This window comes from Asanoa sp. NPDC049573, from assembly GCF_040676615.1.
Lineage (GTDB): Bacteria > Actinomycetota > Actinomycetes > Mycobacteriales > Micromonosporaceae > Asanoa.
In genome coordinates this window covers 1-45,018 of record NZ_JBFAPI010000032.1, presented here as the reverse complement: position 1 = coordinate 45,018, position 45,018 = coordinate 1, and the positions used below count along the sequence as shown (strand labels likewise).

At 68.0% G+C, this 45,018-nt stretch carries 38 protein-coding genes and 3 pseudogenes; 23 read left to right on the top strand and 18 right to left on the bottom strand.

Annotated elements, in window-relative coordinates:
- Nucleotides 1–219: 219 nt before the first annotated feature.
- The 5 genes from AB0J74_RS36915 to AB0J74_RS36895 all read right to left on the bottom strand — a co-directional run bounded on the left by AB0J74_RS36915 (nt 220) and on the right by AB0J74_RS36895 (nt 3,031).
- A complete protein-coding gene (locus AB0J74_RS36915; RefSeq protein ID WP_363457294.1) occupies nt 220–1,326 on the bottom strand; it encodes a hypothetical protein in 1,107 nt (368 codons plus the stop codon).
- A gap of 103 nt (nt 1,327–1,429) precedes the next feature.
- Nucleotides 1,430–1,717, bottom strand: a complete 288-nt coding sequence (locus AB0J74_RS36910) for a hypothetical protein (RefSeq protein ID WP_363457291.1) — start codon at nt 1,715–1,717, stop codon at nt 1,430–1,432.
- Nucleotides 1,718–1,812: 95 nt separating this feature from the next.
- Nucleotides 1,813–2,193 carry a VOC family protein gene (locus tag AB0J74_RS36905; protein ID WP_363457288.1) on the bottom strand — a complete coding sequence of 127 codons (381 nt, stop codon included), beginning with the start codon at nt 2,191–2,193 and terminating at the stop codon, nt 1,813–1,815.
- Nucleotides 2,193–2,717 (bottom strand): SRPBCC domain-containing protein, encoded by a 525-nt coding sequence (locus tag AB0J74_RS36900; RefSeq protein ID WP_363457285.1) that lies wholly within the window; start codon nt 2,715–2,717, stop codon nt 2,193–2,195. The genes AB0J74_RS36905 and AB0J74_RS36900 overlap by 1 nt, the downstream gene beginning before the upstream one ends.
- Nucleotides 2,714–3,031, bottom strand: a complete 318-nt coding sequence (locus AB0J74_RS36895; RefSeq protein ID WP_363457283.1) for a metalloregulator ArsR/SmtB family transcription factor — start codon at nt 3,029–3,031, stop codon at nt 2,714–2,716. The genes AB0J74_RS36900 and AB0J74_RS36895 overlap by 4 nt, the downstream gene beginning before the upstream one ends.
- A gap of 83 nt (nt 3,032–3,114) precedes the next feature.
- Here AB0J74_RS36895 and AB0J74_RS36890 point away from each other — a divergent pair, with 83 nt between their 5' ends.
- Nucleotides 3,115–3,618, top strand: coding sequence for a DinB family protein (locus AB0J74_RS36890; RefSeq protein ID WP_363457280.1), 504 nt, complete (start codon nt 3,115–3,117; stop codon nt 3,616–3,618).
- Nucleotides 3,619–3,866: 248 nt separating this feature from the next.
- Here AB0J74_RS36890 and AB0J74_RS36885 read toward each other — a convergent pair whose 3' ends face one another.
- The 3 genes and pseudogenes from AB0J74_RS36885 to AB0J74_RS36875 form a co-directional block, all read right to left on the bottom strand.
- Entirely contained in the window at nt 3,867–4,850 is a 984-nt protein-coding gene (locus AB0J74_RS36885) for a zinc-dependent alcohol dehydrogenase family protein (protein ID WP_363457277.1), read from the bottom strand.
- A gap of 4 nt (nt 4,851–4,854) precedes the next feature.
- Entirely contained in the window at nt 4,855–5,154 is a 300-nt protein-coding gene (locus AB0J74_RS36880; RefSeq protein WP_363457275.1) for a hypothetical protein, read from the bottom strand.
- Nucleotides 5,155–5,198: 44 nt separating this feature from the next.
- Nucleotides 5,199–6,605, bottom strand: a pseudogene (locus AB0J74_RS36875) (aldehyde dehydrogenase family protein).
- A 261-nt stretch (nt 6,606–6,866) separates the two neighbouring features.
- Here AB0J74_RS36875 and AB0J74_RS36870 point away from each other — a divergent pair.
- Together AB0J74_RS36870 and AB0J74_RS36865 are read left to right on the top strand one after the other, a co-directional pair.
- Nucleotides 6,867–9,761 (top strand): glycoside hydrolase family 9 protein, encoded by a 2,895-nt coding sequence (locus AB0J74_RS36870; RefSeq protein ID WP_363457272.1) that lies wholly within the window; start codon nt 6,867–6,869, stop codon nt 9,759–9,761.
- A 489-nt stretch (nt 9,762–10,250) separates the two neighbouring features.
- Entirely contained in the window at nt 10,251–10,691 is a 441-nt protein-coding gene (locus AB0J74_RS36865) for a hypothetical protein (RefSeq protein ID WP_363457270.1), read from the top strand.
- Between the two features lie 80 nt (nt 10,692–10,771).
- On the opposite strand, the gene AB0J74_RS36860 is transcribed toward AB0J74_RS36865, so the two are convergent.
- The gene (locus tag AB0J74_RS36860) at nt 10,772–11,554 is read right to left on the bottom strand and encodes an AraC family transcriptional regulator (RefSeq protein ID WP_363457267.1); all 783 of its coding nucleotides are present in this window, start codon (nt 11,552–11,554) and stop codon (nt 10,772–10,774) included.
- Nucleotides 11,555–11,578: 24 nt separating this feature from the next.
- Here AB0J74_RS36860 and AB0J74_RS36855 point away from each other — a divergent pair, with 24 nt between their 5' ends.
- Nucleotides 11,579–12,826 (top strand): aldo/keto reductase, encoded by a 1,248-nt coding sequence (locus AB0J74_RS36855; protein WP_363457264.1) that lies wholly within the window; start codon nt 11,579–11,581, stop codon nt 12,824–12,826.
- A gap of 38 nt (nt 12,827–12,864) precedes the next feature.
- Here AB0J74_RS36855 and AB0J74_RS36850 read toward each other — a convergent pair.
- A pseudogene (locus tag AB0J74_RS36850) lies at nt 12,865–13,175 on the bottom strand (transposase); the annotation flags it as partial.
- Between the two features lie 310 nt (nt 13,176–13,485).
- Here AB0J74_RS36850 and AB0J74_RS36845 point away from each other — a divergent pair.
- The 3 genes from AB0J74_RS36845 (at nt 13,486) to AB0J74_RS36835 (ending at nt 15,736) form a co-directional block, all read left to right on the top strand.
- Nucleotides 13,486–13,848 carry a MarR family transcriptional regulator gene (locus AB0J74_RS36845; protein WP_363457261.1) on the top strand — a complete coding sequence of 121 codons (363 nt, stop codon included), beginning with the start codon at nt 13,486–13,488 and terminating at the stop codon, nt 13,846–13,848.
- A 32-nt stretch (nt 13,849–13,880) separates the two neighbouring features.
- Nucleotides 13,881–15,356, top strand: a complete 1,476-nt coding sequence (locus AB0J74_RS36840) for an MFS transporter (RefSeq protein WP_363457259.1) — start codon at nt 13,881–13,883, stop codon at nt 15,354–15,356.
- Between the two features lie 86 nt (nt 15,357–15,442).
- Nucleotides 15,443–15,736, top strand: coding sequence for a DUF1330 domain-containing protein (locus AB0J74_RS36835; protein WP_363457256.1), 294 nt, complete (start codon nt 15,443–15,445; stop codon nt 15,734–15,736).
- A gap of 210 nt (nt 15,737–15,946) precedes the next feature.
- Here AB0J74_RS36835 and AB0J74_RS36830 read toward each other — a convergent pair whose 3' ends face one another.
- The 6 genes and pseudogenes from AB0J74_RS36830 to AB0J74_RS36805 all read right to left on the bottom strand — a co-directional run bounded on the left by AB0J74_RS36830 (nt 15,947) and on the right by AB0J74_RS36805 (nt 24,768).
- Nucleotides 15,947–18,442, bottom strand: a complete 2,496-nt coding sequence (locus tag AB0J74_RS36830) for a S8 family serine peptidase (RefSeq protein WP_363457254.1) — start codon at nt 18,440–18,442, stop codon at nt 15,947–15,949.
- 38 nt (nt 18,443–18,480) lie between these two features.
- Nucleotides 18,481–21,411, bottom strand: coding sequence for a M20/M25/M40 family metallo-hydrolase (locus AB0J74_RS36825; RefSeq protein ID WP_363457251.1), 2,931 nt, complete (start codon nt 21,409–21,411; stop codon nt 18,481–18,483).
- Between the two features lie 872 nt (nt 21,412–22,283).
- Nucleotides 22,284–22,571, bottom strand: coding sequence for an aldo/keto reductase (locus AB0J74_RS36820; protein ID WP_363457297.1), 288 nt, complete (start codon nt 22,569–22,571; stop codon nt 22,284–22,286).
- Nucleotides 22,572–22,735: 164 nt separating this feature from the next.
- Nucleotides 22,736–23,140 (bottom strand): annotated as a pseudogene (locus tag AB0J74_RS36815) (aldo/keto reductase); the annotation flags it as partial.
- A gap of 134 nt (nt 23,141–23,274) precedes the next feature.
- Complete coding sequence (locus AB0J74_RS36810; RefSeq protein ID WP_363457248.1) at nt 23,275–23,913, bottom strand: ThuA domain-containing protein; 639 nt, start codon at nt 23,911–23,913, stop codon at nt 23,275–23,277.
- 15 nt (nt 23,914–23,928) lie between these two features.
- Entirely contained in the window at nt 23,929–24,768 is an 840-nt protein-coding gene (locus tag AB0J74_RS36805) for a TIM barrel protein (protein WP_363457245.1), read from the bottom strand.
- Nucleotides 24,769–25,479: 711 nt separating this feature from the next.
- Here AB0J74_RS36805 and AB0J74_RS36800 point away from each other — a divergent pair.
- The 3 genes from AB0J74_RS36800 to AB0J74_RS36790 are packed head-to-tail and all read left to right on the top strand — an operon-like array spanning nt 25,480 to nt 28,593.
- Entirely contained in the window at nt 25,480–26,727 is a 1,248-nt protein-coding gene (locus AB0J74_RS36800) for a sugar ABC transporter substrate-binding protein (RefSeq protein WP_363457242.1), read from the top strand.
- A gap of 22 nt (nt 26,728–26,749) precedes the next feature.
- Nucleotides 26,750–27,670, top strand: coding sequence for a sugar ABC transporter permease (locus tag AB0J74_RS36795; protein ID WP_363457239.1), 921 nt, complete (start codon nt 26,750–26,752; stop codon nt 27,668–27,670).
- A complete protein-coding gene (locus AB0J74_RS36790) occupies nt 27,670–28,593 on the top strand; it encodes a carbohydrate ABC transporter permease (RefSeq protein WP_363457236.1) in 924 nt (307 codons plus the stop codon). Before AB0J74_RS36795 ends, AB0J74_RS36790 begins: the two co-directional genes overlap by 1 nt.
- A 500-nt stretch (nt 28,594–29,093) precedes the next feature.
- Here AB0J74_RS36790 and AB0J74_RS36785 read toward each other — a convergent pair whose 3' ends face one another.
- Nucleotides 29,094–29,918 (bottom strand): SDR family oxidoreductase, encoded by an 825-nt coding sequence (locus tag AB0J74_RS36785; RefSeq protein WP_363457234.1) that lies wholly within the window; start codon nt 29,916–29,918, stop codon nt 29,094–29,096.
- 118 nt (nt 29,919–30,036) lie between these two features.
- On the opposite strand from AB0J74_RS36785, the gene AB0J74_RS36780 reads away from it, so the two are divergent.
- The 13 genes from AB0J74_RS36780 to AB0J74_RS36720 all read left to right on the top strand — a co-directional run bounded on the left by AB0J74_RS36780 (nt 30,037) and on the right by AB0J74_RS36720 (nt 44,155).
- On the top strand, nt 30,037–31,248 hold the full coding sequence (locus tag AB0J74_RS36780) for a mandelate racemase/muconate lactonizing enzyme family protein (RefSeq protein ID WP_363457231.1): 1,212 nt from the start codon (nt 30,037–30,039) through the stop codon (nt 31,246–31,248).
- A gap of 192 nt (nt 31,249–31,440) precedes the next feature.
- Nucleotides 31,441–32,775 carry an extracellular solute-binding protein gene (locus AB0J74_RS36775; protein WP_363457228.1) on the top strand — a complete coding sequence of 445 codons (1,335 nt, stop codon included), beginning with the start codon at nt 31,441–31,443 and terminating at the stop codon, nt 32,773–32,775.
- On the top strand, nt 32,772–33,740 hold the full coding sequence (locus AB0J74_RS36770) for a sugar ABC transporter permease (RefSeq protein WP_363457226.1): 969 nt from the start codon (nt 32,772–32,774) through the stop codon (nt 33,738–33,740). Before AB0J74_RS36775 ends, AB0J74_RS36770 begins: the two co-directional genes overlap by 4 nt.
- Nucleotides 33,737–34,591, top strand: a complete 855-nt coding sequence (locus AB0J74_RS36765; RefSeq protein WP_363457223.1) for a carbohydrate ABC transporter permease — start codon at nt 33,737–33,739, stop codon at nt 34,589–34,591. The genes AB0J74_RS36770 and AB0J74_RS36765 overlap by 4 nt, the downstream gene beginning before the upstream one ends.
- 41 nt (nt 34,592–34,632) lie before the next feature.
- On the top strand, nt 34,633–35,433 hold the full coding sequence (locus AB0J74_RS36760; protein ID WP_363457220.1) for an MBL fold metallo-hydrolase: 801 nt from the start codon (nt 34,633–34,635) through the stop codon (nt 35,431–35,433).
- 36 nt (nt 35,434–35,469) lie between these two features.
- Nucleotides 35,470–37,389 (top strand): MFS transporter, encoded by a 1,920-nt coding sequence (locus AB0J74_RS36755; protein WP_363457217.1) that lies wholly within the window; start codon nt 35,470–35,472, stop codon nt 37,387–37,389.
- A 47-nt stretch (nt 37,390–37,436) separates the two neighbouring features.
- The gene (locus AB0J74_RS36750; protein WP_363457214.1) at nt 37,437–38,402 is read left to right on the top strand and encodes a C-terminal binding protein; all 966 of its coding nucleotides are present in this window, start codon (nt 37,437–37,439) and stop codon (nt 38,400–38,402) included.
- A 25-nt stretch (nt 38,403–38,427) separates the two neighbouring features.
- Complete coding sequence (locus tag AB0J74_RS36745) at nt 38,428–39,690, top strand: 2-oxo acid dehydrogenase subunit E2 (RefSeq protein ID WP_363457211.1); 1,263 nt, start codon at nt 38,428–38,430, stop codon at nt 39,688–39,690.
- A gap of 38 nt (nt 39,691–39,728) precedes the next feature.
- The gene (locus AB0J74_RS36740) at nt 39,729–40,721 is read left to right on the top strand and encodes a thiamine pyrophosphate-dependent dehydrogenase E1 component subunit alpha (RefSeq protein WP_363457208.1); all 993 of its coding nucleotides are present in this window, start codon (nt 39,729–39,731) and stop codon (nt 40,719–40,721) included.
- Nucleotides 40,718–41,707, top strand: a complete 990-nt coding sequence (locus AB0J74_RS36735; protein WP_363457206.1) for a transketolase C-terminal domain-containing protein — start codon at nt 40,718–40,720, stop codon at nt 41,705–41,707. The genes AB0J74_RS36740 and AB0J74_RS36735 overlap by 4 nt, the downstream gene beginning before the upstream one ends.
- Nucleotides 41,704–42,474: an SDR family oxidoreductase gene (locus AB0J74_RS36730; protein ID WP_363457203.1), complete on the top strand. Its 771-nt coding sequence runs from the start codon at nt 41,704–41,706 to the stop codon at nt 42,472–42,474. Before AB0J74_RS36735 ends, AB0J74_RS36730 begins: the two co-directional genes overlap by 4 nt.
- A gap of 38 nt (nt 42,475–42,512) precedes the next feature.
- Nucleotides 42,513–43,322, top strand: coding sequence for an SDR family NAD(P)-dependent oxidoreductase (locus tag AB0J74_RS36725; protein ID WP_363457201.1), 810 nt, complete (start codon nt 42,513–42,515; stop codon nt 43,320–43,322).
- Between the two features lie 77 nt (nt 43,323–43,399).
- Nucleotides 43,400–44,155 (top strand): GntR family transcriptional regulator, encoded by a 756-nt coding sequence (locus tag AB0J74_RS36720; protein ID WP_363457198.1) that lies wholly within the window; start codon nt 43,400–43,402, stop codon nt 44,153–44,155.
- On the opposite strand, the gene AB0J74_RS36715 is transcribed toward AB0J74_RS36720, so the two are convergent.
- Nucleotides 44,114–44,911 carry an Ldh family oxidoreductase gene (locus AB0J74_RS36715; protein WP_363457195.1) on the bottom strand — a complete coding sequence of 266 codons (798 nt, stop codon included), beginning with the start codon at nt 44,909–44,911 and terminating at the stop codon, nt 44,114–44,116. The genes AB0J74_RS36720 and AB0J74_RS36715 overlap by 42 nt on opposite strands.
- Nucleotides 44,912–45,018 lie beyond the last annotated feature (107 nt).

Sequence of the window (45,018 nt, the reverse complement as noted above, 5' to 3'; positions counted from 1 at the left end):
ATCTTCGGCCGGATCCGCGCTCGGGGACTTGACTACTGGGCCGACCCAGGGCGACGTCGCCCCAGCGAGATCAACACCAACGACGGCGGGCGCGGTGTGTACTGGGAAGATCCGAGCGGGCACTTCCTCGAGATCATTACCCGTCCGTACGGCGGCTGAGGCTGAACAAAACGCGGCACGGCAACGGCCGCACGCCAAGCCCGTCGGTCACCGGCCGGATCACGACTGGCGTAACGGAGGCATCGGGACGAGGACGGCGAGCGCGGTGGCTCCGGCGCCGACGCCGCCCTCGCAGGTGTTCGGCGGGACCGTTCCGATGCCGCGGGTGGACGGCCGTTCGGCGGCCCAGAACATGAAGCCGAGCATCCCCGCTGTGGTGCCGGCGCCGTTGGGGGCGACGCTTTGCACGTACGGTGCGGTGGCGTTCTCCACGGACGCCGGGTAGTTGACGCAGTCGGGGAGGGGCTTGCCGCCGTACGCGATGTAGGTGGCGCCGGTGAACTTGGCGGGTGCCAGGGGTGGCACCGGCGGCGCGAACTGTGGCTTGCCGTCAATGTGCTCCTGCCAGTCGGCGATCGCGTTCGAGGCCGAGGCGGGCCGGGCAGTCACCATCGCATTGGCGTAGTCGAGTACCGGCTTGTCGGTGCGCAGCCAGTCGGAGGTCGCCTTCCGGTTGAGGGCGATCAACCAGCGGTCGCCGGCGGCCACGTCGATGGTGAGTCGGGCGGCGGCCCGGGCGCCGGTGGCGTCGTAGGGATGGACGGCGCGGTAGGCGTCGATGAAGGTCTGGAGGGCGGGGAGGTTGGGATTGGTGTTCTGCTCGTAGTCAATCTCGATCCCCACGCCGAGTTGACCGGCCACTGAGGCGGCCCGCTGCCCGAGGAGGGTCGGGTTCTCGGACAGGGCAGAGTCCCAGTCGTCGGTGTAGGTGATGCCCCCGATCGAGAGCATGACCCGGACGCCCCGCGACGTGAAGTAACTGACGATCTCCGGGGTGATGCCACGCGGCACTCCGCTGAGGGTTGTCGCGTCGGTCGTCTGCCGCAGCAGCCGCAACGGGTTGACGAAGCTGAGCACGACCAGGTTGACCGATGGACGACCGTCGCCGCGGTCGATCAGCCAGTGGTTGGCGCCGTCGAACTCGGCGACCGTACGGGCCGCACCCCACGTGCAGAAGTCGTTGCCGCAATGCCATGCACCGTGGACCTGCGGTGCCGTGGCCAACGCATTCAGGACGGGAGCGCGGGTGTCACCGAATGCGGCGGCGGGTCCGGCCGCTGCGAACAGCGCCACCAGGATCGACAGCAGGCACATCAGTCGTCGCATGCGAACCTCCATCAAGGAAGGATCCCCGCCGACAACCCCGGCTTCACCCATCGATAACAAAGTTTGCAGATGGCGTCGACACTCCTTACTGGTTCCCTGACGGTCAGGACGACGGCATAGAGGCCCCCTCATGGGAGAGCTTGCGGGCCGGTCGCGTCACAGCTCGGCGAGTCAAAGTCACGGGCACGCCGAGCTCGGCGAAGCGTTGCAGCAGGTAGGGCCGGTGCGACGGCTGGGTCCGTTCGAAGTCGATCTGGTATAGGTCGCGGGCTGCGGCGAGCCGGCCACGCGATACCAGGACGCGAGCGTGCAGTCGGACCTCGGGAAGTCGGTACGGCCCGGCCTCCTTGATCGACTCGTGGCTTTGCCACCGCTCCAGCATCGCGTCCACCGACGTCAACGATTCGAGGACGGGCCACTGCGCACCGTCTGGGCGGTTCTCGGTCGCGGACGTGTACGTGGGCGATTGATCGGGCCGTAGCTGAGTCAGTCGCCGACTCTCGGGGCCCCCCACATGGACAGGCAGAACGGATGCCCGGCCGGGTCGGCGTACACGAAGCAGTGGTCCGCGTTGGGCTGATGCTCGAGTCGGGTAGCGCCGGCCGCCAGCACACGCGCTCCGGTCGCCACCAGGTCGTCGACGAAGAACTCGAGGTGCATCTGCATCCCCACCTCGCCATCCGGCCAGGTGGGTGGCCGGTAGTCGTCGACCCGCTGGAACCCGATGTCACCGTTGGGCCCTTCTACGAGCGCCCAGTGCTCGTCACCCCTCGCGACCCCGCCGGTGATCTCGGCGTAGAACCGCGCGAGCGCGATCGCGTCGGGCGCATTGACCGTCGTCAGGCTGAGCCTAATCAGGTCCGACATCAACCGATCTCCATCTGCTGGTATTTCGGCGTGAGCTCTTCCCAGCGTTCCTTCCAGCCGGGCGCTCCGGCATCGGAGCTCCAGCCCTCCGGATGGACAGGGCCGTCGACCTCCAGCGACCGACCGAGATCCTCGAGGTGGACCCGCCAACCAGAGGCGTGGAACGGGAGATGCCTCATCGGCAGGCCGCGCTCCTCGACCACCAGCCGGGTCTTGGAGCCCTCCTCGGTCAGCCACGCCTCGATCTGCCCCTCGTCGTCGGTGGTCGGCTCCGTCGTCAGCAGCAGGTGGTGGGGCGCATCGCACACCTCGATGCGCGCCGGACCGGTCCAGCTGCTCGTGAAGACGGTCTGGATCGTGCCGCCGACCCGCATGTCGCCGTCGACCCGGGCGATCCAGCGGGCCAGCCGCTCAGGCGTCGTACACGCCTGCCAGAGGTCGCCGATGTCCGTGTCGTAAAGGCTCTCGACCCTGACTGCTCCGCGGGTCTCGTCGAGCGTTCGCATCGTCGCGATCGTGGTCATCGTCGTGCCTTCTTTCCTCGTGCGATCTCAGAATGAAGAGCGTCGAGCCGGTTCTCCCAGAGCCGGCGGTACGGTCCCAGCCACTCGTCGACCTCGACGAGCGCCTCCAGGCGGAGTGTGTAGATCCGGCGCTGCGCGTCCTGGCGTACGTCGACCAGCCCGGCTTCCCGCAGCACGCGGAGATGTCGGGACACGCCCGGGCGAGCGATCGGGAGAGCCTCGGCCAGCTCACCTGCACTCGCCGGGTGGTCGCGGAGAATCCCGAGAACCGTGCGCCGGCTCTCGTCTGCCAGCGCGTGCAACACGGCGTCCATGATGCGAATGTAACCTTGCGGGTACGTACCCGCAAGGTTACATTCGCATCCGTGAGGAAGTGTCGTGTCCGGGAGGTTCAGGAATGACGGTGGCAGTCGACGCCGAGATCACCGCGTTGATGCAGTGCCTCCAGAGGCAGCGAAACCACGTGCTGGGTGCCGTGGAGGGCCTGAGCGATGAGGCGCTACGGCGCCCCGTGCTGCCCTCTGGGTGGAGCTGCCTGGGGATGGTGCAACACCTCACGCTGTCGGTGGAGCGTTTGTACTTCCGTGCCGTTGTGGCTGGGGATCCGGTGGTCATCGACCAGGTGGGTAGCCAAGGCAGCGCATGGCAGGTGGATCCCGGGCTGCCGGCCGCCGACGTCCTTGACCGCTATCGCCATGAGGCCGCCTTGGCGGATGCCGTCATCGCCGCCTCGTCCCCAGATGCCGACCTGGTCTGGTGGCCCTTTCCCGAGGGTGAGTGGCGCCTGCCCAATGTTCGGGATGTCCTGCTCCATGTGATCACTGAGACCGCCTGCCACGCCGGACACCTCGACGCGGTTCGTGAACTCATCGACGGGCAACAGTGGCTGGTGAACACCTGACCAGTGGCCCTGGCTGAGCTCGGGACCAGCTTGGGAAGGCGCGCGCTATGTGGGGACCTGCGCACCTGTGTCCCTCGCCGCCCCGCGCGAGACTGTAGCCGACGCTATATCCGTCAAGCTCAATCACCGCCCTGGGAATGCTGTGCGACGCCCAACCCGGGACGTTCGCGTGACGCCGTCCGGCTGTTCAGATTCGGCTGTTGCTTCGACCGGAACGCAGCAGCGGCCGTGAATCGCGTGGCGGACCGTCACTCGATGTCGACGACGATCTTGCCGTTGCCGGTGCCGTTCTCCACGACGGCGTAGGCGTCGTCGACGGTGGACAGCGTGAAGCGTCGGGGATCGAGAATCGGCCGCAGCACTCGTGTGTCGGCCAGCGCCCCGGCCTCGCGCAGGATCTCCGCGTGGTGCTCGCGTCTCTTGCCGGTCAGCATCGGCATCAGGGTGAAGACGCCGGAGTAGGTGGCGCCACGGAACGACAGTGGTGCGAGGCTGTGCGTGCCCCAGCCGAGGGCGCTGACGACGTGGCCGGTGTAGGCACGGACGGCGTTGAAGGACAGGTCGAGGGTCGCGCCCCCGATGGTGTCGAAGACGATGTCGAAGCCGTCGCCGCCGGTGTATTCGGCGACGTAGTCCTCGACGGGCGTGGTGGTGTAGTCGATCGGCGTCGCCCCGAGACGTGTGATCGTCGCCAGGCTTCGGGGCGATCCGGTGGCGAACACCTCGGCGCCCCGGGCGCGGGCGAGCTGGATGGCGACGTGCCCCACGCCGCCCGCGCCCCCGTGGACCAGCAGCCGCTGGCCGGCGGTCACCCGCGCCCGGTCCACCAGCGCCTCCCACGAGGTGATGACGGATAGCGGTAGAGCTGCCGCCTCACGGGGGGTCAACGACTCAGGCTTGCGGGCGAGTAACCGGGCGTCCACGGCGGCGTACTCGGCCAGCGACCCCTGGAGATCGCCCACGCCGCCGGTCAAGCCGTACACCTCGTCGCCGGGAGCGAAATCGGTGACTCCCGAACCGACCTCGGCCACGGCGCCGGCCAGGTCCATGCCCAGTACAGCCGGCGGATGGACGCGGGCGTGGGCGGCCCTGCCTGCCCGGATCTTGGTGTCCAACGGGTTGACACCGCTAGCTGTGACCCGGACCAGCACCTGTCCGGGGCCTGCTACCGGCTGCTCGATCTCCGCGAGGGTCAGCGGGCCGCCGAACTCCCTGAGCACCAACGCACGCATGTCACTACCTCGTTTCCAGTACCGGGACGATGCGGAAGTCGACGGTGGCGTGGTCGATGGTCGCGTGCACCGGGGAGTCGGCCATCTCCGTCATGATCCCGGATGCGCTGCGCCGGCCGTCGGAGGCGGAGTCCCACGCGACGATGTCGATGATCGTGCCGTCACCGTCTTCGGCGATCCGTCGCCGGCGAAAGCCAGGCCGGCGTCGCAGGTAGGTGTTGATGTCGTCGTTCGCCTCGACGAACTCGGCGCCGGTGACGCCGGGGACGAGCCGCAATATCGTGATCTCGAGCGCTTCGCTCATGCTTGTACTCCTGCTGATGGCGCGGTGGACCGGACGGTGGACGGTCAGGCGGCCCGCGGGTGGTGCCGGACGGTGATGGTCTGTGCCTCGGTGAACTCGAGCAGCCCGTCGTGGCCGCTCTCCACACCGATGCCGGACTGCTTGCGGCCGCCGAAGGCGACCTGCGCGCTGAGGTGCATGATCTCGTTGACCCAGACGGTGCCGGCGTCGAGCCGGCCGGCGACGGCGAGGGCGGCGTCGGGATCGGCCGACCAGACCGAGGCGCCGAGGGCATACTCGCCGGCGTTGGCGCGAGCAACCGCGTCGTCGACATCATCGAAGCGCAGCAACGGCAGGACAGGGCCGAACTGCTCCTCGCGTACGATCCGGGACTCTTCCGGCGGGTTGTCGACCAGTGTCACGGGTACGAAGAAACCCGGACGTGGCTCGGGCGTCCCGCCGGTCAGGAACGTGTGCCCCTGTCGCTGGCAGTCCTCGATCAGGTCCAGCACGGCGTCGTACTGGCGGCGGTTGGAGATCGGGCCGAGCTGGGTTCCTTCCTGGGTTGGGTCACCCATCCGGATCGTGGCGGCGTACGCGGCGAGGGCCCGGGTCAGCTCCTCGTAGATGTCGGCATGGATGTAGACCCGCTTGGCGGCGAGGCAGATCTGCCCGGTGTTGCTGAACGCCGCCCAGAACAGCTTCTCCGCCATGCTCGGCACGTCCACGTCGGGCATGACGATCGCCGGGTCGTTGCCGCCCAGCTCGAGGGTGATTCGGGTCAGCGTCGCAGCGGCGCCCGCCATGACCGCGCGACCGGTCCGGGTGGAGCCGGTGAAGCTGACCTTGTCGATGCCGGGGTGTCCGCTGAGCCAGGAGCCCAGGTCCCCGCTGCCCGAGACGACGTTGAGCACGCCGGCCGGCAGTAGGTCGCGCAGCAGCTCGCCGAGCCGCAGGGTGGACAGCGGGGTGAACGCCGAGGGTTTCACCACCACGGTGTTGCCGGCCAGCAGTGCCGGTCCGAGCTTGAAGGAGAGTTGCCCCATCGGGTAGTTCCACGGGGTTATCGCGGCGACCACGCCCAGGGGTACCCGCCGGGTCACCGACAGGCGCTCGGTGTTGTCCTCGTTCACCTTCTCCGACAGCGTAAGGTCGGCGGTCTCGCGCAGTCAGTAGGGCAGTCCCGCCACCTCGGCCGCCGCCACCGACGGCGGCTTGCCCTGCTCGGCGGTGACGAGCCGACTGAGCTCGTCGAGGTGGGCGTCCACCATGTCGGCCATTTCGCGCAGCGATTCCCGCCGCCGCGCGAACGGCACGGCGGCCCAGGCTGGGGCGGCGGCGCGGGCGGCGGCCACCGCGGCGTCGAGCTCCTCCCGGGTGCATTCGGGCACGGACGCGACGACGGATTCGTCGGCGGGGTTGATCACGTCGAACGACGACCCGCCGGCCACCGCGGTCCCGCCGATCGTCATGGTCAGGTCGGTGGCAACTGTCGGCAACTGCGACATGGGTGACTCCTGTAAAGGTGAGTGCGGCGAGTCGGCGGCGTGAAATGTGGATCATGGCAGGTAGTCCCGGGTGGGAGACCGGACTGTCAAGCGTCGCATCCGCTCATGTCGATGAGAGTGACCGCCCTTCACAAACTGATGACGTCCCCGTTACATTGTCGTCTATCCATGGGAGCGCTCCCGAGCCCTGGACCTGCCCCCCACCCTCCGACAGGAGTAACCGTCATGCACCACGTCAGACGCCTCCGGCGGGCGCGGTCCGACCGGCCGTGGCCACGCCGTGTCCTCGCCGCCGGTGCGGCCCTGGTCACCGGGCTCACCCTCGGCGCCGTTTCCGGTCCCGCGTCCGCGGCTGTCCCCGCCACGACCGGCGTGCAGGCCGCCGCGCCCGCCTTCAACTACGCCGAGGCATTGCAGAAGTCCCTTTTCTTCTACGAGGCCCAGCAGTCCGGCCCCAAGCCCTCCTGGAACCGCGTCTCCTGGCGCGGGGACTCCGCGTTGACCGACGGCGCCGATGTCGGGCTCGACCTGACCGGCGGCTGGTTCGACGCCGGCGACCACGTCAAGTTCGGCTTCCCGATGGCGTTCAGCGCCACCATGCTCGCCTGGGGCGCGGTCGAGTACCGGGACGGCTACGTGGCCTCCGGGCAGCTCACGCACCTGCTCAACAACCTGCGCTTCGTCAACGACTACTTCGTCAAGGCGCACCCGTCACCGAACGTCCTCTACGGACAGATCGGCAACGGCGACGCCGACCACAAGTGGTGGGGTCCGGCCGAGGTGATGCCGATGGCGCGTCCCTCGTACAAGATCGATGCGAGCTGTGGCGGTGCGGACCTGGCCGGAGAGACGGCGGCGGCGATGGCCGCGTCGTCCATGGTCTTCCGACCCACCGACGCCGTCTACGCGGACAAGCTGCTCGGCCACGCGAAGCAGCTCTACACGTTCGCCGACACGGTGCGGAAGAGCTACCACGAGTGCATCACCGACGCGACCAACTTCTACCGGTCGTGGAGCGGCTACCAGGACGAGCTGGTCTGGGGTGCGATCTGGCTGTACCGGGCCACCGGCGACGCCAGCTACCTCGCCAAGGCCGAGAGCGGGTACGACCTGCTCGGCAACGAGAACCAGACCACCACCAAGTCCTACAAGTGGACGATCGCCTGGGACAACAAGCAGTACGGCGCGTACGTGCTGCTGGCCCGCCTGACCGGCAAGCAGAAGTACCTGGACGACGCCAACCGGTGGCTCGACTACTGGACCGTCGGCGTGAACGGGCAACGGGTGCCGTATTCGCCGGGCGGCATGGCGGTGCTCGACTCGTGGGGCGCGCTGCGCTACGCGGCGAACACCAGCTTCGTCGCCCTGCTGCACGGTGACCAGCTCACCGACGCCACCCGCAAGGCCCGGTACCAGGACTTCGCGCTGCGGCAGATCAACTACGCGCTCGGCGACAACCCGCGCAACTCCAGCTACGTCATCGGGTTCGGCGCCAACTCGCCGAAGAACCCGCACCACCGCACCGCGCACGGCTCCTGGTGGGACAGCCAGACCGTGCCCGAGGAGACCCGGCATGTGCTCTACGGCGCGCTGGTGGGTGGGCCCTCGTCGGCCAACGACGCGTACAGCGACACCCGGTCGGACTACGTGATGAACGAGGTCGCCACCGACTACAACGCCGGCTTCACCTCCGCGCTCGCCGCGCTGGTGACCAAGCACGGCGGCACACCGCTGGCGAACTTCCCGGTCGCCGAAACCCCGGACCGCGACGAGTTGACCGTTGAGACCACGGTGATGCAGGCCGAGCCGCGGGGCACCGGGCTCAAGGCCATCATCTACAACCGCTCCGCGTACCCGGCCCGCGCCCTGACCGACGCGAAGTTCCGCTACTACTTCCGCGCCGACGGCGCGACGCCCGTCGTGGTCACCCCCGGCTACACCCAGGGCTGCCCGTCGCCGTCCACGGCCCGCCAGGTCTCCGGCGACCTCTGGTACGTCGAGGTCGACTGCACCGGGTACACCATCGCCCCGGCCGGGCAGTCGCAGCACCGGATGGAGGTGCAGTTCAAGGTCGGCGTACCGGAGGGCGGCACCTGGGACCCGACCAACGACCCGTCGTACAGCACCGTCGCCGGGCCCAACCGCAACGTGCCGCTCTACGCCGGTGGTCGGCGGGTCTGGGGCGTCGAGCCCGGCGCGCCCACCCCGGACACCACCGCGCCGACCGCGCCCGGCCGGCCCACCGCGTCGGCGGTCACCGCGACCGGCGCGACCCTGAGCTGGGCGGCGTCGACCGACAACGTCGGCGTCACCGGGTACGACGTCTACCGCGAGGCCGGCGCCACCGACGTCCTCGTCGGCTCGCCCACCGCCGCAACGTTCGCGGTGACCGGGCTGACCGCCTCCACCTCCTACGCGTTCTACGTGGTGGCCAAGGACGCCGCGGGCAACCGCTCCGTCGCGTCCCCACCGGTCTCCGTCACCACCACCGACCCGCCCGCGCCGGACGCCGTCGCGCCGACCGCGCCCGGCCAGCCGACCGCGTCCACGATCACCACGAGCGGGGTGACCCTGAGCTGGGCGGCGTCGACCGACAACGTCGGCGTCACCGGCTACCGGGTCTACCGGGAGAACGGTGCGACGGACCTGCTCGTCGGGTCGCCCACCGGCACCACGCTCGCGGTGACCGGGCTGACCGCGGCCACCGCGTACACCTTCTACGTCGTGGCCGTCGACGCGGCCGGCAACACCTCCCCGGCGTCCGCGTCGGTCACCGTGACCACGTCGGCGCCGCCCGCCGCCGGTGCCTGCACAGTGGCGTACGCGACAAACGACTGGGACAGCGGGTTCACCGCGAACATCACGATCAGCAACACCGGGACGACCGCGATCAACGGCTGGAGCCTCGGCTTCACCTTCCCGCACACCGGGCAGAAGGTCAGCCAGGGCTGGTCGGCGACGTTCACCCAGACCGGTACGGCGGTCACCGCGACGAGCCTGTCCTACAACGGTGCGCTGGCACCGGGGGCGTCGACCGGCATCGGCTTCAACGGCACCCACACGGGCAGCAACCCGAAGCCGACCAGCTTCACCCTCAACGGCGTCGCCTGCACCGCCTGATTCGTGTCGAGATCTTGGACAGTTACCGTTCCGCACGAGCGGTAACTGTCCAAGATTCAGGTATGAGGTCGCCAGCCGACGGCGGTGTGAGCTCGCCGCGGTTCCCCGGACAGGGTCGCTTTCTGAAGGGCCGCGCGCGTCGTCCGCCCGACCACGGACGGGTACAGGTTCGAGCACCACCTAGACACGACTTCACGACCCGAAACGCGCCCGCAGACGTGCAGGCACACGCCCTGAGCTGGGCGGATTTGCTTTGCACGCTAGTCCACGAGATTGCAGTTGCTCTACAGTCGCCCGCAACGCCATCAACAACCAAGTGTGAAGGCGTCTAAACACAGGGGGATTGAAACGATGGTGCCTTCTAACCCGCAGGTACCACGGCCGAAGGACGGACCGCGATCTGGCGAGCAGCCGCCGCTGAGCGACACCTCCGCGCCGGGCTTGGCAGCCCCACCATGGATCGTGTTGGGTGCCGGCTCGGCTGCCACGGTGGGCTCGTTCCTCCCTTGGGCCAGCGTCAGCGGGCCGTTCATGGGCACGATCAGCGCGTCGGGTGTGGACGGAACCGCCGATGGCTGGATCATTGCAGCACTTGGCCTCGTCCTGGCCGGATCTGGAACTCTGATCCTGCGCGGGCAACGTATGCCAACCGCCGTGCGGATCGTCGCTGTGCTCGCCGCTCTGGCACTGCTTGGTCTCGGGTTGGGGGAGCTTGCCGACCTCTCGTCGGCCGAGGAAAGCATGCGGCACGATCTGGCCAGCGCCTCAGAAGTTGACGTGTTCGGCATCGGCGAGTCGATGATTGGGGCCGTCCAGGTAAGGGTCGGAACCGGGCTGTGGCTCATTAACCTGGCCGGACTGGTGGGCTCGATGGTCACCATCTTGATGCTCTGGACTGGTCGCCCCAAGAAGCAGCCGACGGGCACCTGACGAGGATCCAAGCGTGCTGCGGTTGCCAGGAGCCTGTCGGAGAGGAGAGCGCGTCGGTACAAACTTCACAACTCCCGGACTCACACGTCGGCGAGCCGCGCGGGGCTTACCCGGGAAAGACGGGCAGCGTCCTGGCCCGGCGGCATGCCGAACAACCGCCGGTATTCGCGGCTGAACTGCGACGCGCTCTCGTAACCGACGGCGAATCCGACGGCCGCCACGTCGCCGGGTGCGGCGAGCAGTCGGGCCCTCGCCTCCTGGAGCCGGACGAGTTTCTGGAATTGGATCGGCGTCATCGTGGTGACGGCGCGGAAGTGGCGGTGGAACGAGGTCCGGCTCATTCCGGCGACGCGCGCCGCGTCCTCGACGCGGAACAGGTCGGCGTGGTGCTCCTGTATCCACCGGATGGCTCGCTCGATGTGCACAACGTTGCTGTCGCCGAGCCCTACCTGCCGTACCGTGCCGCCCTGCTCGCCGGTCAGCAGCCGCCAGACGACCTCGCGTTCCATGGCTGCCCAGAACACTCGCTGGTCGTCCGGGCGGTCGAGCAGCCGTAGCAGCCGTACTACTGCGTCGAGCAGGTCGTCGCCGGCTGTGCTGACCGCGATGCCGGGCGCCGGGCCGCCGGGGGCCTGCGGCGGCGCGTCCAGCACCAACTCGGCGATCAGGGGCGGCCGCAGAGCGAGGCCCAGGACGAGGTACGGCTCCCCGGGCGAGGCCTCGCTGACGTGGGCAATGACGGGCAACTGCATCGACGCGACGATGAACTGCCCAGCGCTGTACGAGAACAGGCGTGTCCCCAGCGTCGCACGCTTCGCACCCTGGGCGACCAACGCGAACACCGCCGTCGAACGGGCCGGCATGGGCTCGGTGGGTGAGTCGGAGCGGTGGAGGACCAGGCCGGGCGGTGTGGGGCGACCGGCGTGACGCAGCACCAGGTCGCGGATCTCCGGCAGTGCGCTCACATGGGCAATGGTGCCACTTTGGCAGGATCAGGCAACGCGATGGCGGTATCGATCTACTCGGTGCGAGGCCTACGGGTGTGGACTCGAGGCATGGCACTCGACAATTTCGTCACACTGGGCCGCTCTGGCCTGCGTATCAGCCCGTACACGCTCGGCGCGATGACCTTCGGTGAGGACCACGGCTGGGGTGCCTCGGTCGCGGAGTCCGAGGCGATGATCAGCGAGTACGTGGAACGCGGCGGCAACTCCATTGACACGGCCAACATCTACACCAATGGCCACTCCGAGAAGATCATCGGCGATTACCTGGCCGCCCGCCCCGGCCTGCGTGACCGGATCGTGCTCGGCTCGAAGTTCTTCGGCAACCTGTTCCCCGGTGACCCGAATGGCGGCGGCGCCGGACGCAAGGCCGTCATCGCCCAGGCCGAGGAGTCCCTGCGCCGTTTGGGCACCGACTACCTGGACCTGTACTGGATGCACAACTGGGACCGCGGGGTCCCGATCGAGGAGACCCTGCGCGCCCTCGACGACCTGATCACGGCCGGCAAGATCCGGTACGTCGGGCTTTCCGACCTGCCCGCGTGGAAGGCGGCCGAGGCGCAGGTCGTCGCGCACTTCCGCGGCTGGACGCAGGCGATCGGTCTGCAGATCGAGTATTCGCTGCTGGAGCGCACGGGTGAAGGCGACCTCATGCCGATGGCGGCCGAGCACGGTCTCGGCGTGCTGCCGTGGAGCCCGTTGAAGAGCGGCTGGCTCTCCGGGAAGTTCGCGCGGGGCACCGCGAACGTCGACACCCTCCGTGGCGCCCTCGTCGGCGCGCCCGCAGAGCGTGACTGGCAGGTGATCGACGTGCTGCACGAGGTCGCGGCCGAGGCCGGGGTCACACCGGCAGCAGCGGCGCTGGCCTGGGTCGGCGCCCGCCCCGGCGTGTCGTCGGTGCTGATCGGGGCGCGGCGCCTCGACCAGCTGAAGGCTAACCTGGACGCGGTCGACGTCCGGTTGTCGGATGAGCAGACGGCCCGTCTGGACCAGGTGTCGACGCCGGCGCTCAACTTCCCTGCCGACAACAACCGAATTCTGGCGCCCACACTGGCGTTCGCGGGCGCGACGGTCGACGGCCGGACGACAAGTACGTCACCCCTGCTCGCCTCCAGCGCGGTCAGGTACTAAGCATTCCGGGCAGTGCCGCGGGGAAGGACTCCGCAGGAGGAGCGCAGTTGACTGGTGAGCTGCTGGCGATTCCATGCGGCGTCCTGCTGTTCTCTGACCAGCACGGCGATGGCTTGCACCAGCTCGGAGTCGCGCGGCAGCGGCCGGCGGGCGTCGGCATCGACCCGCAGAATGTGGCCAGCGTCATGGCGTCGGCATGGTCGGACTCGGAGCGGGCGACAGTGTGGCGTTCGCGGTAGCGGGCCACCGCAAAGGGATTGATCGCGTAGACCTTGTGGCGTGTCGCGCGTAGGCACGTGACCGGCAGGCCACGCTGCGTCTCGATCGCCACTGGGATGCGACCGGCCGCCATGCCAGTGCAGAAGGCGAGCAGCCAGGTGAGCAGCGCGTACCCGATGACAGCGGTGGTGTGTCCGGATCCCAGTTTGTCGCTCGGACTCGCCGAAGGAAGCCGACGACACGGTTCGGGCCGTCATCCGCTGGTCGGCAGCGCAGACGATCGAGCCACCGCATGCCGATCGGGGATGGATAAAGACTTCATATAAAGCTGCTATGCTTCCGCCATGGGCCGTCAAGACTCCGCTCGTCGCGCCTCCACCGCAATCGGGTCAGCCCTCTACGGGCTGGCTACCAGGGCCGTGAGGCGTCTTCCACGTGACATGAGCCTCACGTCCGCTGCCACCCTGGCCACTCTGGATAGGACCGGCCCACGACGAATCACCGATTTGGCCGCGATCGAGGGCGTCACCCAGCCTGCGATGACTGTCCTGGTTCGGGTGATGGAGGAGTCCGGGTTGGTCGAGCGGCGAGGCGACCCGTCCGATAAGCGGGTCACGCTGGCCAGTCTGACCGAGGCCGGCGCGTCCTACGTCCGGGCGCGGCGCCGGGCGGGTGTCCAAGCGTATGCGGGGTTGATCGACAAGCTCACCGACGAGGAGGTCGAGACCTTGGTGGCAGCGCTTCCGGCACTGCAACATCTGGCCGAGCTCGACAGCGAGGATCGAGAACGGTCGAAGCAATGACGAGACGGTCACCCGGCGACCGGGACCGGCCGATGAGCACTGCCCCGGAGCGTCCTCAGGCGCGGCTGCTGGTCCCCGCGCTGATGTTCATCGCGCTGGTCGTGGCGGCAGTCGCCAGCCTTGGGACACCGCTGATCACCAGCGTGGCGACCTCGTTCCACGTCGCACTCGATAGTGCACAGTGGACGTTGACCATCGCACTGCTCAGTGGCGCCGTCGCTACGCCCGTGCTGGGTCGGCTCGGAGCCGGTTCCCACCGACGGGCCACGATTCTTGCCACGCTGGGGGTGGTCGTCGCCGGCAGTGCGCTCACCGTGTTGCCCCTACCGTTCGCGTGGCTGGTTGTCGGTAGGGCAGGCCAGGGCGTCGGGCTCGGTCTGACAGCGCTGATGATGGGCGTAGCCCGGGACCATCTTCCCGAGGAGCGCAGCGCGGCCTCGATCGCCCTGATCTCGGTGATCTCGATCGTCGGGGCCGGCGTCGGTTACCCACTCGCCGCGCTGCTCACCGAGGTCGGCGGGGTGCGGGCCGCCTACGGCCTCGGTCTGCTCGTCGCCGTACTCGCCTTCCTGACCGCTTGGCGCTCCATACCCGTAGCTCCTGAAGGCCGCTCGGCCCGGGTGGACGTAGCGGGCGCGCTCGTCCTGACGGCTGGACTGCTCCTCGTCCTGCTGCTTGCAAGTCAGACGAGTTTGTGGGGCCATCACCGTGCCGTGGCGGTGCTCCTTGCCATCGTCGCCGTGCTCCTGTTGTGCGTCTGGGTAGCCTCCGAGCTGCGTAGTAAGACACCGCTGGTTGATGTCCGGGCGATGCGGCACCCGGCCATCGCCGGGGCGAACATCGCCATGTTCGTCGCCGGGATCGGCATGTACCTCCTTCTGACGCTCATCACCCGGTACGCGCAGACGCCGCACAGCGCCGGCTACGGCTTCGGGCTGACCACCTTCGTCGCCGGGCTTGTGCTTGTCCCGTTCTCGGTGCTGGGGTTCGTCGCCGGCAACCTCACGCCTCGGGTTCGCCGACGGATCGACGCCCCCTTGCTCTTGGCCGGCAGCGCCGTCGTCGTCGGTGGCGGGTTCGTCTTCTTCGCTGCGGCACGGTCGAACCTGGCCGAACTGTTCGTAGCGATGGGCGTACTGGGCTACGGTGTCGGCAGCTTCTCGGCCGCCATGCCCGGCGTCATCCTGGCCGTCACGCCTAAGAGCGAGACGTCGAGTGCCATGAGCTTCAACTACGTCGTGCGTAGCGTCGGGTACTCCCTGGGCAGCGCCATCGGCGGCCTGGTCCTGGCCGCCGGTACCGACACCGGCGATCTCTTCCCGAACGACGGCGCCTACACGACGGCAGCGCTGGTCGGCATCGCCGCGATGGCGATCACGACCATGAGCGCCCTGGCTCTCGCCCGCCAACGCTCAACCAAGACACACCCGACCGCGGCCCCCGACCGCGCCCAACCAGCGCCGGTGGACGCGATGACCGGCCGGCAGGCCCCATCCGATGGAACCTGAAGCTAGGAACGCCCCCATGCAAGCCAACCGACGCGTGCCCTGAGTCACGCCAAACTATTTCCGCCCTTCCCAACACTGGAGGTTCCGTGCCCAAGGGCTACTGGGTCAGTGCCTACCGCACCATTTCAGACCCCGAGAAGCTGGCTGCCTACAACAAACTGGCCCGCCTGGCCGTCCAAGCCGCGGGTGGGCGAGTGCTGGCCCGTGACGGTCGGGTCGTCGCACACGATGAGGGAATCGCCGAGCGCACCATCCTGATCGAGTTCGACAGCTTTCAACAGGCCCTCGCGGCCCGCGAGAGCGAGGCCTACCAGGCGGCGCTGATCGCCCTCTCGGACGGCGTCGAACGCGACTTCCGCATCATCGAAGGCACCGACTGATCGGGGTCGGGAAACGGAGTCGGCGACCCTGCCCGGTGCCCAGCTCCGACTGCACGATGCCGAGCCCCAAGATCGATGGTTCAAGTGTCCAAGATCAGGGGGCAACTCTCCGTGGTCAACCAGGGCAACCCAGGTTTGGCACCCGACAGGCCAAGGCCTGGCCAGCCACGCTCGGGCGAACCTGAGCGTGGCTGGCCAGGCTACCTGCGGCTAGGCCCCGGGCAGCGCCCGCACGACGGTCAGCGTCACATCGCCGTCCTGGTAGGACACCCTGAGCAGGTGGCGGCCCGCGTTCAGGACCCGCCGTTCCGGCAGGGAATGGAAGTTGCCCTTGATCGAGTCGCCGCTCATGATCGTCAGTACCGTGCCCGGAGTCAGGCGCGCGCGAATGTCCAGGTCGAGTTCGCCGCCCAGCACCAGGTCACCGGCAGCCCGCACGCTCGTGTAGTCGTGGTCGCCGGCGATGGTGATGGCGAGGCGACCCGCTCGGCTGACGGTCACGTCGCCGCCGACGTTCAGGACGTTGCCGGGCGCGACGTCGGTGAAGGTGAGGGACGCCGCGGACGCCGCTTCACCGGACGACAGACCAGGCTCCAGCACGCCACTGTCGACGTCGATGCTGCCTGCCACGAAACCGCTGCCGCCGAGCGTGCCGCCCTTGACCTCGATCGAGCTTGCGTGCGAGCCGGTGATCGAAAGCTTGCCGCCTTCAACCCTCGTGCCGCCCTCGTAGGTGTCGTGGCCCGTCATGACCAGCGTCCCGGAGCCTTGCTTGGTCAGCGAAGCCGTGTAGAGGTGGTTGTCGATCTTGTGCTGAATGTAGGCCGCGCGGGCATCCATCCATTCCTTGCGCCACTCGACGGCGTCCTTATAGGTGATCTTGTCGTACAACTCGGGATGGCCGTCAGTAAGAGCTTGGATGTAAGGATCGGCCAGAATGCCCTGAAGCATGAAGGCCTGTTCGTCAAGCGTGCCGTCCGGCTTCAGCACGTTGGGGCTGAATTCACCGGCAAAGGCGATGCCATGCTCCTTGTAGCCGGCCAGCCATTGCCGATCTTCCTTTTCTCTTTCCTTGATCGCGATCTGGCTGATGTCGTTCGACCAGACGTCCAGAGGCGCTTTGTCCATGTTGTAGGTCATGGGGCTCAGGAGCTGGCCGGGGCCGTACATGCCCTTGGCCAGATCGGGAATCCCCCAGCCCCAGCGTTCGTCCGGAAGACCGTCGGGAGCGGTCCAGGCGATGGATGCCCCGGAGGGGGAGGTTTGCCCGGTGCCGAGGAATCTCACGCCGTCCGACATCTTGTTGTTCGCCGTGGTGAACATCAGCTCACGCACCTGTTTGGCGTCCATGTTCGGATAGCGGGAGAGCAGGACCCCCATCACCCCTGTCGCAACGGGCGTCGCCGGCGAGGTGCCGCTTGAGTTTGAATAGTTGGTGTCGCCAGCGCTGCTCGTGGTCCGAACGCTGTTTGAAGGGGTCGACACGGTCCACCATTTGGCGAGCCCGGCCTCGTTGAACCCGAACTGCTTTGTGTATTCAGGATTGGTCGCGGTGGGCGGTTGCACCCCGCCGACGGCTACGAACTGATTTTCCGCCCAGGGATTGAAGAGGGGATACGACGGGCGGAAAAACGGGTTGCTCCAGTCGTTGTTGCCGGCCGACCTTACGTTGACGGTGCCGCTGTCTTTAATGGCGTCCCAGATGGCGTCCATGAAGGAACGTCCGGGGTACTTCGGATTGTATTGTTCGCCGCCTTCTGAATAGCAAATCTTGAAGAAGAAGTACTGGTACTCCAGATCCTTCAGGTACTCGTTGGGGAGAATAGTCGCCATTGCCGTGGCACTGGCGCTGTCCTTGCCTGCCACCTGGTAAGCGTTGGCGAGGTTGCCGTTGACTCCCAGATCATTGCCGCGTCCGTCAAAGCGCGCTCTGTCAAGAGTCTGGACATAAGAGCCCCAACTGCTGTTGATGACCTGGGCGCCCGCGTCGACCAGGGCCTTATTGGCTGTGTGCCAGTACACGTAATCGTGGAAGGGACCGTGGGACTGGGTATCCGAACCGCCGGTCTTGGCAACATAGATCTTCGCCCCAAAGGCGATGCCGTGTTGTTCTTTGCCATCGCGGATGCCGGAGGTAACCCCGAGCATCCCGGTCCCGTGGCTGTAGTCGGTTGTTCGCGCCTGATCACCGGCCACAGTGAACGGCTGGCCCGCGGTAAACGGGTTTCCCGGGGTTGCTGCGTTTCGATACCCGAAGCCGGACGTGCCGTAGACACCCTCCGCTCTCACCGGAACGATCAGCCCGGTCTGAAATGCTTCGTGTGTAGTCCGGTAGCCCGAATCCATCATGCCCAGCTCGACGCCTTGCCCGAAGTAGCCCAGGGCGTAGGCGGTGGAGGCGTTTACCGCGACGAGCTGCCATGGGGAATCGACGGCTGTGCCGGGATTAGCGGGATTATGCCCGGTATAGTAACCATATTCCGGCGTTTCCCAACTGGCTTTGGCGGCTTCAAAGTCCGCTGGACGCGTGGCGACAAAGCCGGGGTCTCCCGGGTACGTCGGCACGCCGTCAGGCGTCAATGTCGGACCGGTCTTGGACGATGCCGAGGCGAACCCGGCCGGCAGGAACGCAATGCCTGCTCCGGCGGCAACAGCGCCTCCCACTCGCCGCAGGAACTGTCGCCGACTCGTGTACCCCATGCTCATTCCGGTTCCTTCCCGAGGGGTCGATATCTTTAACGCCGTCACACGAGGGAGATCGACCGCACCTGGGTGTTGCCCTTGGTTTCGACATACACCCGGTAATCGCCGACCTGGTAAGTGCCAGCAGCGTTGTTGTTGATGGTGAACGTGGCCGTCACAGGAGTCTCGCTACCGTCCACATGGGTCTGCTTCACCGTGATGGTCAACTCGTTCGTGTTGCCCGTCAGCTTCTGCACAACAGCCGACGGGTTCGCACCGACGACCGCGTTGGCGACTGTCACGTAGACGGCGTCGGGTGAGGAGAACTCCGCGTTCTTCTGCCCGTCACCGAACTGGAAGAAGCCCCGCTGTTCGATGGCACCGCGCCCGGGAAACGGATCCGGGTTCGAGGCCAGGTACGTCGGATTGACCGTGTAGAGGTCCGTCTTGGAATCCGCGAGGACGGGCTGAACCCCGGTGTACGGCGCATCGGTGATCGCGAGGTTCACCGACAGATAGATGGCGTCGGGGTTGTTGGCCGAGATCCGCGAGGAGAAATACTTGTCCGCACTCTGCCCGGCGGGAACTGCCAGCGGCACAACCTGGTCGCCGACGCGAATGTTGAACTGGAAGTCGCCGTAGCCGCCGGCGCGGAACTTCGCCCAGGCCGCGTCCGACATGTAGCCGGGGCGCTCCACCTTGAACTCAAGACGCATCGGTGCCACGTACGTGCTGTTCAGGTACTCGGTGTCGGTCAGGGGCAGGTACACCCCGCCCGGAGCGTGCCCCAGCGCGAAGGCCGCTGCCGTCGGGGCCGAGTTTCCGCGCACGTTCCACATGGGCACGTTGAACGAGGTGGCGGCGAGCAGGGCCTGGCCGCCCAACTGGCGCTTGTCGACGGCGGCCGTCGCGTCCTTGAAGGTTCCGATCGTGACGTCGAGCAGGTCCAGGTCGGCCCGGTCGGCGTTCAACCCGGGCATGTTCGCCCACATGAACTTGGCACCGGCGGGCCCCGAGTACCGGGCCATCTCCGCCATGCCATCGGCCATGATCTTGGTCATCTGGACTGCCGAGTCGACCTTCATCCGCTCGTTGGCGGTGTGCCACCAGCGCTCGTTACCCGGGATGACGGCACCGAAGGCGGTCATCTTGTTGCGGAAGCTGCTGGCCAGGGTGCCACCGGTCGTGCCCTGCGGATAGGTCACGTCCATGAGGGAAGCCGGATCCGCGAACTCCTTCGGATTGCCGTTGATCGAGGCCTTGTAGCTCCCGAACTGAAGAGCCGTGAGCGGGTTGTCGTGGTCGACGTACAACCCGGCGCCGATCGGCGCGCCGAGGTCGCCGATGGTGAACCCCTTCGCCTGGAACGCGGCCGTGACCGCCGCGGTCGCCTGGCTGGAGTCAGCCGCGTTGACGTGCATGCTGCGCACGAACATCGGCAGGCTGAGGCTGCCCGAGGCGTCGGTGTAGAAGGGCGTCGGGGTCTCCGAGTTGATGCCGCCCATGAGGGCGAAGGTCAGGTTCGGCGTGCCGTTGCTCGGGTTGCGCAACAGGTTCGCCGGGATGCCCATGTACTTGCCGATATAGGCCTCGCCTTCGACACCGTCGCGGAAGAACAGGTCGGCGATGCCGTCAGCGGCCTTCTTCAATTGCATGTCGGCGGCCGTGATCCCCAAGGTGCCGAGGCCCTGGGAGAGCAGGAACATTCCCCACACGACGGCGTTCTTGCCGTATTGCGGGGTCGGCATCTCCATCGCCACATCGGTGTTGATCTCCAGCGTGAGCGAGTCGCCAGTGATCGTGGTCTGCACCTTGGGCGTGGTGTGGGGAGCGGCCGGGAGCCAGCCCTTCGTCTTCGCAGCACCGGTGATCGCCGACACGAACCGCTCACGCTGGGCGGCGCTGGCCCCCGCCACATCGAGGGTGAAGATGGCCCGCGAGGCGATCTGCGTGGTGCTGCCGTACGCGATGTCCTTGAGGGTCGGGTCGCATTCGCGCAGGGTGACGCCGGCTGTGGCGCCCGTCAGCCGGAAAGCCTTGGCGCTGTCCGCGGACAAGCTCATCGTCACTGACGGGGTCACCGCACCGGAGTTGCCGACGATGACCGGGAACCGCGAGTCCGAGGTGTAGGCCGCGATCGGGATCTCTTCCCGGTTGAGATTCTTGTAAGCCCAGTTGTCGTAGAAGGTCGGGTTCGAGTTGTACGGGATGGACTGGAAGGTGGCGGTGTTCGTCGTCGAAGGCGTGCCGGGACCGCCGTCTTCGTAGATCCCCATGACGATGCGGATGCGTCGGTCGAGGGGCAACCCCGCCTCGAGCAGCGCCTTGGCCGCGAGCAGCGTCGCCAGCGTCGGGCCGCTGTCGTCCTGCATGCCCGCGCCGTAGACCCAGCCGTCCTGGACATAGGGGGAGTGGTAGGCACCAGGAGTGCCGAGGTTGCCGTCGGCGTCCCTCCAGCGCGCAAGCTGGGCCGGCGAAACAGAGGCCGTCGGCGAGTCGAGGTGGCTCAACGCCATGACCATCTCCGGGGCGTCCGGGTCACCGATCTCCGCGTAGACGTACTTGTCAGGTTGGCGTTGGACGACCACCGGGAACCCCAGGTCGGTGGCCAGCTTGACCACCCAGGCGAGCTTAGCGACCTTGCGGTCGTACTCGTTCTGATTGGCTTCGGTGTTGCTGACCGGGAAGGGGTACGCCGTCGCGGCCGTGCCGCCCCGGGAGATGGAGTCATAGCTCGACCCGTCCAGCATCGCCCCGATCAGACTGAGCGGGTCGTAGCTGCCGTCCCCCGCCCGCGCGCTGTTGACGCGTCCAGCCAACGCCTCGACTTCCGCGTGAATCGCGTCGCGCTCGGCGTCGGTCACCGACAGGTCGTAGGTGACACTCGGCTGGAAGCGCTCCTTGCCGGAGCTGGTCGCGGACGCGTTAGCCGGCACACCCATGGACAGGAGCAATGACATGGCAAGTGTCAGAGCAAGAGGCTTCTTCCGCATCTCCGCGATCTCCCTGAATGGTCAGACCCAAAAACATCGGATCATCTTCGTTGTACGCGAGTAACGATCCCTGCCAGCGCTGCCGACATCGATACGCTGGGTCTGTCCATCGTGGACGGCGACGTCAGCGCGCTACGAAATGGACACCTCCACCCAACTCCAGACGAGGCCGCTTGGTTGGCCTCTGATGCTAATGATCATCGGCGGTTCTGTATCCCAGAGTTATCTCGCCGTTACCTCTGCTCACACCGGGTGGTCACGGACGGGATGCCGTCGGCCAGGTTGTGGAAAGCTCGACGCTGGACAGGAAGGCCGAAGCGGTGGCGCGCGAGACTGTCCGGGCAGCTCAGCCGGTCATCTCTCCACATGTGCCGTCCCGGAGTGGCCGCGCCAGCGTCAACACACCGCTCCAGACGTCGCGGCCACGCGTTGTAGCCGCCGTCGACCGATCCGGCAAGGCCGGGTAGTCGAGCGCGGCACGGCCCTCGATGTGCACTGTCATGTTGTCCTTTCGCTGTCATCAGCTCGTCTCCTGCTTCAGCAGGACAGAAGCCCTACCGTTGGGAGCGACAAGAGGGCAGGCAGCGTCACACCTGCGCACGACAGGGCGGCTACGAGGCCCGCGGTGAAGCCTGCACAGGTTCGACCCCACCCCGCCGCGTCGAAACGCGCCTGCGTGCGCATCGAGACAAGCCCCGATCGGGTACGCCGCGTTATCGGGCCGCCTTGGACGCCGGAGCCGATCCCGGGTTCGTCATGGCATGGATCGCCGAGGCCACTGCGGAACGAGATAAGGCCCTCGCAACGTCCGAACAGGAAGCGTCTACCCCTGCGCCTCCCGTCCCCGCCACCGGGGCGAAAGCGTCAACTGGCTATGGGAGGGCGTTGCCGGCCGCGCGATAGATCATGTACCACAGCTCCCTGGTTAGTTCGATTTCGGCTGCGGCTGCCAAGGCCGTGACGCGGTCCGGATTGGTTGAGCCCACGATCGCCTGCATCCGCGCGGGATGCCGCAGGATCCACGCGACCGCGACCGTCCCTGGCGCGACGCCGAAGCCGGCGGCCGTCTCGGCGAGTGTCCGGTCGAGCTCGGGGAACTTGCCAGAGTCGAGGAGCGAGCCTTCGATCTGGCCGTATTGGAGGACCGACCAGGCTTGGATCGTGGTCTCGTGGAGCCGGCAGTGGTCGAGGATCCCCCGTCCCGGTCGTGTGCGCCGGGGGTGGTCATGTTCACGTTGATTCCGGAGTCGATCATGCCGGTGTGCGCGACGCTCAACTGGAGCTGGTTGGCGAGGAGAGGTTGGCGCACATGCCTGCGCAGCAACTCGAGCTGGGCAGGGTTCTGGTTACTGACGCCAAAGCCGCGCACCTTGCCGGCGGCGTGCAGCTCGTCGAACGCGGCCGCGACCTCGTCCGGCTCGACCAGCGCGTCAGGGCGGTGCAGCAGTAGCAGGTCCAGATAGTCTGTGCGCAGGCGAGCCAGTGAGCCGTCGACGGACGCCAGGATGTGCTTCTTCGAGAAGTCGAAGAAGCCGTCGCGGATGCCGCACTTGGTCTGCAGGAGCAGGTCTTCCCGCTTCGCTGGCAGCGCCTGCAGTGCCTCGCCGAAGACCTCCTCGCAGCGGCCGCCTCCGTAGATGTCGGCGTGGTCGAAGAGGTTGATGCCCGCGTCGATGGCTGCGCCGAGGAGCCTACAGAGGTCGGATCTCTCGAGTTGCGCGATGCGCATGCAGCCCAGCGCGACCGTTGAGCCGAGCAGTTCGGAGCCGCCGATGTTCACGTACTTCATGACGATGTCCTCAATGGTCCGAAGTGGAGCACCGCACGGCGCGAGGGCACGCCGTGCGGTGCTCGACTGCCCTGTTAGTGCAGACGTCCCGCGGTCCAGCGGATGCCGCGATGAAGCATCGTTCGGAACGACGGGTTACGCCAGGTGGTGTCGTCGTGGCCCGACTGATAGCAGAACACGCGGCTGTCCCGATAGGTGCGTGTCCAGGCGATAGCACGCAAGCTCCGCGGATGGTCGGTGGTGAGGAGAACCTCGTTGTCCTCTGCCGGTTCGGCCATCGCGTAGGACTCGTCCACGACGGTGAAGTCGTCGAGTCCTCGGGTGATCGGGTGCTGGTTGTCGGCGACCCGGCACCGGAGCTCCTGTTCGCCGTGATAGGTGAAACGCCGATCCTTCGTGCCCGACACCGCGTCCCAGAACGGCCAGGTCTCGTAACTCAGGATCGCGTGGTGCAACAGCACGATTCCCTGGCCGGTGTTGCCGAACCGGCCTTCCAGGTAACGTCGGCGCGGGTCATCCTCCGGCGGTGCAGGAAAGCTCATGTTGTAGAACACGAGCGCGTCGTAACTGTCGCGGCTCACGTCCTGCGCGAAGATGTCCCACGCCTGCGGGTACGCGTCGATGTCGTCGTACGCCCGGAAGAGCTCCTGGAAGTTGACCACGTCGAATGGGTGCCATTCGGTGATGAGCGCGACCTTCAGCTTGTCGGTCATTGGCGATGCCTCCTCTTAGCCGAAGTGGGCGTCGCGCAGGTCATGCATGTATTTCAGGGTCGCCTGTGTCTCGTAGTGGTAGTTGATCGGGTCCTCGCCGGTCGAGCTCAGCCAGGGCGCGGCCACCGACACGGTGCTGCGGTAGCCGATGTCGTCGAGGACGTTGAAAAGGTCGTGGTAGGCCTCGGTACGCGGGGCGACGTTTGTCTGTGAGTGGCCGTTGCCCTCGCCGGCCATCTGCACATGGATGCAGTAGCCCGGGTCCTCGCGGATGATGTCGAACGGTTCGTCGAGCTTGATGAAGTAGTTGAGGTCGACCATCATTTTTATCGACCGGCGGTTGACCATCTTGGCGAACGCCAACCCCTCGCGATAGCTCGGGAACAGAGTGTGGGGATCGGCGTTGGGCTCCAGCGCGATCTTGACGCCCCAGCGTTCGCCCTCGTCGGCGAGGATGTTGCAGAAGCTGACCGCGTCGTCCCACGCCTTGGTCTGGGAATAGCCGTCTGGGCAACGGAAGAATCCGCCCCACACACCGGCGACCTTGACGCCGATCTCATTCATTCGACGGAACGAGCGGGCGGCCCAGAAGAGCTGCTGTTCGCGGTCGTACGAGGGACCGGAGGCGAAGGAGCCAAAGCCGTGCAGCGGGTCCGTCCCGCTGACGTAGTGGCTTGCGACTGGGGTCGGCACGCCGCGGGTGCGGTAGCGGTCGCGGTTGGTGGCCCACTCGGACTCGCTGTGCATCGGAAGGATGTGCACAGAGTTGGGGATCTCGTAGAAGTCCCAGCCTTCGGCGATCTCTTCGAGAGGGACCACGTCGGTGACAAGGCCGAGCTTGATCGTGTCAGTCATGGTGGCGAATCTCTTCCCGGTCGCTGCGGACCGATTGATGCGGTGGCAGACGTGTGCCCACAGACGGCATCGGCGTGGGCGTAACAGACGGCAGGGGAAGCGACTGCCGACCGTGGCGGGCGGGAGACCGGCCTCGCTCACGGCTTCCTGACATAACCACAACAGCGGAGGGCCCGGCAAGGGGGGTCGACGAAAGCCGAAGACCCCCCTTGCTGGCCGTCAGCAAGTGTGGTTACCTCCTTGTCACATCGTTTCGGGCTCGTCAACAGGAGGTGCCGGACAGGGTCGTACCAGGACTTATCTCAGCTTCGAGCTTCACCGAAGCGCCGGACCGTTGCGTTGGGCCGACTGGCCGCGCAAGGGGGATAAGGCTCCGCCGACGGCGCGCGACACTCGGCCACTGTTGCCGGTTGGTCTAACGCGCGAACTGCCGTCACTACGACTCTCCGGATTCCGTGGCACGCCACCCGAACGCTCGCGATCGGTCTGATCGCCTTCACGCGGCACGGGTTCGCGTACATCGTGATTTGAACGCATCCGCGACGTGCCTCGCATCGCGGCGGATGACGCCCGCCGAGGGAAGCCGGTGGGCGCCTCTCCTGCGTTCCCGCCACGCTCTGCTTCGTCTACTAGGTTTTCTGGCGGAGAGGAACCCTAGAAATGAAACGACGTGCCGTCCTACGTACAGTGTCGGTCTTTGCCGCGGCTTCGGTGAGCATCGGTCTCACCGCCTGCGGAAGCGATGCTCAGCAGCAGGGTTCGGCAGACAAGGCCGACCTCATCATGTCGATCTGGGGAAGCACCAACGACACCAAGACCTACCAGGAGCGCGCGGACGCCTACACGGCCACGCATCCAGGTGTGCAGGTGACCGTCAAGAACATCCCCATCGAAAACTACGACCAGCAGGTCGACACGATGATCGCCGGCGGAAGCTCGCCCGACATCATCCTGGTCGATGGCACACGGGGACCGGCGCTCGCCCAGCGGGGCGCGATCGTCGACCTCACACCCCGGATTCAGTCTGCCGGCCTCACTCTCGAAGACACCGTGGATGCCAACCGGGTCAACGGATACAACCTCAAGGGCAAGCAGTTCGCGCTGCCGGATCGCGGCGGCAACCTGGTCTTCTACTACAACAAGACGATGTTCGAGAAGGCCAACGTCCCGTTGCCGAAGGCCGGCTGGACCTGGGACGAGTTCACCGAAGCGGCCAAGAAGCTGACGATCGTCGAGGGCGGCAAGACCACCCAGTACGGGGTCGCCATCGACAACTGGCCGCAGGCGGTGGAGTCGGTGGCCCGGTCGTTCGGCGGCACCATGCTCAACGAAGGGCTCGACCAGCCCGCGATTGACTCTCCACAGTTCCACACCGGCCTGCAGACCTACTATGACTTGGCCGCGAAGCTGAAGGTCTCGCCGACGCTGCAGGACTACGCGGACTTCGGCCAGAACGTGAACCGCGACGCGCTGTTCGCGCAGGGCAAGACCGCGATGATCTGGGCCGGCCTATGGGATATTCCCGATTTCGTCAAGCAAGGCCTCAGCTTCGGCATCGCCCCTCCGCCGTCCGTCGATCCGGCGAACCCCACGATGATGGCCTTTGGCACCGGCATCGCGGTCGGTTCCCGGTCCAAGCAGCAGGACGCCGCGTGGGAGGTCGTCAAATACATGTTCTCGGTCGACGGCCAGAAGCCCATCGTCGCCAACCAGCAGGACGTGCCGAGCGCGAAGGCCCTGATCCCGGAGTGGGAGAAGGCGCTGCCGGAAGGCGTCTCCTACGCTGAGCTGGCGAAGGCCAGTAACCAGGTGTTCTCCGCGCAGCGGGGGCCGTCGGCCAGCCAGATCGGCAAGCAGGTCGAACAGGACCTCTACCCGTTCTTCACGGGAAGCGCCTCGGTCGACGAGGCGACCGCCAACGCTGCCGCACACATCAAGGCCGCTCTGGCCGGTAGCTGAAGGCGGTCGACCGGTGGGAATCATGACACGGAGCAGGCGGTCGCCGACGCGACGCGCGATGTCGGGCAGGACGCGGGAAACGATCGCCTTCTACCTGTTCATGCTCCCCTGGATCGTAGGGATCCTCGCCCTCTACGTAGTGCCGCTGGGGGCCAGCGTGGTGCTCAGTTTCACCAACTGGGACCTGTTCTCGTCACCGCAGTGGGTGGGGTTGCGCAACTACAGCAGCTTGCTCGCCGGTGAGGGCAGCAACTTCTGGCTGGCGTTGCGCAACACCGCCTACTACGCGGCGATCCTGGTGCCGGTCAACCTCGCGTTGAGCGTGGCGTTCGCGCTGCTCCTCAACCAACCGATCGTCCTGCGGCGGTGGTTCCGCACCGCGTTCTACCTGCCGAGCACGATCCCGATTGTCGCGGTCGTGATGCTGTGGAGCTGGCTGCTGGCACCGTCCGGCATCGTCAATTCACTGCTGTCCGTCGTCGGGGTCGACGGGCCCGCGTGGCTCGTCGACCCTGACCGGGTCAAGGACGGTCTGATCATCATGGGTGTGTGGCAGCTCGGCGGTGGAGTCGTGCTGTTCCTCGCGGCGTTGCAAGGAATTCCGCGCTACCTCTACGAAGCGACGATGCTCGACGGAGCGGGGGCATGGCGACGGTTCCGATCGATCACCGTGCCGATGCTGTCGCCGATCATCCTGTTCAACCTGATCAACGGGATCATCGGCGCCTTACAGGTCTTCACCCAGGTGTACGTCGTGACCCAGGGCCACAACGCGGGTGCGCTGATGATGGTCCCGTTCCTCTACGAGAACGCGTTCGAGTTCAACAAGATGGGCTACGCGTCGGCGATCGCCGTCTTGCTGTTCTTAATGATCATGGCACTCACGGTGGTCGTCTTGCGGTGGTCCAGACGCTGGGTCTACTACGAAGGCGAGGTGAGCTGATGGCCAGCCCGTCGAAGGCACTGCCGGCCGCGCGGCCGCCCGACATGCCGGGCCCCGCCGGCGGCACGTCGAGGCGGCGTCTTGGCCCACGCCTGTCGCAACGGATCCCGGTGTACCCGGTGCTGCTGTTCGGCACCGCTCTGATGGTGCTGCCGCTGCTCTGGATGGTCAGCACCTCGCTGGCCAGCACGAAATACGTCACGACGTTCCCGCCGAAGCTGTTCCCGGACACGTTCGAGTTCGCGAACTACGCGCGCATCTTCTCCGATACCGACCTCGGCCGCTACTTGTTCAACTCGGTCGTCATCGTGATCCCGTCGATGATCGGCCAGGTCGTCGCGTCGTCGTTCGCCGGCTACGCGCTGGCCCGGCTGCGCGCGCCGGGCCGGCGGATCTGGTTCGTGGTCACTCTGGCGACGCTGATGATCCCATACGAGGCGACGATCGTGCCGACGTTCGTGACGTTCCAGTACCTCGGCTGGATCAACACGTTCTGGCCGCTGATCGTTCCGCAGCTGTTCGGCAGCGGCTACAGCATCTTCCTGATGCGGCAGTTCATCATGCAGATCCCCACCGAGTACGACGAGGCGGCGCGGCTCGACGGGTTGGGATACTTCGGCATCTGGCGGCGGATCATCGTGCCGCTTTCAGTGCCGGCGCTCGCGACCGTTGCGATCTTCACGTTCACCTTCCAGTGGGGCAATTTCCTCGGTCCGCTGATCTACATCAACGATCCCGACAAATACCCGCTGGCATTGGGGTTGTACGCGATGACGCAGACCAGCAACGTGGGTCAGACACCGGACTGGAACCTCATCATGGCCGGCGGCATGCTGCTGACCATTCCGATGGTGATGGTCTACTTCTTCGGACAGCGCTTCCTGTACGAGGGCGGCAACGCGCTGGGTCAGATCCGGGTATGAAACTGACCGACGAATTTCCTTCGCCTCATCGGCGCTACCGTCAGCACGGAGCTAACGGATAGGCCGTGCGGGAGACGGGCAAACTGCAACCGCTGTCTGTGGCGGGTCACCAGCCAACGCGGGAAGGTAAGCGCGATGTCCAAATGACAGCGCGTCTTCAAGTTCAAGTGTCGGAGGGGGATGCCAGCCCCAGGTTTCCGCGCGGGCGCGCACTCTAAGTGCGTATGGCCGCTGTTAGCCCACCAGCCAAGGCGCATCGGCTCGGGTGGGGCCATCCGGAGGCGGCAGGTCGGCGACCGTTGTCACGTTCGCCTCCCACGCAGGGTGATTGGCGAGGGTCGATCGATCTCGGTCGAATGACTGATTGCCGCAGCGGCGGCTGTGACCTGAACCGATCGACCCGCGCGCAGTAGTCCACCTGGAACGCCGACGGCACGCCGAACTTCGGCATCCCGGCCCGGCTGGGCGTCACCCTCACGGCGCCGTCCGGCGAGTGAACGCTAGGCCGCCGGTCCGCGGGCGGCGGCGAACCCGGACGGCGGCCCGACCGACGCGGTCCAGCCGCCGTCGGCCACCAGGCAGGCCCCGTTGACGTAGCTCGCCGCGTCGGAGAGCAGGAACAGCACCGGTCCCACCATCTCCACGGGCTCGGCCCGCCGTCCCAACGGCGTCCGCCGTTCGATCGCGTCCAGGTCCAGCACGCCGCGGTGGATGGCGAGGTCGGTCATCGGGGTGCGGACGAAGCCCGGCGCGACCGCATTGACCCGCACGCCGCTAGCGCCCCACTCGGCGGCGAGCGTGCGGGTGAGCCCGACGACGCCGTGTTTGGAGACCGTGTACGCGGTGCGCCCGGCGAACCCGCCGAGGCTGGTCAGCGACCCGATGTGCACGATGCTTCCGTGTCCGGCCGCGAGCATGGCCCGGCCCGCGGCACGGGAGACCCGGAAGGCTCCGACGAGGTTGACGTCCAGGACGTGGCTGAACTCCTCGTCCGTCAGGTCCTCCGACGGCCCGAAGCGGGCGATGCCGGCGGCGTTGACGACGCCGTCGAGGCGGCCCCGCCGGTCGAGCACCGACGTGACGACCCGGGCCACGGACGCCGAGTCGCAGACGTCCGCCGTCGCGACGTCCAGCACCAGACCGGACTCGGCGGCGGCGCGCGCGGTCTCGTTCAGCACCTCGCGACGGCGTCCGCTGATGGTGACCTCCGCGCCGGCGCGGGCGGCGGCGAGCGCGACCGCCCGACCGATGCCCGTGCCACCGCCGGTGACGAGCAGCGACGAACCGGACAGACCAAGGATGTCGGGCGCCTGGGGTACGGCCATGGCGTCGCCTCCGCCTTCGAGCAGATTGTTGACTGTAGACTTATGACCATGTGACCATGGCCGTCAAGAGGGGCCGTGGCAGCGGTCGCGAGCTCCTCGGACGTCGCCACGGAGGGCAGTGCCGTTGCGAATCACCGCGTTCGAGACCATCCGGCTGGACCGACATCCGAGTCTGCTCTTCCTCCAGATAGAAACCGACGTTGGGTTGGTCGGCCTCGGTGAGACCTGTGTCGGCGTCGAGGCGGTCGAGGCGTACCTGCACGAGACGGCCGCGCCGATCGCGCTCGGACGCGACGCTCGGGACGTCGCCGGGATGTGGAGCGCGTTGCACGCCGACTTCATAGGCTTCTCGGGTTCGTCGGTCGCCGTCCGGGCGGCCTCCGCGGTCGACCTGGCGCTCTGGGACCTGCTGGGCCAGGCGGCTGGGCTGCCGGTCTACCGCCTGCTCGGTGGGCGGGTCCGGGAACGCGTGCGGGCCTACAACACCTGTGCCGGTCCTTCGTACGGGAGTTCGTCCAGCAATGTCCGCCGAGCTCGGTGGGGCCTTGGCGACGAGCGGCCGACCGGTGAGTTCGAGGACCTCGCGGCGTCCCTGGAGCGGCCGGAGGAACTGGTCGCGAGCCTGCTGGACAACGGCGTCACCGCGATGAAGATCTGGCCTTTCGACGAGGCCGCGCAGCGCTCGGGCGGGCTGTGGATCGACCGCGCCGACCTGGCCGAAGGCGTGCGGATCGTCGAGCGGACCAGGGCCGCGGCCGGCGACGCGATGGACATCATGCTGGAGATGCACTCGCTGTGGTCAGCGCCGGCCGCCACTGCCATCGCCAGGGCGGTCTGCGACTTCGACCTGTTCTGGATCGAGGACCCGATCCGGGTCGACAGTCTCGACGCGCTCGTGCGCTTCGCCGACAGCACCGACATCCCACTGACCGTCGGCGAGACGTCGGGTACCCGTTGGGACCTGCATCGGTTGCTGGCGACCGGCGCGGTGTCGTACCTGATGTTCGACGTGGGCTGGGTCGGCGGGATCTCCGAGGCCGTCCGGGCCGCGACCCTCGCCGCCGCATACGGCGTCCCGGTGGCGCCGCACGACTGCACCGGCCCGGTGGTCCTGACCGCGGGCACCCATCTCGGCGTCAACCTCGCCAACGCCGTCCTCCAGGAGACGGTGCGCGCCTTCTACCACGGGTGGTACGGCGACCTCGTCACGGAATTGCCGGCCCTCGAGCAGGGCTGGATCCGGCCGCCCGAGGGACCCGGGCTGGGGCTGGCGCTGCGGCCGGAGGTCCGGCAACGCTCCGACGTGCACACCCGCCGAAGCGCGCCCTGAGCACGGCGCGCCGGTCGGCGGCGGGAACGGTGCAATGTCTGCTGCAGACGGTTAACAGGAAACCTCTGCGTAACGCGGTGGCCACGAACCCTTGACAACTGCCCACGCCACGTCTGACTCTGTTCACGCATGAAAACTGTCAACAAAAAACAGAAGGTCGGTCCCGGGTTCAGGTCTTACTAGGAGGATTTCATGGCCGACATCGTCAGCCCGCAGGGCAACCGAGGCACCGGGATCGGACGGCGCGGTGTGCTCAAGGGCGCCGGCGCGCTCGGTCTCGCGGCACTCGGCGCCCCTCTCCTCGCCGCTTGTGGATCATCATCCGGCGACCAGACAGCCGGCGGCAAGACCAAGGTCAGGATCGTCTCGTGGATGGGATTCGAACCTGGCCGCAAGGACGCCTGGAAGGCCGTCTGCGACGCGTTCAACGCCCAGAGCAAGACGATCGAAGTCAGCATGGTCGGTTGGCCCTTCACCCAGTACTCGAACAACGTCCTGACCCAGACGCAGTCGGGCGCGTTGCAAGGTGACCTCATCACGGCGCCGCCGGATCTCGCCGCACGCTTGCTGTCGCTCAACCAGTTCCTGCCGGTGACCGAAGCGGTCAACGCGGCCAGGGTGACCCCCGACGCCAAGCTGCACGCCTTCATGCAGAAGGACGGCCAGCTCTACGGCGTCAGCACCGTGACGGTCGGGTTCGGCATGCTCTATAACGAGCAGATCTTCAAGGAGAACAACCTCCAGCCGGCGACCTCGCCGGAGGAGTGGGTCGAGCAGGGCAAGCGGCTCACGAAACGGCCCGACAAGTTCGGCATCATCCAGGCGAACACCCTCGCCGAAGAAGGCAGTTTCTGGTTCAACCTGCAGAACACCATCAACGCGTACGACGGGGTCTGGGCCCAGGGCAAGACGCCGATGGTGACCAGCGAGCCCGTCATCAAGACCCTCGAACTGTTCAAGTCGCTCTACGATTCGAGCATCCCGAAGGGCCTGAACGACGCTCAGATGATGAGCCTGATGGGCGACGGCCGGGCGGCGATGGGCATGGTCGTGTCGGCCACGGTCAACGTGCTCAAGACCGGCAGCCCCAAGATCTACGGTGTACTCCGCAGTGCGGCCTCGCCCTGGTCGACCAAGAAGGCGACCTCCCGCGTGCACCCCATCGGCATCTACAAGGGTACGAAGAACAAGGACGCCGCGACCGAGTTCTTGACCTGGCTGCTCGAGCCGAAGAACATGGCGCTGCTGACGATGAAGTCCTTGGACGCCATCCCGCCGTACCCGGAGCTCAACGACGTTCCGGAGTTCGCGTCGTACCTCAAGGACCTGCCGTGGCTTTCCGGATACCAGGACGTCACACCGGTCACACCGATGGACCTGATGGGTGACTTCATCAACGCCAACGACGAGTTCGGCCACATCCTGCTCACCAACTTCCAGGAGTCCCTGACGAAGGGGACCTCGATCCCGGATTCCATGGCCAAAGCGCAGACCCAGCTGGAAGATCTGGCGAAGCGTCTGAAATGACGACGTCGACAGAGCCGAAGGGCGGCGGCGTGGTGGAGGCGTCGCCCCCGGGCAACGCCTCCACCGTGCGGGCGGGCCGCCGTCGTCGGAAGACCAACGTTCTGGCGTACTTGCTGGCCGGGCCGATCCTGCTCTACGAGGCCGTCTTCGTCCTCTATCCGATCGTGCAGGGCGTGCGGCTGAGCATGACCGACGCGTCCCTGGGATCCTCCGACTCGACGTTCGTGGGCGCGCGGAACTACGACCGGCTGTTCCACGATCCCGACTTCTACGGCGACCTGCGCAACACGCTGACGTACGCGTTGGCTGTCGTCGTCATCGCGGTCGGCGTCGGGCTCGGCACCGCGTTGCTGGTCAACCGTCGGTTCCGCGGTCGCGGCGTGGTGCGGGGGCTCCTGATGGCGCCGTGGGCGTTCCCGGAGATCGCCACGGTCCTCATCTTCATCTGGATCATGAACCCGACCTTCGGTGTCATCAACGTGATCGACAACGTCGTACCCGGGCTCGACACGTCGGGCGGGTGGCTGACGTCGAGCCCACTGTCCATGGTGTCTGTTGTCCTGATCTCGACCTGGAAGACCTTCCCCTTCTACAGCATCGTGATCCTCGCGTCGCTGCAAGCAGTGCCCGAGGACCTGAACGAGGCGGCGCGGGTCGACGGGGCCAACGTGTGGCGCCGGTTTCGGCACGTGACGCTGCCGTCGATCCGGCCCACCCTGATCCTGCTGTCGTTACTGGCGTTCATCTTCGCCTTCAAGCAGTTCAGCCTCATCTGGCTGACCACCGGCGGCGGACCCGGGCGGGACACCGAGACGCTCGTCGTCGCGATCTACAACAACGCCTTCAAGTTCTACGACTACTCCTACGGCGCCACGATCGGCGTCGCCAGTCTCGTGGTCACGCTCCTGGTGACGGTGGCGATCATGGCGGTGCAGCGCAGATACCAGGAGGACTCCGACCGATGAGCGCGATTCCCTCCACCACCCGGCGCCCGGGTCGGACCCGGGCGATCGGCCGCTACGTCCTCATCGTCGCGGTCTGCCTGGTCGTGCTGTTCCCGATCTACTGGATGCTGATCACTGCCATCCAGACACCTGCCAGCACGCTGCGGTACCCACCGCACCCGTGGCCCACCGACATCAACCTCAACGGCTTCCGCAAAGTGTTCTCGGATCTGCCGATCGCGCGCTGGTTGGGCAACTCGACGTTCCTGGCCCTCGTCGCGACGGCGATCACCACCGTGCTCGCCATCATCGGCGCCTACACCTTGGCGGCGTTGCGCTGGCGGGGCCGGGCCCTGTTCGGCCTGCTGCTGATGACCACGCAGATGATGCCCGAAGCCATCGTCGTTATCCCGATCTACCAGCTCTACAGCAAGACGCACCTGATCGACAATCTGATCGCGCTCTCCTTCCTGCACGCCGCGTTCGTCCTGCCGATCGGCGTGTGGATCCTGCGCTCGGCGATGGCCGGCATCCCGCGGGAGATCAGCGAGGCCGCGCTCATCGACGGCTGCGGCCACCTCGCCGTGCTGCGCCGAATCATGGTGCCGCTCACCTCGCCGGCGATCGTGGCCGTCGCGGTGGTCGCGTTCTTCGCCAGCTGGGGCGAGTACCTGTTCGCCACCACGATGATCACCACCTCCGAGCGCTATCCGGCGTCGGTCGGGCTGGCGACGCTGATCGGCCAGCTGGACACGCCGGTCGACGAGTTGCTCGCCGGAGGTCTCATCTACGCGATCGCACCGGTCGTGCTGTTCGTGCTGATCCAGCGGTACATCATCTCCGGCCTGACCGCGGGCGGGGTCAAGGGCTGAGCGGCACGGGCACCACGGTGCCCGTGCAGAAAGGAGGCGACGTGAGCCCATCCCTGTGGCAGCGAATTGTCGACGACGTCGTGCCCGAGGGCACCGTCTCGATCTGGTGGCTCTATCAGGCTGGCTTCGTCATCAAGAGTCCCGGCGGGACGACCATCGCGGTCGACCCCTACCTGTCGGAATCGGTGCTGGCGTCGTACGGGATCTCCCGGGCCGTGCCGGCGCCCGTGGACGCACAGGAGGTCGAGTTCGATGCCGTGCTGGCCAGCCATCCTCACGACGACCACCTCGACCCCGACTGTGTCACGGCTTTCGCGGCGCGGGAGACGACGGCGTTCGTCGGCCCACCATCTGCCGTGAAGATCGCCCGCGGCGGTGGGTTCCCCGGCGCCCGCACCCATGCGCTGCGCCGCGGTGAGACCGTCGCGATCGGCGACGTGACAATCGAGGCGGTGCTGGCCCGGCACATGTTCGAGCCCGAGCCCACCCCGGACGCGCTGGGGTACCTCATCACGGCGGGCGGCCGGCGGGTCTACCACTCCGGCGACACCGAGTACGACGCGCGGATCGTCGACGACACCGAGGATCGCGTCGACGTCTCGATGATCTGCATGAACGGCACGGCCGGGAACATGGACGTCGACGAGGCGGCGATGCTGGCCTTCCGGCAGCGACCGAGCCTCGCGGTGCCCATGCATTTCGGGCTGTGGCACGACGAGGACTACGGGCCCGGCGCCACCCTCGACCCCGCACGGTTCGTGGACGTCTACCGGCGGCTCGCACCCGGGGCCGAGGTTGCCATACCCCGCATCGGGGAACCCATCCGGTTCCCGTGCCGCTGACCTTCGCTTCTCCGCCGGACTTCGCACCCGCGCATGATGAAACCGCGACCCGCAACCGTCATCGGGACCACGCGCCGGCTCACCGCGTACGCGACAACGGCCTTCCTCGCCCGCACCGGCGTGGAGGCAATCCCACCCACGCTGCTGTTGGCGGCGCTGGTCTCGCAGCGCGCTGCGCTGGACGGCGCCTTTATTCTCGCCACCGCGACCGCCTCGGCGGTGGTCGGCGGACCGCTCATCGGCACGGTGCTCGACGCCGTGCGCCGACCCGCGTGGGCGTACGCGCTGGTCCTGTCGGTGACCTGTCTCGGGTTGGCCGGCCTAGCCTCGTTGATCTCCTGGGCGCCGTTGCCTCTGCTGATGGGCGTCGCGGTGCTGGTCGGAATCGGCCAGCCGGCGCTGAGCGGGGCGTTGACCGCCCAGCTCGGCCGGATCGTGCCGCCGCCCGGCCTGCCGCGGGCGCTCTCGGTCGACGTCGGGGTCTTCAGCGTGGCCGGCATGGCGGGCCCGGCGCTGGCCGGGCTCGGTGTCGCCCTCGCCGCCTCCGGGCAGCTGCTGCTGGCGGCGGCGCCGTTCGGCTTGGCCCTACTGGCGCTGCACGGGATCCGGCTGCCGCGCCGGACGCGAACGGCCGACCGCCCGCGGCATTCGGTGGTCTCCGGGATCCGGGCGCTGATGTCGGACCGGGTCCTGCGCGAGGTCACCATCGTCACGTCGTTCACGGCGGTCGGCCAGGCCGGGGTGGTGGTCGCGGCGCCCCTGCTGTCCCGGGAGCTGACCGGCGGCCTGGGCTGGACGGGCGTCCTGTTGACCACCCTCGCGGCGGGCAACCTGGCCGCGTCGGTGGTCACCGCCCGCTGGCCGCTGCGGTCGCCGCCGGAACGGGTGGTTCGGGTGGCGGCCGCCGCGTACACGATCGTCCTCTGCCTGCTCGCCGTCGTGCCCGGCGCCGCGCTGACGCTGCTGACCCTGTTCGTCCTCGGCGCCATCACGGCCCTGCTCGTCGCGGCCTTGTTCCTCAGCCGGTTCCAGCGGTCGCCCGGCCATCTCCAGGGCGGCGTCTTCGGCACCGCGGCCGGCCTACGCAGCCTCTCGTTCGCCGCCGGCGCGGCCGTGCTCGGCGCGATCGCGCCGCACAACCTGAGCTGGTGCCTGCTGGCCGCCGGCCTCGCCCAGCTGATCGGCATGCTGCTGGGCGCGGTTTTTGCCGCTCCACACCGGCCGCGGGCCCGCGGCCGCCAAGCCAACGCCAGCCCCGCTCTCGCAGTGCACAGACCCGTGATCGAAAGGACGCCGCCCATGTCCACCCTTCCGCTCGAACGACCCGGCAAAATCATCGCTGTCGGGCTGAACTACCGCGATCATGCCGCCGAGGCGGACACGGCGGCGCCGTCCGCGCCGGTTCTGTTCACCAAGTGGTCGAGCTGCCTCGTCGCCGACGGCGACCCCATCGTCATTCCGGACGGGGTGCGCGAGGTGGACTGGGAGGCCGAGCTGGCCGTCGTCATCGGCCGCACGGCGCGCTCGGTCGCGATCGACGAGGCACTCGACTACGTGCGGGGCTATACGGCGCTCAACGACGTGACCGACCGTGCCGCGCAGGCGGCCGAGGGCCAGTGGTCCCGGGCGAAGTCGTACGACACGTTCGGACCGATCGGCCCCCGCGTCGTCCCCGCGGCCGAGATCGGTGACCCGCAGCGGCTCGCGATCACCGCCCGGCTCAACGGCGAGACGGTCCAGTCGAGCAACACCGCGCTGATGATTCATTCGGTGGCGTCGCTGATCTCGTTCATCAGCTCGACCATCACCTTGGAACCCGGCGACGTCATCACCACCGGCACGCCAGCGGGCGTCGGCGCGTTCCGTGACCCGCCGATCTTCCTCAAGCCCGGCGACAGCATCGTCATCGAGGTCGAGGGGATCGGCACGCTCAGCAACCCGGTCCGGGCCGCTTGACATTCTTGTTGACTGTTGACAATCTCAAGTAGACGAGAGGGGTTCGTATGGCGGTCCGGATCGCGGTGGCACAGGGCGCGCTGGCCAACCTGGACGAGGTGGTCGCCGGGCTTCCCGCCGACGTCGAACTCGTGACCGGGTCGGTGGACACGCCGGCCCGGGTGGCCGAGCTGACCGAGGGCGCACAGGCGTTGGTGGTGAGCCTCCATCGGCTCGACGAGGCGGCCTTCTCGGCGCTGCCCGACTCGGTGCGGGTCATCGGCCGCGCCGGCGTCGGCCTCGACACGATCGACCTCGACGCGGCCCGCCGGAGGAATGTCGCGGTCGTTTACCAACCCGCGTACGCCACCGGCGAAGTGGCCACCCACGCGGTGGCCATGCTGCTGTCGTTGCAACGCCGCCTCGGGCCGGCCGACGCGGCCGTCCGCGCCGGTTGGGGCTCGGCGACCGACGTCGGCAGGGTGTGGTCGATGGACACGGCGAGCGTGGCGGTGGTGGGCTGCGGCCGGATCGGCCGGGCGGTAGTCGACCGGCTCCGGCCGTTCTTCGGCGAGGTCCGGGTCTTCGACCCGTTCGTCACCGACGACGTGCCCGGCGCGCGGGTGGTCTCCAGCCTTGCCGCGCTCGTCGACGGCGCCGACGCGCTGACCCTGCACGTGCCGCTGCAGGCGCAGACCCGGCACCTCATCGGTTCGCCGGAGATCGGCGCGATGAACTCCGGCTCGTTGCTGGTCAACGTGTCGCGGGGTGGGTTGGTGGACGAGGCGGCCCTGGCCAAGGCGCTGCACGACGGGCACCTTGCCGGCGCTGGTCTGGACGTCTTCGAGACCGAGCCATTGCCGGAGCCGTCGGCGCTCCGCTCCGCGCCGAACCTGCTGCTGTCACCGCACGTCGCCTGGTACTCCGAGACGGCCGCCACCCGCCTGCGCGACTGGACGATCGCGGACGTGCTCTCGTACACGACCCGCGGACAGATCACGCACGGCCGGTTCGCGGCGGGCACGGGCAGCTGAGGGAGCAACGATGGAAGAGATCTTTGTGCCGGCGCTCGGGATGGCCATGGAAGAGGCGATCCTCAACGAGTGGGTGAAGGCCCCGGGAGAGGCGGTGGCCGCCGGTGACGTCGTGGCCGTCGTCGAGACCGACAAGAGCACCTACGACCTCGTCGCCTCGACCGCCGGCGTGCTCGGCGACCGGCGATACGAGGAAGGCGCGGTCGTACCCGTGGGCACGACCGTGACCGTAATCCTGGCCCCGGGCGAAAGCTCAGCCACCGCCGCCGATCCGGGCGACCCGGCGTCCTCCGCCGGGGAACCGGCGACTCCGCGTGGGGAAGCGGTGAACGCCGCTGCGGAACCAGCGAACCAGAGTGAGGAGCGGGCGATCCCCGTCGGGCAGCCCGACCTGGCACCCGGCGCGACGGAGGCAGCGACGGGGACCGACACCGACGCCACCCCGGCGCCGCGCACGCCACACCGGCTTAGTCCACGTCGCCGGCGGCTCGCCGCGCTTGAGGCCTTGCGATTGCACGGGATGTCTGAGGCGTTGGACGCGCCGGCCGTGGCGCCGACGGCACTTTCCGCGCCGGCGCAATCGCCGGTGCGTCCGGAGCCCGTGTCGCCGGTACCGGCCTCGGCCCCGCCCGCTCCCGCGGCGGCGCGACCGCCGGTGCGATCCGCGTCCATGCCGCGGGCGAGGGCGGCGATCGCGTCGGCGGTCTCTCAATCCTGGGCGACGATTCCGCACTTCGCGGTGAGTCGGCTCATTCCGGCCGACGCGCTGCGGATGGCCGTGGCTCAGGCCACCGTGCCACCGGCCCGCGTGACGGTCACAGACGCATTGTTGCGAGCCCTCGCCCTGGCCGTCGAGGACTTCGACACGCCGGCCCCGATCGGGCTGTCAGTGGCCACGGATCGCGGCGTGGTCAACGTGTCCCTCGCCGGACTCGCGGATGTCGGGTTGCGCCGGATCGCGCGGCTGCGGCGCGACGCGGTGGCACGTGCCCGGCAGGGACGGCTGACGGTGGCCGACAGCGAGTCGGCGCCGGTGACCCTGTCGAACCTGGGCACGCATGGCGTGCACTGGTTCACCGGGATCGTCCCCTTAGGACAGGGGATGCTCCTCACCGTCGGCGCCATCCACGACACGCTGGCCCGCGACGGGGACCGGATCGTGGACCGTCCGTCGTTCTGGGCCACCCTCAATCTTGATCATCGGGAGTACGACGGCGCGGATGGCGCGCGGTTGCTCGAGGCGTTCGCCTCGGTGGCCGCCGACACCCGCGTGTTGGTCGGCGGCTGAGCATGCGCACCCCTCATCTAGAGACACCGGAGACCAGTATGGCCGATGACGAGACGCCGACCGCGCAACTGCGGGAGTGGCTGGAGCAGATGCTGCTCATCAGGGCGTTCGAGGAGACAGCCGAAAAGCTCTCACTGCGCGGCCGGATCCCGGGCGGCATCCACGCGGCGGTCGGTCAGGAAGCGGTGGCCGTCGGCGTGATGTCCGCACTGCGCGAGAACGACGTCATCTCGTCAACCCACCGATCACATCATCACGCGCTGGCCAAAGGGCTCTCGCCCGACGGTGTGATGGCGGAGCTGTACGCCCGGCGCGACGGCGTGGTCGGCGGGCGCGGCGGATCGATGCATCTGGCCAGCTTCCCGCTGGGGCACTACGGCGGCAACGGCATCGTCGGCGCCGGCGCCGGCATCGCGATGGGCGTGGCGCTGGGCATCCAACATCGCCGGGACGACAACGTCGCGGTCGGCTTCGTGGGCGACGGCGGTGTCAACGTGGGGCGGCTCTGGGAGGCCGTGAACCTCGCGGCGATCTGGTCGTTGCCACTCGTCGTCGTCGTGGAGAACAACCAGTACGCGGTCGAGACCCACGTCAACCGGGTCACCGGTGGGGGCGACATCGTGCGCCGCGCCGCAGGATTCGGCGTCGCCGCGGAACGGGTGGACGGCCAGGACGTCGTCGCCGTACACCGGATGATCGCCGGGGCGCGTGACCGGGCGGTCAGCGGCGCCGGGCCGACCCTCGTCGAGGCGGTGACCTACCGCTACTACGGCCACAACACCGGTGAGGTCGCGCGCTACCGGACGCAGGAGGAGATCGCGGACTGGCGCTCGCAGCGCGACCCCATCGATTCGGCCCGGGCGCGCCTGGTCGCCGCCAGCGCGCTGGACGACGACGGCTTCGCCGTGCTGGAGACGGCCGCGCACGCCCGGGTGGAGAAGGCGGTGGCGTTCGCCGAGGCGTCACCGCAACCGGATCCGAAGACCGCGGCCGACAACGTCGACGCATGGGATGTGGCGGTGACCCGATGAGCAACCAGACCATGACCTTCTCGGAGGCGTTCCAACAAGGTGTCCGCGAGGAGATGGGCCGCAACAGCGACATCTTCGTGCTCGGCACGGACCTCTTCGAGCGCGGCGGGCACTTCGCCCAGGTGAAGGGGCTCGGCCCCGAGTTCGGGCAGGAGCGGGTGCGCGACACCCCGATCTCGGAGGCCGCGATGGTGGCGGCGGGGGTCGGCGCGGCGCTCTACGGGCTGCATCCGATCGTCGACCTCAACTTCGTGGACTTCGCGCTCGGCGCCATGGACGAGATCACCAACCAGGCGGCCAAGATCCGGTTCATGCTCGGCCGGCCGGTCCCGCTGCTCATCCGAGCCACGCACGGCATCGCGCTCGGGGGAGCGCACCACCAGAACAGCCTCGAAGCGTGGTTCATGCACACGCCCGGGCTCGCGGTGGCCATCCCCTCGACCCCGGCCGACGTCAAGGGACTGGTCAAGACGGCACTCCGGGCGCCCGACCCGGTGATCTTCCTGATGCACAAGCGCCTCTCCGGGCAGCGTGGCGAGGTCGGCGGGCCCGACGACCTGGTGCCGTTCGGGCAGGCACGGGTCGCCCGACCGGGCACCGCCTGCACGATCGTGACCTACGGCGGCACCGTCGGGCCGGCCATCCAGGCGGCCGAGACGCTGAGCGGCAAGGGCATCGACGCCGAGGTGCTCGACCTCCGCACACTGTGGCCGATCGACCTGGACGCGGTGGTCGACGCCGCCCGTCGCCACGGCCGCATCGTCGTGGTCGACGAGGCGCCCCTGGTGGGCTCGGCCACCGCGGAGATCGCCGCGCAGGTGCAGCAGGCGGCATTCCATTACCTCGACGGCCCGGTGACCCGGGTGGGCGCGATCCGGGCGCCGTTGGGCGCCAACCCCAAGCTGATCGAGGCAGCGTTGCCCTCCGTCGCGGACATCGTCGCGGCCGTCGACGGTCTGTTCGACCCGGCCCAGGTGACGGCATGACAGGCGGGGCCGCCGACGGCACGACGCGCGGCGTCGCGCTCGTGACCGGCGCCGGTTCGGGCATCGGGCGGGCCACCGCGCGCCGCCTGGCGGCAGACGGGTGGCCGATCGTCCTCGTCGATCGCGACGGCGGGCGGCTCAAGGACACAGTGGATGGAATCGGCGCGCCGGTGTTGGAGCACCTGGTGTGCGACCTTACCGCGCCGTCGGCGATCCAGGACGAGATCGCCGCGGTGGTCGACCGACTGCCGGTCGGTCTGCTCGTCAACAACGCCGGCGTCGGTTTCCGCGCCACCGCCGGCGCCACTACCGACGAGCAGTGGGACACCACGCTCGCCCTCAACCTGACCGCGGTGTTCCGGCTCTGCCGCCTCGTCCTGCCCGGGATGATCCAGCGGCAGCGGGGCTGCATCGTCAACATCGCGTCGGCCGGCGGCCTGGTGGGATTACGCCAGCGGGCCGCCTACTGCGCCTCCAAGGCGGGCGTCATCGGCCTGACCCGGGCGCTGGCCGCGGATCACGCCGCGGACGGCGTACGCGTCAACGCCATCGCACCCGGCACCGTCGACACCGAATGGGTAGAGCGCATGCTGGCCGACGATCCCGATGCGCCGGGCACCCGTCGGATGATGGAGCAGCGCCAGCTTGACGGGCGGATGGGTACCCCGGACGAGGTCGCCGCCGGAGTCTCCTTTTTGGCCGGACCGGACGGGCGTTTCGCCAACGGCTCGGTCCTCGTCCTCGACTCCGGTCTCACCGCGGTCTGAGGCCGACCCACCATTTCGCTTACCTGGAGGCAACCACAGTGGGAAACACCGATGCATTCGACCTGTCCGGACGGGTCGCGCTGATCACCGGCGCGGCCGGGGGCATCGGTCGCGCGGTCGCGCGGGCCCTCGGTGCCAGGGGCGCCGCGCTCGCGCTGGTCGACGTCCGCGGGCCGGAGCTCGCCGACGCGGCGGCCGAGCTTTCGGAGACCGGCGCGAAGGTATGGAGCGATGTCGTCGACATCACCGACGAGGCGGCCGTCGAAGGACTGCTCGACCGGGCCACCGACGCGCTGGGCACCGTGAACGTGCTGGTCAACAACGCGGCGATCGGCACACACACGGCGCCCGAGGAGCTGGAGCTGGCGGTTTGGCAGCGGATCATCGAGGTCGACCTCACCGGAGGGTTCCTGATGGCCCGGGCGGTCGCCCGGCGGCTCATCGCGGCGGGCGGGCCGGGCGCGGTGGTCAACCTCAGCTCGATCGCGGGCAGCACGGCGTTGGGCCGGGGCAACTTCGCGTACAGCGTCGCCAAGGGCGGAGTGAACCAGCTCACCCGTGAGCTGGCCATCGAATGGGCGTCGCTCGGGATCCGGGTGAACGCGATCCAGCCCTGCCAGGTCAACACGCCGCTGTTCCGTACGCTCGTGGACACGCCGGGACCGGACGGGCCGCAGCTGCTGGCCCGCATGGTCCGCGGCATCCCGCTCGGCCGCCTGGCCGAGCCCGAGGACATCGCCAACGCCGTGCTGTTCCTCGCTTCGGACGCGGCATCGATGATCACGGGTGCGATTCTGCCGGTCGACGGCGGCAACCTCAGCCTGAATGCTGGAGGCACCCTGCGCTAGTTCCGACGGTGCCGGGCTGTATATTCGTCCTGACCGTTGGTGTTGTTTACAGTCTGGCAATATACAAGGGGTGCCGCATGGTCCAAACGCTGCCAGCGCTGGGTCCGGCACGTCGGCGGGTGCTTACCGACGAGGTGACCGACGACCTGCGTCGAGCGATCGTCTCCGGTGAGATCCCGGCCGGTGAACGGCTGCGCGAGGACGAGTTGGCGGCGCAGATGAAGGTGAGCCGCGGTCCGATCCGCGAGGCGCTGGTCCGTTTGGAGCAGGAAGGCCTCGTCGTTCTCGAGCGACACCGCGGCGCCCGTGTCTTCACGCTCTCGCGGGAGGACCACGAGCACCTCTACAGCGTGCGGCGGGCGCTCGACCAGATCGCGGTCGACTACGCCTGCCGCAACGCCACGCCGGAGGACTTCGCGCGGATGGAGCAGATCCTGGCGGAGTTCAACCGCGCCGGCCGGGCCGCGCGCACGCCGCCCGCGGTCGCCGACTGGGATATCAGGTTCCACGACTCGGTCTACCTCGCCGCGCACAACGCGCCGCTCTACCGGGCCTGGGAAGGGCTGCGGTCACAGATCCACTCGGTGCTCACCACGCGGATGGCGCTGCGCCAGGACTACAAGGACAGCTGGGAGCCCGATCACCGGCACTTGGTCAACCTGCTGCAGCAGCGCAAGAAGGCCGACGCGCTCAGGTTCATCCGCAATCATGTCGCGGCCGGCTACGAGCGGATCGTCGCAGACCTCTACAAGGATCCCGCCGACCCGGCCGACCCGGCCGACGCGGCGAAGTCAGCCCAGGCGCCACGCCGGCGCGCCAAGGCGGCCAGCTAACCGTCCCAGGTCCTCGACGACCTGCTCGGCGACCGGCACCGTCGCGTGTCGCGCCGCGCGTTGCTGATGCTCGACGTCTCCCGGCACGAGCACCGGCCGGCCGCTGACCACGGGCGCGCTGTCCCGCAGCGCCTGTGCACACTGGACGGTCTCAGCGACGAACTGGTCGCGGCCGACGAACGCGGCCGGATCTAGTACCAGTAGGACGACGCCGTTGCCGAACGTGTACCGCGGTGACGTGGACGGGTGGTTCCCCGAGAGCGCCCCGCCCAGCATCTCGACCATCACGCTGAGGCCGTAGCCCTTGTGCCCGCCAAAGGGCACGAGCGCCCCGCCGTCGTAGAACGTGTCCACCTTGGTGGCCGGCCGCCCCTGCGCGTCGATGACCAGTCCCTCCGGGATCGGGGTCGCCGTGGCGCGCGCCACCCGGAGTTTCCCCTCGGCCGACGCCGCGGTCGCGAAGTCCATCACGATGCTGGGGACGTCGGCGCCGACCGGGATGCCGGCCGCGATCGGGTTGGTGCCCAACATCCGGGTCCGGCCACCGTACGGCGCCACCACCGGCTCGGCGTTGCACCAGGCCAGGCCGACCAGCCCGGCGTCGGCGAGCGCCTCGACATACTCGCCGATACGCCCGACATGATTGCAGTTCCGGACGGTCACCGCCGCGACGCCGTGCTCCGCGGCCAGTTCCTCGGCGATCGTCAGGGCCAGCCGGCACGCCGGTTGGCCCCAACCGTTGTTGCCGTCGATCATGGCGGGGGGGGGGGGGGGGGGGGCCGGCGGGGGGGGGTCGCCGGGGGGGGGGGGGGGGGGGCCCGGCGCCCCCAGGGCCCCCGCACCGCGCCCCCCCCCGCCCGGGC

Coding starts and splice junctions, on each gene's coding strand:
- AB0J74_RS36915 (WP_363457294.1), bottom strand. CDS start 1,326: ATGCGACGACTGATGTGCCTGCTGTCGATCCTGGTGGCGCTGTTCGCA.
- AB0J74_RS36905 (WP_363457288.1), bottom strand. CDS start 2,193: ATGTCGGACCTGATTAGGCTCAGCCTGACGACGGTCAATGCGCCCGAC.
- AB0J74_RS36900 (WP_363457285.1), bottom strand. CDS start 2,717: ATGACCACGATCGCGACGATGCGAACGCTCGACGAGACCCGCGGAGCA.
- AB0J74_RS36895 (WP_363457283.1), bottom strand. CDS start 3,031: ATGGACGCCGTGTTGCACGCGCTGGCAGACGAGAGCCGGCGCACGGTT.
- AB0J74_RS36890 (WP_363457280.1), top strand. CDS start 3,115: ATGACGGTGGCAGTCGACGCCGAGATCACCGCGTTGATGCAGTGCCTC.
- AB0J74_RS36885 (WP_363457277.1), bottom strand. CDS start 4,850: ATGCGTGCGTTGGTGCTCAGGGAGTTCGGCGGCCCGCTGACCCTCGCG.
- AB0J74_RS36880 (WP_363457275.1), bottom strand. CDS start 5,154: ATGAGCGAAGCGCTCGAGATCACGATATTGCGGCTCGTCCCCGGCGTC.
- AB0J74_RS36870 (WP_363457272.1), top strand. CDS start 6,867: ATGCACCACGTCAGACGCCTCCGGCGGGCGCGGTCCGACCGGCCGTGG.
- AB0J74_RS36860 (WP_363457267.1), bottom strand. CDS start 11,554: ATGCCGGCCCGTTCGACGGCGGTGTTCGCGTTGGTCGCCCAGGGTGCG.
- AB0J74_RS36845 (WP_363457261.1), top strand. CDS start 13,486: ATGAGCCTCACGTCCGCTGCCACCCTGGCCACTCTGGATAGGACCGGC.
- AB0J74_RS36840 (WP_363457259.1), top strand. CDS start 13,881: ATGAGCACTGCCCCGGAGCGTCCTCAGGCGCGGCTGCTGGTCCCCGCG.
- AB0J74_RS36830 (WP_363457254.1), bottom strand. CDS start 18,442: ATGAGCATGGGGTACACGAGTCGGCGACAGTTCCTGCGGCGAGTGGGA.
- AB0J74_RS36825 (WP_363457251.1), bottom strand. CDS start 21,411: ATGCGGAAGAAGCCTCTTGCTCTGACACTTGCCATGTCATTGCTCCTG.
- AB0J74_RS36810 (WP_363457248.1), bottom strand. CDS start 23,913: ATGACCGACAAGCTGAAGGTCGCGCTCATCACCGAATGGCACCCATTC.
- AB0J74_RS36805 (WP_363457245.1), bottom strand. CDS start 24,768: ATGACTGACACGATCAAGCTCGGCCTTGTCACCGACGTGGTCCCTCTC.
- AB0J74_RS36795 (WP_363457239.1), top strand. CDS start 26,750: ATGACACGGAGCAGGCGGTCGCCGACGCGACGCGCGATGTCGGGCAGG.
- AB0J74_RS36790 (WP_363457236.1), top strand. CDS start 27,670: ATGGCCAGCCCGTCGAAGGCACTGCCGGCCGCGCGGCCGCCCGACATG.
- AB0J74_RS36785 (WP_363457234.1), bottom strand. CDS start 29,918: ATGGCCGTACCCCAGGCGCCCGACATCCTTGGTCTGTCCGGTTCGTCG.
- AB0J74_RS36775 (WP_363457228.1), top strand. CDS start 31,441: ATGGCCGACATCGTCAGCCCGCAGGGCAACCGAGGCACCGGGATCGGA.
- AB0J74_RS36770 (WP_363457226.1), top strand. CDS start 32,772: ATGACGACGTCGACAGAGCCGAAGGGCGGCGGCGTGGTGGAGGCGTCG.
- AB0J74_RS36765 (WP_363457223.1), top strand. CDS start 33,737: ATGAGCGCGATTCCCTCCACCACCCGGCGCCCGGGTCGGACCCGGGCG.
- AB0J74_RS36755 (WP_363457217.1), top strand. CDS start 35,470: ATGAAACCGCGACCCGCAACCGTCATCGGGACCACGCGCCGGCTCACC.
- AB0J74_RS36750 (WP_363457214.1), top strand. CDS start 37,437: ATGGCGGTCCGGATCGCGGTGGCACAGGGCGCGCTGGCCAACCTGGAC.
- AB0J74_RS36740 (WP_363457208.1), top strand. CDS start 39,729: ATGGCCGATGACGAGACGCCGACCGCGCAACTGCGGGAGTGGCTGGAG.
- AB0J74_RS36735 (WP_363457206.1), top strand. CDS start 40,718: ATGAGCAACCAGACCATGACCTTCTCGGAGGCGTTCCAACAAGGTGTC.
- AB0J74_RS36730 (WP_363457203.1), top strand. CDS start 41,704: ATGACAGGCGGGGCCGCCGACGGCACGACGCGCGGCGTCGCGCTCGTG.
- AB0J74_RS36720 (WP_363457198.1), top strand. CDS start 43,400: ATGGTCCAAACGCTGCCAGCGCTGGGTCCGGCACGTCGGCGGGTGCTT.
- AB0J74_RS36715 (WP_363457195.1), bottom strand. CDS start 44,911: ATGATCGACGGCAACAACGGTTGGGGCCAACCGGCGTGCCGGCTGGCC.